At 65.3% G+C, this 56148-nt stretch carries 52 protein-coding genes and 1 tRNA gene (1 of these 53 running past the window's edge); 37 read left to right on the top strand and 16 right to left on the bottom strand.

What is annotated here, in order from left to right:
- Positions 1-9 precede the first annotated feature (9 nt).
- Positions 10-1224 (top strand): NADP-dependent isocitrate dehydrogenase, encoded by a 1215-nt coding sequence (locus BLEFHOIH_RS13470; protein ID WP_088346244.1) that lies wholly within the window; start codon positions 10-12, stop codon positions 1222-1224.
- A 75-nt stretch (positions 1225-1299) separates the two neighbouring features.
- Positions 1300-2277: a glycerophosphodiester phosphodiesterase family protein gene (locus tag BLEFHOIH_RS13465; protein ID WP_088346243.1), complete on the top strand. Its 978-nt coding sequence runs from the start codon at positions 1300-1302 to the stop codon at positions 2275-2277.
- A gap of 266 nt (positions 2278-2543) precedes the next feature.
- Here BLEFHOIH_RS13465 and alaS read toward each other — a convergent pair whose 3' ends face one another.
- Entirely contained in the window at positions 2544-5219 is a 2676-nt protein-coding gene (gene alaS, locus BLEFHOIH_RS13460; protein ID WP_088346241.1) for an alanine--tRNA ligase, read from the bottom strand.
- A gap of 364 nt (positions 5220-5583) precedes the next feature.
- On the opposite strand from alaS, the gene BLEFHOIH_RS13455 reads away from it, so the two are divergent.
- On the top strand, positions 5584-5889 hold the full coding sequence (locus BLEFHOIH_RS13455) for an Lrp/AsnC ligand binding domain-containing protein (protein ID WP_088346239.1): 306 nt from the start codon (positions 5584-5586) through the stop codon (positions 5887-5889).
- Between the two features lie 3 nt (positions 5890-5892).
- Positions 5893-6570, top strand: coding sequence for a hypothetical protein (locus BLEFHOIH_RS13450; RefSeq protein ID WP_088346237.1), 678 nt, complete (start codon positions 5893-5895; stop codon positions 6568-6570).
- Positions 6571-6617: 47 nt separating this feature from the next.
- Here BLEFHOIH_RS13450 and recA read toward each other — a convergent pair whose 3' ends face one another.
- Together recA and BLEFHOIH_RS13440 are read right to left on the bottom strand one after the other, a co-directional pair.
- Positions 6618-7739 carry a recombinase RecA gene (recA, locus tag BLEFHOIH_RS13445; protein ID WP_088346284.1) on the bottom strand — a complete coding sequence of 374 codons (1122 nt, stop codon included), beginning with the start codon at positions 7737-7739 and terminating at the stop codon, positions 6618-6620.
- Positions 7740-7914: 175 nt separating this feature from the next.
- Positions 7915-10437 (bottom strand): response regulator, encoded by a 2523-nt coding sequence (locus BLEFHOIH_RS13440; protein ID WP_088346235.1) that lies wholly within the window; start codon positions 10435-10437, stop codon positions 7915-7917.
- Between the two features lie 273 nt (positions 10438-10710).
- Here BLEFHOIH_RS13440 and BLEFHOIH_RS13435 point away from each other — a divergent pair, with 273 nt between their 5' ends.
- From BLEFHOIH_RS13435 to BLEFHOIH_RS13425, 3 genes are read left to right on the top strand one after another with little or no spacing between them, the layout of a single operon-like run.
- Complete coding sequence (locus BLEFHOIH_RS13435) at positions 10711-11079, top strand: hypothetical protein (RefSeq protein ID WP_088346233.1); 369 nt, start codon at positions 10711-10713, stop codon at positions 11077-11079.
- 4 nt (positions 11080-11083) lie between these two features.
- Positions 11084-13612 (top strand): DUF3772 domain-containing protein, encoded by a 2529-nt coding sequence (locus BLEFHOIH_RS13430; RefSeq protein WP_088346231.1) that lies wholly within the window; start codon positions 11084-11086, stop codon positions 13610-13612.
- A gap of 36 nt (positions 13613-13648) precedes the next feature.
- On the top strand, positions 13649-16441 hold the full coding sequence (locus tag BLEFHOIH_RS13425) for a DUF2339 domain-containing protein (RefSeq protein WP_088346229.1): 2793 nt from the start codon (positions 13649-13651) through the stop codon (positions 16439-16441).
- A gap of 132 nt (positions 16442-16573) precedes the next feature.
- Here the strand turns inward: BLEFHOIH_RS13425 and BLEFHOIH_RS13420 are convergent, their stop codons facing one another.
- The 4 genes from BLEFHOIH_RS13420 to BLEFHOIH_RS13405 all read right to left on the bottom strand — a co-directional run bounded on the left by BLEFHOIH_RS13420 (position 16574) and on the right by BLEFHOIH_RS13405 (position 18456).
- A complete protein-coding gene (locus tag BLEFHOIH_RS13420) occupies positions 16574-16858 on the bottom strand; it encodes a hypothetical protein (RefSeq protein ID WP_088346227.1) in 285 nt (94 codons plus the stop codon).
- 109 nt (positions 16859-16967) lie between these two features.
- Positions 16968-17375 (bottom strand): phasin family protein, encoded by a 408-nt coding sequence (locus BLEFHOIH_RS13415; protein ID WP_170937150.1) that lies wholly within the window; start codon positions 17373-17375, stop codon positions 16968-16970.
- 206 nt (positions 17376-17581) lie between these two features.
- Positions 17582-18205, bottom strand: a complete 624-nt coding sequence (locus BLEFHOIH_RS13410; protein WP_088346225.1) for a nucleotidyltransferase family protein — start codon at positions 18203-18205, stop codon at positions 17582-17584.
- Positions 18202-18456: a helix-turn-helix transcriptional regulator gene (locus BLEFHOIH_RS13405; RefSeq protein WP_210191615.1), complete on the bottom strand. Its 255-nt coding sequence runs from the start codon at positions 18454-18456 to the stop codon at positions 18202-18204. Before BLEFHOIH_RS13405 ends, BLEFHOIH_RS13410 begins: the two co-directional genes overlap by 4 nt.
- A 172-nt stretch (positions 18457-18628) precedes the next feature.
- Between BLEFHOIH_RS13405 and BLEFHOIH_RS13400 the strand changes: the two genes are divergently transcribed.
- The gene (locus BLEFHOIH_RS13400; protein ID WP_088346221.1) at positions 18629-18919 is read left to right on the top strand and encodes an acylphosphatase; all 291 of its coding nucleotides are present in this window, start codon (positions 18629-18631) and stop codon (positions 18917-18919) included.
- A gap of 223 nt (positions 18920-19142) precedes the next feature.
- Here BLEFHOIH_RS13400 and BLEFHOIH_RS13395 read toward each other — a convergent pair whose 3' ends face one another.
- The 4 genes from BLEFHOIH_RS13395 to BLEFHOIH_RS13380 are packed head-to-tail and all read right to left on the bottom strand — an operon-like array spanning position 19143 to position 22689.
- Positions 19143-19412: a hypothetical protein gene (locus tag BLEFHOIH_RS13395; protein ID WP_170937149.1), complete on the bottom strand. Its 270-nt coding sequence runs from the start codon at positions 19410-19412 to the stop codon at positions 19143-19145.
- A 25-nt stretch (positions 19413-19437) separates the two neighbouring features.
- Entirely contained in the window at positions 19438-21354 is a 1917-nt protein-coding gene (locus BLEFHOIH_RS13390; protein WP_088346217.1) for an ABC-F family ATP-binding cassette domain-containing protein, read from the bottom strand.
- 41 nt (positions 21355-21395) lie between these two features.
- Positions 21396-21797, bottom strand: a complete 402-nt coding sequence (locus BLEFHOIH_RS13385) for a DUF4345 domain-containing protein (protein WP_088346216.1) — start codon at positions 21795-21797, stop codon at positions 21396-21398.
- The gene (locus BLEFHOIH_RS13380) at positions 21781-22689 is read right to left on the bottom strand and encodes an alpha/beta hydrolase (protein WP_125461697.1); all 909 of its coding nucleotides are present in this window, start codon (positions 22687-22689) and stop codon (positions 21781-21783) included. The genes BLEFHOIH_RS13385 and BLEFHOIH_RS13380 overlap by 17 nt, the downstream gene beginning before the upstream one ends.
- Before the next feature lie 150 nt (positions 22690-22839).
- Between BLEFHOIH_RS13380 and ndk the strand changes: the two genes are divergently transcribed.
- Together ndk and BLEFHOIH_RS13370 are read left to right on the top strand one after the other, a co-directional pair.
- Positions 22840-23262 (top strand): nucleoside-diphosphate kinase, encoded by a 423-nt coding sequence (gene ndk / locus BLEFHOIH_RS13375; protein WP_088346212.1) that lies wholly within the window; start codon positions 22840-22842, stop codon positions 23260-23262.
- 158 nt (positions 23263-23420) lie between these two features.
- Positions 23421-24170: a TerC family protein gene (locus BLEFHOIH_RS13370; RefSeq protein WP_088346210.1), complete on the top strand. Its 750-nt coding sequence runs from the start codon at positions 23421-23423 to the stop codon at positions 24168-24170.
- Between the two features lie 466 nt (positions 24171-24636).
- On the opposite strand, the gene BLEFHOIH_RS13365 is transcribed toward BLEFHOIH_RS13370, so the two are convergent.
- A complete protein-coding gene (locus BLEFHOIH_RS13365; protein ID WP_088346208.1) occupies positions 24637-25884 on the bottom strand; it encodes an FAD-dependent oxidoreductase in 1248 nt (415 codons plus the stop codon).
- 279 nt (positions 25885-26163) lie between these two features.
- Between BLEFHOIH_RS13365 and BLEFHOIH_RS13360 the strand changes: the two genes are divergently transcribed.
- The 9 genes from BLEFHOIH_RS13360 to BLEFHOIH_RS13330 all read left to right on the top strand — a co-directional run bounded on the left by BLEFHOIH_RS13360 (position 26164) and on the right by BLEFHOIH_RS13330 (position 32771).
- A complete protein-coding gene (locus tag BLEFHOIH_RS13360; RefSeq protein WP_088346206.1) occupies positions 26164-26487 on the top strand; it encodes an XdhC family protein in 324 nt (107 codons plus the stop codon).
- A 12-nt stretch (positions 26488-26499) separates the two neighbouring features.
- Complete coding sequence (locus tag BLEFHOIH_RS13355; RefSeq protein WP_088346204.1) at positions 26500-27198, top strand: XdhC family protein; 699 nt, start codon at positions 26500-26502, stop codon at positions 27196-27198.
- 261 nt (positions 27199-27459) lie between these two features.
- Complete coding sequence (locus tag BLEFHOIH_RS26670) at positions 27460-27603, top strand: hypothetical protein (protein ID WP_170937148.1); 144 nt, start codon at positions 27460-27462, stop codon at positions 27601-27603.
- Positions 27604-27727: 124 nt separating this feature from the next.
- Complete coding sequence (locus BLEFHOIH_RS13350; protein ID WP_088346202.1) at positions 27728-28576, top strand: CoA-transferase; 849 nt, start codon at positions 27728-27730, stop codon at positions 28574-28576.
- A gap of 34 nt (positions 28577-28610) precedes the next feature.
- Positions 28611-29396: a 3-oxoadipate enol-lactonase gene (gene pcaD / locus BLEFHOIH_RS13345; protein WP_088346200.1), complete on the top strand. Its 786-nt coding sequence runs from the start codon at positions 28611-28613 to the stop codon at positions 29394-29396.
- Positions 29396-30172: an AAC(3)-IV family aminoglycoside N-acetyltransferase gene (gene aac(3)-IV / locus BLEFHOIH_RS13340; protein ID WP_088346198.1), complete on the top strand. Its 777-nt coding sequence runs from the start codon at positions 29396-29398 to the stop codon at positions 30170-30172. The genes pcaD and aac(3)-IV overlap by 1 nt, the downstream gene beginning before the upstream one ends.
- Before the next feature lie 124 nt (positions 30173-30296).
- Entirely contained in the window at positions 30297-30437 is a 141-nt protein-coding gene (locus tag BLEFHOIH_RS26665; protein WP_170937147.1) for a hypothetical protein, read from the top strand.
- Between the two features lie 188 nt (positions 30438-30625).
- On the top strand, positions 30626-31819 hold the full coding sequence (gene crtY / locus BLEFHOIH_RS13335) for a lycopene beta-cyclase CrtY (RefSeq protein ID WP_088346196.1): 1194 nt from the start codon (positions 30626-30628) through the stop codon (positions 31817-31819).
- Positions 31812-32771, top strand: a complete 960-nt coding sequence (locus tag BLEFHOIH_RS13330; RefSeq protein ID WP_088346194.1) for a phytoene/squalene synthase family protein — start codon at positions 31812-31814, stop codon at positions 32769-32771. The genes crtY and BLEFHOIH_RS13330 overlap by 8 nt, the downstream gene beginning before the upstream one ends.
- Positions 32772-32937: 166 nt before the next feature.
- Here BLEFHOIH_RS13330 and BLEFHOIH_RS13325 read toward each other — a convergent pair whose 3' ends face one another.
- Entirely contained in the window at positions 32938-34035 is a 1098-nt protein-coding gene (locus BLEFHOIH_RS13325) for a TRAP transporter substrate-binding protein (protein ID WP_088346192.1), read from the bottom strand.
- A gap of 376 nt (positions 34036-34411) precedes the next feature.
- Between BLEFHOIH_RS13325 and BLEFHOIH_RS13320 the strand changes: the two genes are divergently transcribed.
- A complete protein-coding gene (locus BLEFHOIH_RS13320; protein ID WP_088346190.1) occupies positions 34412-35446 on the top strand; it encodes a hypothetical protein in 1035 nt (344 codons plus the stop codon).
- A gap of 355 nt (positions 35447-35801) precedes the next feature.
- Here BLEFHOIH_RS13320 and BLEFHOIH_RS13315 read toward each other — a convergent pair whose 3' ends face one another.
- Positions 35802-36623: a transporter substrate-binding domain-containing protein gene (locus tag BLEFHOIH_RS13315; RefSeq protein ID WP_125461696.1), complete on the bottom strand. Its 822-nt coding sequence runs from the start codon at positions 36621-36623 to the stop codon at positions 35802-35804.
- A 115-nt stretch (positions 36624-36738) separates the two neighbouring features.
- Positions 36739-39663, bottom strand: a complete 2925-nt coding sequence (locus BLEFHOIH_RS13310) for an insulinase family protein (protein ID WP_088346280.1) — start codon at positions 39661-39663, stop codon at positions 36739-36741.
- Positions 39664-39931: 268 nt separating this feature from the next.
- Between BLEFHOIH_RS13310 and glyA the strand changes: the two genes are divergently transcribed.
- From glyA to BLEFHOIH_RS13265, 9 genes are all read left to right on the top strand, one after another.
- Positions 39932-41242 carry a serine hydroxymethyltransferase gene (gene glyA / locus BLEFHOIH_RS13305; protein ID WP_088346186.1) on the top strand — a complete coding sequence of 437 codons (1311 nt, stop codon included), beginning with the start codon at positions 39932-39934 and terminating at the stop codon, positions 41240-41242.
- A 30-nt stretch (positions 41243-41272) separates the two neighbouring features.
- Entirely contained in the window at positions 41273-41812 is a 540-nt protein-coding gene (gene nrdR / locus BLEFHOIH_RS13300) for a transcriptional regulator NrdR (RefSeq protein WP_088346184.1), read from the top strand.
- Between the two features lie 58 nt (positions 41813-41870).
- A complete protein-coding gene (ribD, locus tag BLEFHOIH_RS13295; protein WP_170937146.1) occupies positions 41871-42968 on the top strand; it encodes a bifunctional diaminohydroxyphosphoribosylaminopyrimidine deaminase/5-amino-6-(5-phosphoribosylamino)uracil reductase RibD in 1098 nt (365 codons plus the stop codon).
- Between the two features lies 1 nt (position 42969).
- Positions 42970-43575 carry a riboflavin synthase gene (locus tag BLEFHOIH_RS13290; protein ID WP_088346180.1) on the top strand — a complete coding sequence of 202 codons (606 nt, stop codon included), beginning with the start codon at positions 42970-42972 and terminating at the stop codon, positions 43573-43575.
- Positions 43572-44705, top strand: a complete 1134-nt coding sequence (gene ribB / locus BLEFHOIH_RS13285) for a 3,4-dihydroxy-2-butanone-4-phosphate synthase (RefSeq protein WP_088346178.1) — start codon at positions 43572-43574, stop codon at positions 44703-44705. The genes BLEFHOIH_RS13290 and ribB overlap by 4 nt, the downstream gene beginning before the upstream one ends.
- A 7-nt stretch (positions 44706-44712) precedes the next feature.
- Positions 44713-45189 carry a 6,7-dimethyl-8-ribityllumazine synthase gene (gene ribH / locus BLEFHOIH_RS13280; protein WP_088346176.1) on the top strand — a complete coding sequence of 159 codons (477 nt, stop codon included), beginning with the start codon at positions 44713-44715 and terminating at the stop codon, positions 45187-45189.
- A 1-nt stretch (position 45190) separates the two neighbouring features.
- Positions 45191-45688 carry a transcription antitermination factor NusB gene (nusB, locus tag BLEFHOIH_RS13275; RefSeq protein WP_280950369.1) on the top strand — a complete coding sequence of 166 codons (498 nt, stop codon included), beginning with the start codon at positions 45191-45193 and terminating at the stop codon, positions 45686-45688.
- Entirely contained in the window at positions 45681-46712 is a 1032-nt protein-coding gene (gene thiL / locus BLEFHOIH_RS13270; RefSeq protein ID WP_088346172.1) for a thiamine-phosphate kinase, read from the top strand. Before nusB ends, thiL begins: the two co-directional genes overlap by 8 nt.
- 232 nt (positions 46713-46944) lie before the next feature.
- Positions 46945-49062, top strand: coding sequence for a sodium-translocating pyrophosphatase (locus BLEFHOIH_RS13265; RefSeq protein ID WP_088346170.1), 2118 nt, complete (start codon positions 46945-46947; stop codon positions 49060-49062).
- An 83-nt stretch (positions 49063-49145) separates the two neighbouring features.
- Here the strand turns inward: BLEFHOIH_RS13265 and bamE are convergent, their stop codons facing one another.
- A complete protein-coding gene (gene bamE, locus BLEFHOIH_RS13260; RefSeq protein ID WP_245296999.1) occupies positions 49146-49697 on the bottom strand; it encodes an outer membrane protein assembly factor BamE in 552 nt (183 codons plus the stop codon).
- A gap of 105 nt (positions 49698-49802) precedes the next feature.
- Here bamE and BLEFHOIH_RS13255 point away from each other — a divergent pair, with 105 nt between their 5' ends.
- The 8 genes from BLEFHOIH_RS13255 to BLEFHOIH_RS13220 form a co-directional block, all read left to right on the top strand.
- Complete coding sequence (locus BLEFHOIH_RS13255) at positions 49803-50405, top strand: ubiquinol-cytochrome C chaperone family protein (protein ID WP_088346167.1); 603 nt, start codon at positions 49803-49805, stop codon at positions 50403-50405.
- Positions 50395-50943 (top strand): hypothetical protein, encoded by a 549-nt coding sequence (locus tag BLEFHOIH_RS13250; protein ID WP_170937145.1) that lies wholly within the window; start codon positions 50395-50397, stop codon positions 50941-50943. The genes BLEFHOIH_RS13255 and BLEFHOIH_RS13250 overlap by 11 nt, the downstream gene beginning before the upstream one ends.
- A gap of 183 nt (positions 50944-51126) precedes the next feature.
- Complete coding sequence (gene plsX, locus BLEFHOIH_RS13245) at positions 51127-52191, top strand: phosphate acyltransferase PlsX (protein WP_088346163.1); 1065 nt, start codon at positions 51127-51129, stop codon at positions 52189-52191.
- Positions 52188-53165: a beta-ketoacyl-ACP synthase III gene (locus tag BLEFHOIH_RS13240; protein WP_088346161.1), complete on the top strand. Its 978-nt coding sequence runs from the start codon at positions 52188-52190 to the stop codon at positions 53163-53165. The genes plsX and BLEFHOIH_RS13240 overlap by 4 nt, the downstream gene beginning before the upstream one ends.
- A gap of 249 nt (positions 53166-53414) precedes the next feature.
- Positions 53415-53741, top strand: a complete 327-nt coding sequence (locus tag BLEFHOIH_RS13235) for an integration host factor subunit alpha (RefSeq protein WP_088346278.1) — start codon at positions 53415-53417, stop codon at positions 53739-53741.
- A 39-nt stretch (positions 53742-53780) separates the two neighbouring features.
- Positions 53781-54365, top strand: a complete 585-nt coding sequence (locus BLEFHOIH_RS13230) for a MerR family transcriptional regulator (RefSeq protein ID WP_088346156.1) — start codon at positions 53781-53783, stop codon at positions 54363-54365.
- A gap of 124 nt (positions 54366-54489) precedes the next feature.
- A tRNA-Pro gene (locus BLEFHOIH_RS13225) sits at positions 54490-54567 on the top strand.
- A 697-nt stretch (positions 54568-55264) separates the two neighbouring features.
- A protein-coding gene (locus tag BLEFHOIH_RS13220) for a 2Fe-2S iron-sulfur cluster-binding protein (protein WP_088346154.1) crosses the window boundary here: on the top strand, positions 55265-56148 show its 5' portion. Its footprint extends 277 nt past the window's final position; 884 of the gene's 1161 nt are visible here — the first part of the coding sequence; the start codon lies at positions 55265-55267; the stop codon falls past the right edge of the window.

The raw sequence follows: 56148 nt of genomic DNA, 5'->3' as shown, positions 1-56148 counted from the left end.
GAGGACGATATGAGCAAAATCAAAGTGGCGAACCCCGTCGTGGAACTCGACGGCGACGAAATGACCCGGATCATCTGGCAGCTGATCAAGGACAAGCTCATCCATCCCTATCTGGACGTCAACCTGCTCTATTACGACCTCTCCATCGAGAACCGCGACGCCACCAACGACCAGGTCACCATCGACGCCGCCCATGCCATCAAGGAACATGGCGTCGGCGTCAAATGCGCCACCATCACGCCGGATGAAGCGCGGGTCGAGGAATTCGGCCTGAAAAAAATGTGGAAATCTCCCAATGGCACCATCCGCAACATCCTCGGCGGGGTGATTTTCCGCGAGCCGATCATCTGCACCAACATCCCGCGCCTCGTCCCCGGCTGGACGCAGCCGATCATCATCGGCCGCCACGCCTATGGCGACCAGTACCGCGCCACCGACTTCAAAGTGCCGGGCAAGGGCCGCATGACCATCCGCTGGGTGTCCGAGGACGGCAGCGACAGCATCGAGCACGAGGTGTTCGAATTCCCCGGCTCGGGCGTGGCGCTCGCCATGTACAATCTCGACGATTCCATCCGCGACTTCGCGCGAGCCAGCATGAATTTCGCGCTGCAGCGCGGCTATCCGCTTTACCTCTCGACCAAGAACACCATCCTGAAGACCTATGACGGGCGCTTCAAGGACATCTTCCAGGAGGTGTTCGACGCCGAGTTCAAGGACCAGTTCGCCGCCAAGAAGATCGTCTACGAACACCGGCTGATCGACGACATGGTCGCCTCGGCGCTGAAATGGTCGGGCGGCTTCGTATGGGCCTGCAAGAACTACGACGGCGACGTGCAGTCCGACACCGTCGCGCAAGGCTACGGCTCGCTCGGCCTGATGACCAGCGTGCTGCTCACCCCCGACGGCCAGACGGTCGAGGCCGAGGCGGCGCACGGCACCGTCACCCGCCATTACCGCGAGCACCAGAAGGGCCGCGAGACCTCGACCAACTCCACCGCCTCGATCTTTGCCTGGTCGCGCGGCCTTGCCCATCGCGCCAAGCTCGACAATAACGCCGAGCTGGCCAAATTCGCCCATACGCTGGAGGAGGTGACGGTCGCCACCATCGAAGCCGGCTTCATGACCAAGGACCTGGCGCTGCTGGTCGGCGACAAGCAGGCCTGGCTGTCGACGGAAGGCTTCATCGCCAAGATCGACGAGAATTTGCAAAAAGCCATGCAATAGCCACGCTCGCATCGAAAAAGCCGGGCCCTGCTCCGCGCACGGGCGGGGCTCGCTTCTTCGACGGGATGGGTTGGCATGGGAAGAAAGCTGCTGGGCGGCTTAGGGATTGTCGCTGTTTTCGCCTTCGGGGTCTGGTTCAACAACACAGACATTCTGGCCACCGCGTCCGGCGACCGGATTTCGATGCTCGCCCATCGCGGCGTGCACCAGACCTATCACCGCGAGAACCTGACCAGCGAGACCTGCACCGCGGAGCGCATCTATCCGCCGACGCATGACTTCCTGGAAAACACGCTCGCCTCGATGGAGGCCGCCTTCCGCGCCGGCGCCGACGTGGTCGAGTTCGACATTCACCCGACCACCGACGGCCATTTCGCCGTGCTGCACGACTGGACGCTCGACTGCCGCACCGACGGCAAGGGCGTGACGCGCGAGCACACGCTGGCCGAGCTGAAGGCGCTCGACATCGGCTATGGCTACACCGCCGATGGCGGCAAGACCTATCCGTTCCGCGGCAAGGGCGTCGGTCTGATGCCGACGCTGGACGAGGTGCTGGAGCGCTTTCCGGACAAGCTGCTGCTGATCAACATCAAGAGCAACGATCCGGCCGAGGGCGAGCTGCTGGCCGACCGGCTGGCGCAATTGCCGCCGGAGCGCCGCGCGCTGCTGATGGCCTATGGCGGCGAGCGGCCGATCGAGACGCTGAAGGCGCGGCTCCCCGATCTGGTGACCATGTCGAAGGCGAGCCTCAAGCGCTGCCTGCCGCGCTATTTCGGCGTCGGCTGGACTGGAAGCGTGCCGGAGGCGTGCCGGAATACGCTGCTGCTGCTGCCGGTCAATATCGCCCCCTGGGTCTGGGGCTATCCGAACCGCCTCAGCGCGCGGATGCAGGCGGCGGGCACGCGGGTCTTCGTGACCGGCCCCTATGGCGGCGGCGATGAATCGGCCTCGGGCGTCGACGACGCCGAAACGCTCGCCAAGCTGCCCCGCCCCTTCACCGCCGGTATCTGGACCAACCGCATCGAGACCATCGGACCGCTGGTGAAGCAGTGACTGGCGGTGGCCCACTCCGGGCTCGGGGCGCCCCCTCGCAATTGTCATCCCCGGAAAGAGGGGATCAGTAAAGGGACAACTCTGGCGTTGGGCTTCCCGCATTCCCGGCAATGGCAGGAACCGCGCGGACAAACTGCGGCGGCAGCCCGAAAGGATCGGACATCCGCCTTGGCAAGTGGCGCAGCGAGTGGGCCCCGGCTCTTACGGCCGGGGCGACGCGTGTGAGACGCAAGCCAGCGGGAGCGCCCGCAGCGGCAGGGGCCGGGCTAAACCAGCCCCGCCACATGCTTCTCGATCGCGGCGAGCGCGGCATCCGCCCGGCTGCCGTCGGGGCCGCCGGCCTGGGCCATGTCGGGCCGTCCACCGCCGCCCGCGCCGCCGAGCGCCTCAGCCCCGGCGCGCACCAGGTCGACGGCGCTGTAATTGGCGGTCAGGTCGTCGGTGACGCCGACGACGATGCCGGCCTTGCCCTCGTCGGTGACGCCGATGATGGCGACGATGCCGGAGCCGAGCTGGCGCTTGCCGTCATCGACGAGGCCGCGCAGATCCTTCGGCGCGATGCCGCGCACCGTGCGCGCCATCAGCTTGACCGCGCCGACCTCGCGCACGCCGTCATCCTTGCCGTTGGCGGGGCCGTGGCCGCCGCCGAGCGCGATCGCCTTCCTGGCCTCGGTCAACTCGCGCTCGAGCCGGCGCTTGTCGTCCATCAGCGCGGTGAGGCGGGCGGGCAATTCGTCCGGCTTGACCTTCAGCGTCCCGGCCGCGGCGCGCACCAGCGCGTCCTGCTCGCTGAGATATTTGCGGGCCGCCTCCCCGGTCAGCGCCTCGATACGGCGGACGCCGGCCGCGACCGCGCTTTCGCCGACGATCTTGATGAGGCCGATATCGCCGGTGCGGAACACATGGGTGCCGCCGCAAAGCTCGACCGACCACGCCTTGGCCGCCTCGCCATTCGCCGGTTTGCCCATCGACACGACGCGGACCTCATCGCCATATTTCTCGCCGAACAGCGCCATGGCGCCATGCGCGATGGCGTCGTCGACCGCCATCAGCCGCGTGGTGACGGCCTCGTTCTGCAAAATCATCGCATTGGCGAGATCCTCGACCCGCTCGATCTCCTCCGCCGTCATCGGCTTCTGGTGCGAGAAGTCGAAGCGCAGCCGGCCCGGCTCGACCAGCGAGCCCTTTTGCGCCACATGCGTGCCGAGCACCTGACGCAGTGCCTCATGCAGCAGATGCGTCGCCGAGTGGTTGGCGCGGATGGCGGTGCGGCGGCTGTGATCGACGTCGAGTTCGACCGCATCGCCGAGCTTGATCGGGCCTTTCTCCAGCGTGCCGGAATGCACGAAGAGGTCGCCGAGCTTTTTTTCGGTGCTGGTGACGGTGAACACGGCGCCCTTGGGCCCGCGAATGACGCCCTGGTCGCCGACTTGACCGCCCGACATGCCGTAGAACGGCGTCTGGTTGGTGACGATGGCGCCCTCTTCGCCCTTCTTGAGCTGCTTGACCTCCTTGCCGCCCTTGACGATGGCGAGGATTTCACCCTCGGCCTTTTCGGTGGCATAGCCGAGGAATTCGGTCGCGCCGACCCGGTCGCGCAATTCGAACCAGACGCGCTCGGTCGCCGCTTCGCCCGAGCCGGACCAGGCCGCGCGGGCCTCGGCGCGCTGGCGCTCCATGGCGATCTCGAAGCCGGAGCGGTCGACCTCGATATTGCGCTGCTTCAGCGCGTCGGCGGTGAGGTCGACCGGGAAGCCGTAAGTGTCATAGAGCTTGAACGCCACGTCGCCGGACAAGGTCGCGCCGGCGGAGAGGTTCGCGGTCTCCTCGTCGAGCAGCGCCAGGCCCCGCTCCAGCGTCTTGCGGAAGCGGGTTTCCTCGAGCAGCAAGGTCTCGGTGATGAGCGCCTCGGCGCGGATGAGTTCGGGATAGGCCTGGCCCATCTCGCGGGTGAGCGTCGGCACGAGGCGCCACATCAGCGGCTCCCTCGCCCCCAGCAACTGGGCGTGGCGCATGGCCCGGCGCATGATCCGGCGCAGCACATAGCCGCGGCCTTCATTGGAGGGCAGCACGCCGTCGGCGATCAGGAAGCTCGAGGCGCGCAGATGGTCGGCGATGACGCGGTGGCTGACGCGGTGCGGACCGTCGGCCGCGACGCCGCTCGCATCCGCCGACGCCTTGATCAGCGCCTTGAACAGGTCGATGTCGTAATTGTCGTGCACGCCCTGCAACACCGCCGCCAGCCGCTCCAGCCCGAGGCCGGTGTCGATCGAGGGATGCGGCAGCGTGATGCGCTCGTCGGGCGTCACCTGCTCATATTGCATGAAGACGAGGTTCCAGATCTCGACGAAGCGGTCGCCATCGGCATCGGCACTGCCGGGCGGGCCGCCGAAAACCTTGTCGCCATGATCGTAGAAGATCTCCGAGCAGGGGCCGCAGGGCCCGGTGTCGCCCATCGCCCAGAAATTATCCGCGGTGGCGATGCGGATGATGCGGGATTCCGGCAGGCCGGAGATCTTGCGCCAGAGCTTGAAGGCCTCGTCGTCATCGGCATAGACCGTGGCGGTGAGGCGGTTCTTGTCGAGGCCGAATTCCTTGGTGATCAGCGTCCAGGCAAGTTCGATGGCGACGTCCTTGAAGTAGTCGCCGAAGGAGAAGTTGCCGAGCATCTCGAAGAAGGTGTGGTGGCGCGCCGTGTAGCCGACATTGTCGAGGTCATTATGCTTGCCGCCCGCGCGCACGCATTTCTGCGCCGTCACCGCCCGCTTATAGGGGAGCGATTCCATGCCGGTGAAGGCATTCTTGAACTGCACCATGCCGGCATTGGTGAACATCAAGGTCGGGTCGTTGCGCGGCACCAGCGGAATCGAGGGCACGTGCTTATGACCATTCGCCTCGAAATAACGGATGAATGCACTTCGGATGTCGTTGACGCTGCTCATTGCCCATCGTTTCTAGGTAAGCGGCCATAGTTGGGAACAACGTCCGTCAAATCCGACAAACGCATGCCTTGACCTTTGATACCAGGGATCGTCCGATATTTAGGCGCGGGATCGCGACCGAGCAAGTGACCATTTGCCCCGTGAACAGCCGAACTAGCAAGTTCCCATTGCAACCGCAAGTCCCGCCCGCATCGCGCGCGCTCCGTGCGGTGCCGATGCGAACATTCTGGCCACGAAATCGGCCGGTTTTTTCCCGGTCCGGCGGTGCGGCGCGGGGTGATTGTGAGGGCATCATAGATTTTGACAATGGGAAAAAGATCGATAAAATTTTAATTAATAATTAAGTCGCTAGAAGGGAGTTGCGATGAGTCAAACAACTATTGAAGCGGTTGTATTGATCAATGTGTTGAAAGATATTCCCGGCGTCATGAAGAAGATTAAGAACGATCCGCGCGCCAGCCGGTATATTGAAGATATGAGCCTCGTCTTCGGCGGCGCCGACATCATCGCCAATGTCAGAATCCAGTCCATCGCGCAATTGCACGACCTCGTCATCGATTACATCCAGGGCCTCGATGAGGTGTCGCAGACGCAGACATTCATCATCGATCCGAAAGCGAAAATCGGCATCAACAAGAAAATCGATCACGGAACCGAAGAAAAGATTTGATAAATGCCGATCAAAGTCATTACGGACGCCTTGAACGATCCGTTGGCAATGTTTTTTCTCGTCCTCATTTCATTTTGCGGAGGCATCGCCGGCACAGCTCTGACCATGTATGGGCGGTTTCGGCTCTCGAAGCGCCAGGGCGTGGTGGAGACGAATGTCAGAGCATACAAAAAATTCGGCAATGATTATTTGGAAATCTACAAAATAGCGCGCGAAGTCGAACTTTCATTAATCGGATTTTATTACATATCCCAGAAAGAATCGGCGTCCGGGAAAGAATTCGCCGTCCTTGCCTACGAGTTGCTGCGCAGAAATGCCCTCCAATTCATAGAGAAACTGGATTGGCGGCGCTATGAGTCGGTGATCTATTTGCCGACCGATGTCGAACTGCGCTGCGTCAGGATAAGGTCGCAGCTCTTCGAGGGTCTCGGCCAGACCACCTTCCGGGACAATGTCAAAGCCCGGCAATTCCAGGACAACCGGCTGAGACACGGCAAGGAAGTCGACCTGTGGGCTCTCGAAAGATTATCGAAAAAAGGCAAGCCCTGGCAAAAGGTCCATGTCTTCAAGACACGTGAATTGATCAACACCTCGCCCTTCATGGACGAAAAGGTCGTAAAGTTGCTGCAGAAAGACTTAGATTTTGTTTTGAAATATCTGAAGGTCGTGTTCACTCAATAAAGCGACGGTGGCAAAGCCGCATGGAGCCCGCGGCTTTGCCCAATACGTCATTTTTGGCCTTTGCCGGCGATCGGGTCGGCATTGCCGTCCCCGGCCTCGGGATCGAATTCATCGTCTTCTTCGACTTCGCCGAGGATGCGCTCGGCGATCAGCCCGGCATTGCCGCGGATGGCCGCCTCGATCTTCTGCGCGACCTCCGGGTTCTGCTTCAGGAACAGCTTAGCGTTCTCGCGGCCCTGGCCGACGCGCTGGCCTTCATAGGAGAACCAGGAGCCGGATTTCTCGACCACGCCGGCCCGCACGCCAAGATCGACGATCTCGCCTTCCTTGGAGATGCCCTCGCCATACATGATGTCGAACTCGATCTGCTTGAAGGGCGGCGCGATCTTGTTCTTGACGACCTTCACCCGCGTCTGGTTGCCGACGACGTCCTCGCGTTCCTTGATCTGGCCGATGCGGCGGATGTCGAGGCGGACGGAGGCGTAGAATTTCAGCGCATTGCCGCCGGTCGTCGTTTCGGGATTGCCGAACATGACGCCGATCTTCATGCGGATCTGGTTGATGAAAATGACGATGGTGCGGGATTTGGAGATCGAGCCGGTGAGCTTGCGCAGCGCCTGGCTCATCAGCCGCGCTTGCAGGCCGGGCAGCACGTCGCCCATCTCGCCTTCGATTTCGGCCTTGGGCGTCAGCGCCGCGACCGAGTCGACCACGATGACGTCGAGCGCGCCGGAGCGGATCAGCGTGTCGGTGATCTCGAGCGCCTGCTCGCCATTGTCGGGCTGCGAGAACACCAGCTCGTCCAGCTTCACGCCGAGCTTGCGGGCATAGATGGTGTCGAGCGCGTGCTCGGCGTCGATGAAGCCGCAGACGCCGCCCTTTTTCTGGGCCTGGGCGATCACATGCAGCGCCAGCGTGGTCTTGCCGGAGGATTCCGGGCCGAAAATCTCGATGACGCGGCCGCGCGGCAGGCCGCCGATGCCGAGCGCGATGTCGAGCCCCAGCGAGCCTGTCGAGATCGCCTCGATCTCGGCCGGCACTTCATTCTTGCCGAGGCGCATCACCGAGCCCTTGCCGAAACTCTTTTCGATCTGGCCCAGCGCAGCCTCGAGCGCCTTATGCTTATCCATGTCAGCCACCTCTACGACGCGCAGACTCGACTTCGTCATTTTTTTCATGGCTCCGTTATTTCATATCGCCGGACGCATTGCAATCTTCCCCGAGTGTACACACTTTGTTCCTTCCCGCAAGGCGCGAGCAGGAGATAAAGACCGAAATTTATACTTACTCGGCCCCGGTCGATTACTAGCTCCGCATTTCTACGACTTGACGCAACGGATACAGCTAATCGGATTCAAGCGTCTCCTTCACGGCCGCCGCCAGCTTCTTCAGGGAGAAGGGTTTTGGCAGAAAGGTGAAGCGCTCGTCCTCGTTCAGATTGTTGCGGAAGGCTTCTTCCGCATAGCCGGAGATGAAGATGATCTTGATCGCCGGATTGGCTTTGCGCAGATGTTTGAGCAGGGTCGGCCCGTCCATCTCCGGCATGACGACGTCGGACACCACCAGATCGATGCTGCCGCCATGCTCGTTCATGACGTCGAGCGCCTGCACGCCGCTCGCCGCCTCGAACACGCGGTAGCCCCTGGTGGACAGCGCGCGGGCGGCAAAGCTTCGCACCGCGTCCTCGTCCTCGACCAGCAGCACGGTCGCCGAGCCGGTCAGGTCGCGGGCGGCCTCGCGCTTGGCGGGCTTCTCGGCCACCGCTTCCGGCGCGATGACGTCCTCGCAGCGCGGCAGGTAGATGCGGAAGATGGTGCCGCTGCCGACCTCGCTCTCGGCGGATATATAGCCGCCGGTCTGTTTGACAATGCCGTAGACCGTGGAAAGCCCGAGCCCCGTCCCCTTGCCGACCTCCTTGGTCGAGAAGAACGGCTCGAAAATCTTGTCCATCACCTCGGGCGGGATGCCGGTGCCGGTGTCGCTGACCTCGCAGAGCACATATTCGCCCGGCTCCATGCCGGCAACGCCGAGCTTGGCCGATTCGCGCTCGGAGATGTTGGCGGTGCGGATGGTCAGCTCGCCGCCGGCGGTCATGGCGTCGCGGGCGTTGACGGCGAGGTTGATGATGACCTGCTGGAACTGGGTCGGATCGACCTTGATGAGCCAGAGATCGCGGCCATGCACCACCTTCGCGGCGACCTTCTCGCCCAGAAGCTGGCCGAGCAGGACCATCAGGTCCTCCATCGCGTCGGTCAGCGACATCACTTGCGGGCGCAAGGTCTGCTTGCGCGAGAAGGCCAGCAGGTGGCGGACGAGGCCCGCCGCGCGGTTGGCGTTGTTCTTGATGTTCATAAGATCGGCGAAGGAGGGGTCGGACGGCCGGTGATTGGCCAGCAGCAGGTCCGAGAAGCCGATGATGGCGGTCAGGACGTTGTTGAAATCATGCGCGATGCCGCCCGCGAGCTGGCCGATGGCCTGCATTTTCTGGCTTTGGGCGATCTGCTCCTCCAGCATGCGCTGTTCCGAGGTGTCGATGCCGAAGACCAGCGCGGCGCCGTCGCTGCCGGCGGTGCGGGAGATCGGGCTGAAGAACAGCCGGCCGGTGCGCTTGCTCTCGATCGCGGAAATATCGACCGGCGGGATCGACACCTTGCGGGCCGCGGCCTTGTCGAGCGCCTGCTGCAGGCGTTCGCCGGCCGCCGGGTCTGCGAGGCTGAACAGGCTCGAATTCTCAAGACTCTTGGCGGCGCCGAAAAACCGCGCGAAGGCGGCATTGGCGCTGGTGATGGTGCCGTCCTTGGCGATGGCGGCGATGGGGACGGGGGCGGGCCTCAGCAGCGAGAGCAGCCTTTGCGTGTCATTGTGCAGCGCGGCGTGATCGGCATCGGCCTGACGCTCCAGCACCGCGCCGAAGATCTCGGTCTCCTCCTCGTCATTCTCCAACTTATGCCGGGTCAGCCGCACCGAGACCGGCATGGCGGTGCCGTCGCGCTTGACGATGTCGAAGGAGGCATCCAGCGGCTCGTCACCGGTGGGGCCGGGGCTGAGCATGGCGGCGGCCTGGTCGTGGAAGATCGAGGCGAGGTCCAGCCGCGCGCCGGTTTCGGGGTCGCCGAGATCGATCCAGCTCCGGAGCGTGGCATTGGCAAAGGAGACGCCGCCATCGGGACCGGCGAGGAAAATGCCGACCGGCGCCTCGTCGAGCAGCTTGCGGAAGCGGCGCAGATGATCGGCGACCAGGCCGTCCTGCTGGCGGCGAGCGCTGACATCGGCGATTTCCCACAGCGAAAGCGGCTCGCTGGAGCCGAGCTCCTTGGGCGGCGCGACCTGCCGCACCGAGGCTCGCAGCCACCGCCCGGCGCCGAGCGAGCCGAGCGCCTGGAATTCCTCATGCGCCGGTTCCCCCCGGCGGGCGGCGCGGATCAGCCGGAACAGCGGCTCTGAGCCGCCGAAATGCCGGACGAGCGCGGATTCGACGCTGAACGGCGCCTGATCCGTCGCGCCGGTGAGCTGGCGATAGGCCGAATTGGCGTAAAGCGTCGAGCCGTCCTTATTCGTTACCGCGACGCCCTGGCTGGCATATTCCGCATAGATCCGCGACAGGTCCGGCGCGGTCCCTTGCGCCTTCAGGCCGAAATGCAGGAAACCCGCCGCCGCCGAGAACAGCGCCGCGACGCCGACCGCCGCCAGCAGCGCGAAGACGCCCATTACTAGGGCGGCGGCCTGGTCGCGCAGGGCGATCGCCAGCACCACGGCGCCCAGCATCGCGGCGACAAAGCCGACCAGACGGCGGATCGGGGTCCGGTCCTGCGGATCGCGGCTGAGAAATTGCGCGGTGCTTTGCGGGTTGCTTCGGCCCTGAATCATGGCGGCACTCTATCCGATTCTTCGTGTTTGCTATCCGTTCTCCCGGCGAAATGAACAGGCGCCGGCGGTGGCCGATCCGCCTCTTTGCAAAAATTAGACAATCCGCGCGGCTATGGATCGAACTTAGCAGTTAAAAATACACCCAAGAGAGGCTATACCGGCAAAAGCAGGGTGGGCACCCAAAAATTGGGGCGGGGTCCGCCAAGGGGAGCGCGAGGCGACCTCACGCCGGCCGTCCGGCGGAGCGGCGAGCGTGTTGGGAAAGGCGATCGCATGTTCGACAGCGTCACCATCATCATTATCTTTGCGCTTTTCGTGGCGCTGGGCGGACTTGCCTTCTGGATCTCGCAGCAGGGGGCGGGCTTCGGCGAGATCAAATTCTTCCAGCCCAAGATCCGGCGGCTCGGCGTGATCGAGACTTCGGCGGTCGACGGCCGCCGGCGGCTGATGCTGATCCGGCGCGACAATGTCGAGCACCTCATCATGATCGGCGGCCCGGTCGATATGGTGATCGAGACCGGCATCCCGGTGACGGTGCGCGTGCCGAACGGCCTCAGCACCGACGGCATGGCCAGCCATCGCCCGTTCGGCCCGCCGGCCGACGAGGCTCCCATCATCATGCAGCGCGAACAGCCGAATTGACGCCATGACCGGCGCCCGCGCGGTGCGGCGTTACGCGTCCATCCTCGCCGCGCTTGCCGGACTGCTGGTTGCATCGCCCGCCATCGCGCAACCGGCGGCGCAGCCCGGCGGGCAAGCCGGCATCGCGGCCCCGACGCAGCCGCCAACCAGCATTTCCGAACCGATCGCGCTCTGGGACGCGGCGCTGACCGCCATTTCGGCGCGGCTCAGCGGCCCCACCATCGAGCAAACCGCGCTCGACGACATCCGCCAGGAGCTGACCGCGCTGCGCGGGCGTATCGACGCCTATGTCGCCGAACATGCCCCGCAAGTCCCGCTCATCGAGGCACGGCTGGCCAGTCTCGGTGCCGCGCCCGCCGGGGCCGAGCCGCCCGAGCCGCAGGCCGTCGCCGAGCAACGCGCGGAATTGCGGCGCACGCTCGGCGATCTGACCGGCGCGCTGAAGGCGGCCAGGGAAGCGCTGCTGCGTGCCGAAACGCTCGCGGATCGCGCCCGCGACATCCGGCGCGACCTGTTCGGGCACCGCGTTCTGGAGCGCGGCCGCAGCCCGCTCTCGCCGACGCTCTGGCGCGAGATCGCCGCCGACGCGCCGGCCGCGCTCGCACGCGTCCGGCAGATGGTCACGGTCTGGTGGCAGGTCCTGCCCGACCGCGCGCTGTTCGTGACGCTGATTGCCGCCGCCTTCACGCTGTGGGCCGTGCTCAGCCTTGCCGCCTGGCGCGGCGTCCAGCGCTACCGCGACTGGAGCGAGCCCGAGACCGCGCCCTCCGCATGGCGGCGCGCGGCGTCGGCGGGACGGGTCACGCTGCTGCGCTCACTGCCGACGGCGATCGCCTGCACCTTTCTTTATATATGCCTCGATGAGACCGGCCTGCTCGCCGGCACCGGCAAGCAGCTCGTCGAAGCCGCCATCGCCGGCATCGTCATCATCGTCAGCGTGCAGGCGGTGACCAAGACCACGCTGGCCATCAGCCGCCCGCGATGGCGGCTGCTGAAACTCTCCGACGCCCCGGCGCGCAAGCTGTATTTCCGGGTGATGGTGCTCGCGGCAGCCTTCGGCCTCGATTTCTTCATCAGCACGCTGGCCCAGACGGCGGGCATGCCGTTCTCGGTCAGTGTCGGGCAGAGCTTCATTTCCTCGATGCTGTTCGCCGGGCTGATCGTCTCGATCCTGCTCATCAAGGAGCCGGCCGCCGAGCCCGGCAGCCCGCCGCGCCCGATCGGACCGGCCATCGTCCGGCTGGTGCTGTGGCTGGTGGCGCTCGCCATCCTCGGCGCGGCGCTGATCGGCTATGTCTCGCTCGCCCGCTTCATCGCCGGACAGCTCGTCGTCACCAGCACCGTCGTCATCATCGCCTATCTGCTGATCGTCTGGGTGAGCGCCCTCAGCGAGAGCATCGCCGACGACGCAACCGTTCCCGGCGCCTGGATGAAGGCCAATCTCGGCCTCGACGAGAAGCGCCGCGAGCGCATCGCTCTGCCCCCGACCTTGATCCTGAAGGCCGCCATCATCATCGCCGCCGCGCCGTTCATCCTCCTGCTCTGGGGTTTTGACTGGCACGATATCGGCGCCTGGTTGCGGCAGGCTCTGTTCGGCTTCGACATCGGCGGCATGCGCGTCTCGATCGCCGCGATCCTTGCCGCGCTGACGCTGTTCTTCCTCGGCTATGTCGCCGCCAAGATCTTTCAGGCCTGGCTCGACGCCAATGTGCTGGAGCACGCCGGCATCGATCATGCCTTGCGCCATTCGATCCGCACCGGCGTCGGCTATCTCGGCGTCGCGCTCGCCGCGATCTTCGCCATCTCCTATGCCGGGCTGGATTTCTCCAATCTCGCCATCGTGGCGGGCGCCTTGTCGGTCGGCGTCGGCTTCGGCCTGCAGAGCGTGATCAACAATTTCGTCTCCGGCCTGATCCTGCTCGCCGAGCGCCCGATCAAGGTCGGCGACTGGATCATCGTCGGTGGCCATGAAGGCATCGTGCGCCGCATCAGCGTCCGCTCGACCGAGATCGAGACCTTCGACCGCGCCAATGTCATCGTGCCGAATTCGATGCTGATTTCGGACATGGTGAAGAACTGGACGCTGCATAACGACACCGGGCGGATGCCGGTCGCCGTCAGCGTGCATTTCGACAGCGACCCGGAAGAGGTGCGCGATATTCTTTTGGAGATGGCGGACGCTCATCCGCAGGTGCTGTCCAACCCGGCGCCCTTCGTGTTCTTCGAGAGTTTCGGCACCAGTTCGCTGGACTTCGTACTCTATGTCTACCTCGCCAATATCAACCGCTCCTTCTCGGTGCGCACCGATCTGCGCATCGCCATCCTGAAGGCGTTCCGGGCGAAGGGCGTCACCATCCCCTACCCGCAGGCGGATATTCATCTTCGCGATCTAGATTGGGTGAAAGCGGCGCTCAAGGAGCGGATGGCGCCGCCTCCGGCCGGGCCTGCCAAGCCAATGAGCGTCCGGGATTATCCCTCCGAGAGTCAGGCCCCGGGCGAGGGCGACGGCGATGGGAACGGCAGCGCGCATTGACCGCGCCCCACCGGGACCGAGGAAGAGGCGGCGCAGATGGATGATTGGGGCTTCTTCGTCGTTCTGGTTCTGGCGCTGCTGCTCGGGCCCTGGATCCTCGGCGCGTTCGCCCACCGGCGCGCCAGCCGGCTTGAACGGGCCTCGGCGTTGCAAGCCGCCGAAATCGCCAGCCTGAAACGCCAGATCGCGCGCCTGCAAGGCGGAGCGCCTGTTGTGGAGGAGCCGCCCGCCACAACGGCCGTCGAATATTACGACATGCCCGAAACGCCGCCGCAGGAGCCCGCCCCGCCGGTCGCGGCGGCGAGCGAAGGCGCGGCGTCAGCGCCCGCCTCGCGCTGGTCCTCGCTCGGCAAGGGCGGGCTCGAGAGGCAATTCGGCGCGGTATTACCGGTCTGGATCGGCGGCATCGCCATCGCCTTCGCCGGCTTCTTCCTGGTCAAATATTCCATCGAGAACGACCTGATCGGACCGCATCTGCGCGTCACGCTCGGCGGCCTGCTCGGCCTCGCGCTGCTGGCGGGGGCGCGCTTCGTCTCGGCGCGCACGGCGGGAACCGAGAGCTACCGCATCGCCCAGGCGCTCGCCGGAGCAGGCATCGCCGTGCTCTATGTCTCGTCCTACGCTGCGACCGCGCTCTATCAGCTCTTCCCGCCCTTCCTCGGCTTCCTCGCCATGGCGGCGACCACCGCGCTCGCCGTGGTGCTGGCGCTGCGGCACGGACCGCCGATCGCGCTGCTCGGCCTCGTCGGCGGCTTCCTGACGCCCGCGCTCATCACCTCGAACGAGCCCTCATCCTTCCTCTTTTTCACCTATCTCTATTTCGTCTTCGCCGCGCTGATGATCGTGATCCGGCGGCAGGGCTGGTGGTGGATCTCCTTCCCCGCCCTGCTCTTCGCCTTCGGCTGGGCTCTCGCCTTCATCTTCTCGGGCGGGGCGGCCCAGGCAGGCAGCCTATGGATGGGCCTATTCGTCGTTGCCATCGCCGCGACCATGGTCGCCGCCACCCGCCAGCGCTTCGCCGAGGAGACCGCCATCATCGACGATTGGCGCGACGTCCTCTCCTGGCGCAACCGGGCGATGGCGCTCAACGTCATCAGCGTCGCTGGCGCGATGGGGCTGATGGCGGCGCTGGCCTTCAATGCCAGCTTCGGCCTGCAGGAGTGGATGCTGTTCGGCCTGCTCGCGGTCGGCGCGGTGGCGCTGGCCTTCTTCGACACGCGGCTCTACGGCTTCGCGCCCTGGGCGGCTATGGCGATCAACGCCATCATGCTGGCGGGCTGGACGCCCGGCAGCGAGCGCGAATTCATCGTCGCGCTGATGGCCTTCGCCGCGCTTTATGTGACGAGCGGCTTTCTCCTAGTATCGAGCGCCACCGCGCCGATCCTGTGGGCGGGCCTCTCGGCCTCGACGGCGCTGGGCTATTTCCTCATCGCCTATTTCCGCCTGACGCCCGCTGCGCCGGAGCCGCCCGCCCCGCTCGCCATCGATGTGCCGCCCTCGCGCGAGCCGGTCGAGCCGCTGGTGGATGCGGTCAAACAAACCGCCGCCGCCGTCCCGCATGTCTGGGGCAGCATCGCCATGGCGCTGGCGCTGTTGTTCTTCGGCGCTGCCATGTGGGCCGCGCGCCGCCTGCCGCAATCGCTCGCCAAGGAGCGCGTGCTGGCGATCTACGCGCTCGCCACCAGCGCCTTCGTCGCCCTGACCTTCTTCCTCGAACTCGACAGGAATTTCCTGCCCGTCGCCATCGCCGCCGAATTGCTCGCCGTGGCCTGGATCTCGACGCGGACGGAAATGCCCTCGCTGCGCTATATCGCCGGGCTGCTCGGGCTGACCTTCGCCTTCATTCTGCTGCCGCAAATCCTGCTGCTCGCCGAACTCGCCGCGAACGCCCTCTTCGACATCAGCTTGAACGCGCAAGGCAGCATCCCGATCGTGGATTTCCCGAGCTTCCATCTGGCGCTGCCCGCCGTGCTGTTCCTGCTCGCGGCCTATACGCTGCGGCGCGGCGGCGACGGGCTATTGATCCGCGTGCTGGAATTCGGCTCGGTGGCGCTGATCGCGGTCTGGGGCTTCTACATCACCGCCAAGCTGTTCCATCCCGGCGAAGACGTGCTGTTCGCCAGGGCCAGCTTCGCCGAGCGCGGACTGATTACCAACGTGCTGTTCGTCTTCGGCCTCGCCTGCCTCGTCGCGGGACGCGTCTTCGGACGCAGCGCCTTCTTCCAGAGCGGCGTGCTGCTGGTGGCCGTCTCGCTGTTCCGGCTGGTCTATTTCGACCTCATCATCAAGAACCCGCTCTGGTATGGCGGCGCGGTCGCCGGCACGCAGCCGTTTGACGCACTGACGCTGACCTATGCGCTGCCGATCCTGTGGACGTGGCTGGCCGCGTCGGAATTGCGGCTGTCGGGCAATATGCGGCTGATGGCGTTCGCGCGGTGGGCGCGGGCGTTGACGCTGGTGCTGGCCTTCGCCTGGATCAGCCTGGACATCCGCAAGCTCTATCAGGGGCCGGTGCTGAACGGGAATGTCACCACCGACGCCGAATTCTACAGCTACTCCGCCGCTTGGCTGGTCTTTGCGCTGGGCTTGCTCTTCTACGGCACGCTGAAGGGCAGCCAGCTCCTGCGCTACGCCTCGCTGGCGATCCTGCTGGTGACGGTGACGAAGGTATTCCTGATGGATGCGGGGAGCTTGACCGGCCTCTACCGGGTGTTCTCGTTCCTGGGCCTCGGGCTGAGCCTGCTCGGCATCAGCTATTTCTACGGCCGCTTCGTCTTCACCGGACGCGGCGGCGACGAGCCCGAGAAAACGGCGGCGGCAGGGCCGTAAGGACCAACCTTTTCGTAATCCCCGCGAAAGCGGGGACCCAGTACGCCGCAGCGTAGAAGGTTGGGCAGAACGCTCATTCGAGTTTGTGAATACTGGATCCCCGCTTTCGCGGGGATTTCGTCTGAGGGGAGGCTAGCGCCGTAAAATCTGCAATTCCAGCTCGGGGGCTTCGCCGCGCAGGGCGGAGCGGTAGCAGGTCAGAACGCCCTCGGCGCGCAGGCTGTCTTCGAGCTGGCGGCCGAACAGCACGCCGATGCCGGCGGTGAGATCCTGCCCCGCCTCGCGCTGCTTCTGCACGATGCGCAAGACCGCCGCGCGGCAGGGATCGAACGTGCCGACCGTCCAGTAGAAATAGAGATGCACGCCGGCCACCAGCAGCACCGCCAAACCGATCAGCCGGTAGATCAGCCGCATCATCCCCTCATCCCGCTCCGCGCAAGGGCCAACAAGAAAGCGGCGAACCCCGTGTCCGCCGCTTTAGCCATTAGAGCCTCGCCCAGTCCGGGTCAACCGGGACGGAAGCGCCTCAATTGCCCGACACGTTGGGCATGCTCGCCTGCACCGACTTGGCGCTCTCCTGCACCACCCTGGAGGTCAGCGCGCGCAGCTCCTCGATCTGCTTGGCGTAGGTTTCCATCAGCTCGCGGACATGCGCGTTCTGCATCTCGATGACTTCATTGAGCTGCTTGGCATCGGCGAGTTTCAGCGCGAAGCTGAAATTGGCGTCGGCGTTGAGGCGGGTGAATTCGGCGATCTTCTCGTTGAGCTGCTTCAGACCGTCCGTGGCCGGATTGGAGGGGGCGTCGAAATTCTGCATCGCCTGCTGGCTGGCGGAGATGAAGGTTTCAAAGGCTTTGCGCGCCTGATCGATGCTCGCCTTCATGATATTGCGCATCGATTCCGGCATCTCGCCGAACTGGGGCATTTCCTGCATGGACGTATCTCCTTGGGTGATTGCTACAACAGCTAGTGAGGGGCCCCCGATTGTGCGATCGCGCCTCGAACGTTCAGCAGCCATTGGATTTTTTTGGGAGCGTTGGGATTCGCCGCTGCGTCGCTCTTGATCAACTTCAACCCGAGTCGGGATTAAGTCAATAACCACCGGCGCTTTCGCCGCGTTTGCGCAATGAATTTGCGAAATTACTTAAGCTGGCGCTGACGGCTCTCAAGATGTCTCTCGGCGGCCGCGAAAGCGGCGGGATCGTCGGCGTCGATCAGTACTCCGTCCGAGCATCCGGCGATTTCGTGGACTTTGTCACTTGCGGCGATGAGCGCGCGGGCGCCGGCATCGCCCGAGAGCGCCGCCAGCGCCGGAAAATGGGCGCGGCCGAACAGCACCGGATGGCCGCGCCTGCCGTCATGCATGGGGATGCAGATGGCGCCATCGCCCCCGGCGGCCAGGGCGCCGGCAAGCTTGCCGAAATCGCCGGCCTCGATGAAGGGCATATCGGCAAGCGCGATGAAGACGCCGCGCAAGGACGGATCGAGCGCGGCGGCGGCGGCCGCGAGCGAACGGCCCATGCCCTCGGCGGCACGGCCGTTGCGCACGAGCGTCGCGGATGCGGGCAGCAGCGGCGCGATGGCGTCCGCGCTGTCGCCCACCACGACGATGAGCTGCCCGAGCCCCAGGCCGTCCAGCCGCTCCAGCGCATGGGCGATCAGCGGCCGCCCGCCGAGCGGCCGCAGTAGCTTGTTGCCGCCGCCCATCCGCCGCGAAAATCCGGCCGCGAGCAGGATGGCGCCGAGAGCGCGGAAATCGCTCATGATTTCGACGGCGTGGGCTTGAACAGCTTCCAGAGCGGCCGGTTCACCACGCTCGCCAGCTTGACCATGGTATCGATGGATATGTTGGACACGCCGGTCTCGATCTCGGAAATATGCGATTGCGCCACGCCGGTCTCGCGGTGGACGTCGCGCTGGCTGAGCCCTGCCTTGATGCGCGCTTCGCGAAAATTATGGCCAAAGGTCTCGCGATCGGTTCGACTGTCAACGCCGGGCATTCTGTTCTTAGACATAAACACGATCTCTGCAGTGCCGAATCAAATGGTGCCAAGCAACTTTGAATAAAATGTCTGATGATTTGCAATGATGCGGGCAAATTATGCCTTTGATAGGATATAGTCAACCGATCCACAGGCTTGAGCCGCGATTTCCGGCCGCGCGCGGAGCGGCGAAGGAGGCGCGTCGATGAGGCAAGCGCGGCGAACGGTGCATTTGCGCATCGAGGGACGGGTGCAAGGCGTCTATTACCGCGCCTGGACCGCGGGGCAGGCCGGAGAGCTTCGCCTCGACGGCTGGGTGAGAAACCGCCGGGACGGCTCGGTGGAGGCGCTGTTCCACGGCGAGACCGAAGCGGTCGCGGACATGCTCGCGCGCTGCCGGAAGGGGCCGCCGGGGGCGCGGGTCGAGCGGGTGGAGATCATCCAGGAAGGGGGCGCGGCGCCAGAGGGTTTCCGGATCCTGCCGGATGGCGGATAGCGGATGCGGGCCCCTTTTTGTCATCCCCGCGAGGCAAACTTGCGGGTTCGCCCCCTGAGTTAATCACGACCGCTGCGGCGTACGGAATTCCGCTTTCGCGGCAATGACAAGTTTATGCGAGCCACACTTTGAGGCCGATTTAGCCTGCCGCTCTCCCCGAACGCGGCCCTCCCAGGCGGTGAGCTTGGAATCCGGACAGATAACCCAAGAACCGCCCCGCAGTTCAACGCGGACTGCAGGCGACCACGCAGCGCCTCGCGCAGATCTGGAAGGTGACCCGGCAATAGTTGATGTCCTTCTTCGCGCCGTCGCATTCGCTGCGTTCGGCGCGGCAATCGGAAATGCAGCTCTCGGTGCAGATGCGGCTTTCCTTCACCGCCAGCTTGGCATCGGCGCCCGGCGTTTCTTCCATGTCGGCCGCCTTGACGGCCAGGCCGCCGCCAAGCGCCCCGGCGAAGGCAACCGCCATCAGCCCGGCGCGGAGCGCTGCCATGATCCTCGGCATCAGACCTGCCTCATCAGGGCGTACTCATGCTTTGCTGCTCGCGCTGGGCCCGCTCGAAATGTTCGGACGCCTCCAGCCAGAGAATTTCCGTCTCGCCAAGGTTTTTCGCCAGCACACCGCGATCCTTCATCAGCTTCAATGCCTTTTCCGGCGCCTGCTCGTAGAGACCTTCCTCGGCAAGTGCGCGGTCGAGTTGAGCGATCTTTTTTGTCAACTCTTTGATCTCCCGCTCATAGTGGTCGATTCGCTTTCTGAGCGGTGCCAATTCAGCACGGGCATTGGCGGCGGCGCGGCGTTCCTCCTGCCGGTTGCGATTGGCCTGCCCGTTCATGCCCCCGCCGCCGCTGCCCCGGCGCTGATCGCGGGCGCGGGCGAGATATTCGTTTTTGTAGCTCTCCAGATCGCCGTCGTAGGGCGTGACCGTGCCGTCGCGCACCAGCCAGAGCCGGTCGGCGGTCGCCTCGATCAGATGCCGGTCGTGGCTGATCAGAATGACGGCGCCCTCATAATCGTTGAGCCCATGGATCAGCGCCTCGCGGCTGTCGACATCGAGATGATTGGTCGGCTCGTCCAGGATGAGCAGATGGGGAGAGTTAAACGCAGCCAGTGTGAACAAAAGCCGAGCCTTCTCGCCGCCGGACAATTTCGAGGCGGCGGTGTCGGCCTTGTCGTAGCCGAAGCCGGCGGCGGCGGTGCGGGCGCGCTTCTGCGCTTCGGTTGCGTCCGGCATCATCGCGGCGATGTGGTCATAGGCCGATTTCTGCGGGTTCAGCTCGTCGAGCTGATGCTGGGCGAAATAGCCGAAGGTGAGCTTGTTGGAGGCGCGCCGCGTGCCCGCCAGCAGATCCAGCCGTCCGCATAAAAGCTTGGCGAGGGTGGATTTGCCATTGCCGTTGGCGCCGAGCAGGCCGATGCGGTCGTCGCTGTCGAGCCGCAGGTCGAGATTCCGGAGCACCGGCTTGCCATCGGCATAGCCGACGCTGGCATCCTCGATGCGGATCAGCGGGTTGCCGAGCTTGGATTGCGGGCTGGGAAAGCGCAGCGGCTTGACGTCGTTCTCGATCTCGGCGGCGATGGGCTTCATCTTGGCCAGCGCCTTCAGCCGGCTCTGCGCCTGGGTGGCCTTGGACGCCTTGGCGCGGAAGCGCTCGACGAAGGCTTCCATATGCTTGCGCGCATCGTCCTGCTTCTTCTTCAGCTTCAATTCCAGCCGCTGCCGCTCGCGCCTTGTTTCCTCGAATGTGTCGTAGCCGCCGGTGTAAAGCGTCAGCTTGCCCTCCGACAGATGCAGAATATGGCCGACGCATTTGTTGAGGAGGTCGCGGTCATGGCTGACGATCAGCACGGTATGCGGATAGGCGGCGAGGAAGTTTTCCAGCCAGAGCGTGCCTTCCAGGTCGAGATAGTTGGTCGGCTCGTCGAGCAGCAGGATGTCGGGCGCGGTGAACAGCACCGAGGCGAGCGCCACGCGCATCCGCCAGCCGCCGGAGAATTCCGCGCAGGGGCGCTGCTGGGCGTCCTCGTCGAAACCGAGGCCGGCGAGGATCTGCGCGGCGCGGGCGGGCGCGGAATGGGCGCCGATGTCGTTCAGGCGAAGCTGAATGTCGGCGATGCGCCCCGGATCGGTGGCAGTCTCGGCTTCGGCGAGCAGGCTGTCGCGCTCCTTGTCGGCGGCGAGCACCGTGTCGATCAGGCTCCGCGGACCCCCCGGCGCTTCCTGGGCGACGCCGCCGACCCGCGCCGCTTTCGGCCAGGACAGGCTCCCATCGTCAGGCGACAGGCCGCCGAGCAACATCCGGAGCAAGGTCGTCTTGCCGGTGCCGTTGCGGCCGACAATGCCCACCTTGTGACCGCTCGGGATCGCGGCGGTCGCCTTGTCGAAGAGCAGGCGGCCTTCGATGCGGTAGGTGAGATCGTTGATGTGCAGCATGGGTCCGGAACTGGTGATTTGGTGTCCGGGATAACATGGTGTTAGTTCCCATGAAAAGCATTCGCCACGCGCGCTTGCCATAAACACAGGAGTGGTGTGGCAATCAATTCCATGGTGAGCCCCGCGAGCATCGGTATCGGCGGGACGCCCGCCGTGAGCGCGCCGAGCCGCGCGAGGCCGCCGATGACCACGATCAGCGTCAGCAGGCGGAAGCGGGCCCCGTGGCGCTCGATCCCCGGCACGGTGCTCCAGAAGGCGAGGCCGACGCCGAGCAAGAGCCCGGAAAGATAGCGGAAATGGCTGTCGAGCGCGAGGTCCGCCACGGCGGCGCTGTCGGCGAAGCGCGGGCCGAGCAGAATGCCGGCAAGCCCCGCGAGGACGGGGACCAGGGCGCCGGTGGCGACGGCCGCTTGCAACAAGCGCCGTTCAGCGGATGGCGGCATCGGCGCGCCTCGCGGTCCGGGCGGATGCGCCAGCGTGCCGCAGAATGAATGCAACCGTCTTGTCCAGCACCGGCGCGCGCCAGCGGAACGGCCGGGCAATGGCGAGCACGATGCCGAAATGGCCGATGCGGGGAAATTCGACGCTTTCGACATCGGCCCCTTTCGCCCGCAGCGCCTCGACCATGTCGCGCAGATTGTAGAGCTCGACCGTATCGTCATCCAGGCCGTGCATCAGCAGGGACGGCGGCGCATCGCCCCGCGCGAAGGCCACCGGGCGCGCGGCATCGGCATTCGGCGCGGTGGCGAAGATGTCCTTGGTCGATGGAAAGGTGGTGGGGTCGAAGGCGTAGGGACCGGCGAGGCCGACAAAGGCGGCCGGCCGCGGGATGCCGGCGCCCTGGGCGGCGATGTAACGCGCGTCGAAAGCGAGCAGGGCCGCAATATGGGCGCCCGCCGAATGGCCGATCAGCGCGATCGGCCGGCCGGTGGCGCGGGCCAGATTGCGCCAGGTCCAGGCATAGGCGAGCGCCGCATCCTCGACGAAGCCGGGGAACGACGCTTGGGGGAACAGCCGGTAATCGGGCACCACCACGGTGATGCCGCGCTTCGCCAGCGCCGCGCCGAGGAAGGGATAGAGGTCCCGCTCGCCGCTGCGCCAGCTTCCGCCATAAAGGAAGAGGACGATCGGACCGCCGGGCGAAGCATCCGCCGGGCGGTAGATGTCGAGCCGCCGGCGCGTGCCAGGACCATAGGCAATGCCCGTCTCGACCACTGCTCCACCCTCCGCGACGAGCGCGCTGAGCAGGGCCGGACGGCGCGCGAACAGCACCGCCGCGCCCAGCGCCAGCACGCCCGCGAATCCGAGCGTTGTGACGACGCCAAATAGCTTCATGGCCTTGATTTCCTCTGGCTTTTTGAATCCCACGGACGGAATACCCAAAACACGCCAGATTGGATGAAAATTCGGCCCCCTGCGGCCTTGCGGCCACGGAAAGCCCCCGATATAAGCGGACTTCAGGCCAAACCCGGACAGGATAAACCCATGCCAGTCGAACGCACTTTCTCCATCATCAAACCCGACGCCACAGCGCGCAATCTGACGGGCAAGATCATCTCCAAGTTCGAAGATGCCGGCCTTCGCATCGTTGCGCAAAAGCGCGTGCGCTGGACCGAGGACCAGGCCAAGAAATTCTACGAAGTGCACAAGGAACGCCCGTTCTACGGCGAACTCGTCGCCTTCATGACTTCCGGACCGATCGTCATGCAGGTGCTCGAAGGCGAGAATGCTGTGGCGAAAAACCGTGAAATCATGGGTGCGACAAATCCCGCAAACGCGGCTCCGGGCACCATTCGGAAAGAATTCGCTGAAAATATTGAGCGAAATTCGGTACATGGCTCGGACAGCGCTGAAAATGCGGCGCTTGAGATTGCGTTGTGCTTCTCGGATAGTGAAATTACCGGTTAGTATGAGCTGCGGTTTAGCGGCGCTGACCGAGTTCTCACGCCGGACAGCGCTCGCTTTATCGTAATTGTCGGGAAGCACACCCACATCCGGTATTTGGGGGGTTTCCTCACCTGCTGCGGCCGATGGGCCTTGCGGCGAACGGAAAGCAGTTGAGTTCTATGATCGATTTGTTGGATCCGGCGTCCTGGGGCGCCGCCTTTGACGCCGTGTGGCTCGATATGCACCGGCCGACATTCTGGGTCGGTGTGCTGCAGATCATTTGGATCAACATCCTTCTCTCCGGCGACAACGCCGTGGTGATCGCGCTTGCCTGCCGCAGCCTGCCGGCGCGTCAGCGCATGTGGGGCATGCTGCTCGGCGCGGGCGTCGCCATCCTGATGCGCGTGGTGTTCACGCTGATCATCTCCACTCTGATGGCCCTGCCTTTCCTGAAACTGGCCGGCGGTCTGGCGCTGTTCTTCATCGCCGTCAAGCTGCTGCTGCCCGAGGAAGAGGAAACCCATGTCGAGAGCAGCGCCAAGCTCTGGAGCGCCGTACGCATCGTCGCGCTCGCCGATCTGGTGATGAGCCTCGACAATGTCATTGCCATCGCCGCCGCCGCCAAGGGCAATGTGGCGCTGTTCGTGTTCGGGCTGGCGCTCAGCATCCCGCTGATCATCGTCGGCGCCGCCCTGGTGATGTCGCTGCTGACCCGCTTCCCGATCCTGGTCTGGGCCGGCGCCGGCCTGCTCGGCTGGATCGCGGGCGAGCTGATCGTGACCGATCCCGGCCTGCACGGCATCCTTGCCGAGGCGATGGGCTCGGAGGCGCTGCACAGCCTGCATTACGTCGCCGCCGCAGCAGGCGCCGCGATCGTCATCGGCGTCGGCTACATGCTCAGGCGCCGGCGGGTCTCCGCCGCGACATAAGCCAACGCATCGAAGCGCGGGGCCGGAAGCAGCTCCGCGCTTCTGCTTCTGGAGCGCGACCAGTCTGAGCGGCAAAACCTACGCCCGAAACCATCTCAGCCGAGTTCCCTCTCCTATGGGGGAGGGTTAGGGTGAGGGGGTAATCCCTATCGGTAGGACGGACATCGAAAAACGAGAGGCGTTACCCCCTCACCCGGCGCGCTGACGCGCGCCACCCTCTCCCCTTGGAGACCTTTGCGTATCGAAAGTCCTCTCCCCGTCGTCCCGGACGGCCGTCAGGCCGAGCCGGGACCCAATCATATTTCCGCTATTGCTGCGGCAAGCGGAGAGGCGAGTGGGCCCCGGCTCTAACGGCCGGGGCGAAGGAATCGAAGTTTTGCAAAGGTCTTCCTTGGGAGAGGGCGGGGCTGCGGCGAGGACAGAGGTTGAGGGAACGTCACGCGCGGCCGCGGCGAATGCGGTCCGGCTAGAACCGATCCGGCCGCAGCGCGGCAATGCCGGTATTCGGGCCGCGCCGGCCGACCAGATCGGCGACCAGCTCGGCGGTCACCGCGCCAAGCGTCAGGCCGAGATGGCTGTGGCCGAAGGCGCAGATGATGTTCGGGTTCTTCGGCGTGCGGCCGATGATCGGCAATGAATCCGGTGTCGAAGGGCGCGCGCCCATCCAGCGCGTCGCCGTCTCCGCGCCGTCGATCTCGGGCAGGATGGTTTTGGCCGCCTCGAGCAGAATGTCGGAGCGGCGCCAGTTCGGCGGGGCGTTGAGGCCGGCGAATTCGGCCGTCCCGGCGAGGCGGATGCCGTTGCTGAGCGGCGTGATGACGAATTTGTCGTCGCCGGCGCAGATCGGCAGGCGCAGCGAGATCTGCGGGTCGCGCAAGGTCATGTTGTAGCCGCGCTCCGCAGCCAGCAGCGCCCGGACGCCGAACGGCTTCACCAGCGGCGGCGACCAGATCCCGGCCGCCACCACCGCTTCATCGACGATGACTTCGCCCTCGTCGGTCACCACCCGGACGGTGCCGTTCGGGCCGACGGCGAGCTGGCGCACCTTGCTGCGCTTGAATTCGCCGCCGCCGGTGCGGAAGGCGCTGGCGAGCGTGTTGGACAGCGCCACCGGATCGGTGCAATGGCCGCTATCGGGATAGAGCAGGCCGCCGACGAGATTGCCGCCGAGCGAGGGCTCCATCTGCCGCAACTCCTCGGCCGGAATGACCTCGGAGGGCACACCGTAGCGGGCGCGGAAATTGGCGTCTTTCTGGGCGCCGCGAAACGTCTTCTGGCTCTTGAAGACATAGAGCAGCCCGTCGCGGCGGAAGAGACGCGCGCCCTCATGCGGGCCGACCAGGGTCAGCCAGGAATCGAACGAGCGCGTCACCAGCGGCGCCAGCGTCTCGGCGATCTCCTCATAGCGCTTCCAGGTGCTGTTGCGCAGGAAGCGCACGAACCAGGGCATCAGCCGCGGCAGGTGTTTCCAGTCGACGACCAGCGGCCCGTTCGGGTCGGACAGCATTCCTGGAACGCTGCGCCACAGGCCGGGCGCGGAGAGCGGCCCGATCTGCGCCGTCATGATCAGCGCGGCATTGCCGGAGGAGGTCTGGCTGCCGGGCGGCTCGGCGTCGAACAGGCTGACGCGGTAGCCCTCGCGCCGCAGCTTGACCGCGATGGCCAGCCCCACGACACCGGCGCCGATGACGGCGATATGCTTTCCAAGTCTCATCGTAAAACTCCCCACCGGCGGGCCGGAGCGGTGGACCTCCCGGATCGTGCGATCCTGATGATTTCGGAGGGAGGCGGATAGTGCGGCGGCGTCTGCTGCAGTGCGGTATGTGCCAAACTATGGCATGAACACCAAAGGCTTTTCGCGCGCAAGGATTTCTTTGACGCGGACGTGATCTAATCTAGCGAATTCATTTGTGCCGGCGCGGCCGGGGCGTGGCATAATCCGGCAAACATTTCACGGCCCCCTTGCGGGCGGCTCAGGATAAAGGATGAGCGCATGAGCGCGGACGACATGCTGACCACGGCCCTTGCCTGGCAGGGCGAGGGCCGCAAGCTCGCCATCGCCACGGTGGTGCAGACCTGGGGCTCGGCCCCGCAGCCGACCGGCAGCCAGTTGGTGATCGACAGCGAGGGCAATTTCCTCGGCTCGGTCTCGGGCGGCTGCGTCGAGGGCGACGTGATTACCGAGGCGGTGGACATCATCGCCAGCGGCAAGCCGAAGCTTCTCGAATTCGGCGTGCAGGACGAAACGGCCTGGCGCGCGGGGCTCGCCTGCGGGGGGCGCATCCGCATCTTCGTCGAGCCGTTCGAACCGGCTTGAGGCGAGGCAGTCATGCAAACAGATCTTGCCGAAGGCATCCTGACCGCGCGCGCGGCGCGCCGGCCGGTCGCGCTGCTGACCTGGCTCGCGACCGGCGAGCAGCGCCTCGTCACGCCGGAGGATGCCGGGGAGTTCCCCGCGCTTGCCGCCGAGATCGCCGACGGCTTCCGCCTCGACCGCAGCGGCACGGTGGCATCGCCCGATGGCGAGGTGTTCATCCGCATCTTCAATCCGCCGCTGCGGCTCATCATCATTGGCGCGGTGCATGCGGCGCAATTCCTCCTGCCGCTCGGACGCATGCTCGGCCATGACGTCACCATCGTCGACCCGCGCACGGCCTTCGCCTCCGAGCAGCGCTTCCCCGACGCCAATCTCGTGACCGAATGGCCCGAGGACGCGCTCGCCCAGATCGGCATCGACCGCCGCACCGCCATCGTCGCCCTGACCCACGATCCCAAGATCGATGACGGCGCCCTGCGGCTCGCGCTGGAAAGCAAGGCCTTCTATGTCGGCGCGCTCGGCAGCTCGCGCACCCACGCCAAGCGCGCCGAGCGGCTGGCGGCGATGGGGGTTTCCGCCGACGCGCTCGCCCGCATCCACGCCCCCATCGGCCTCGATATCGGCGCGCAGGGGCCGGCGGAGATCGCGCTGTCGGTGATGGCGCAACTGGTCGCGGTGCTGCGGGAGAAAGGGCTGGGCCCTAAGGGGTAATACGGAGCCCGATGGCCGCCGCCTGCCGCGGCAAACTTGTTATGATTTCCCGGACCTATGAGACGAGCCTTGCGGGGCGTCCTCAAACGTGCGAGCGAAGCCGGGAATGTCCCGCCGGATATCCGAAATTCTTCTCCCTTTGCAGCGGATTGATTTCGGATGTTGCCACTAAAGTCAGAAATTCTGCGTCTCATTCCATGCCGAGGGCTATGCCCGGCATGACAAGCGGTCCGCCACGTTTCGCGAAAACAGGAGACGACGATGTCCAAGGGACAAAAACGCAGCAATAAAGAGGCCAAGAAGCCGAAATCGGTCAAGCCGAAAGCCGTCGCCGCCGAGGCTTCCCCTTTCGCCGCGACGCAGATGAAGAACAAGGCCGCTCAGGCCGGCGGCAAGAAGAAGTAACGCCACTTTCAATTGCGCATTCGGCGGCGGATATTGCGCCGCGTTGCCGGCCCTCCGCCGCTGATGCATTTCCGCGCCACTATGTTAACCTGAGCTGAACGACTCACCAGGCCGGGAAGCGCGCATGGCCAATTTCCTCAGCCTCTCGGCTGCCATCGAGGACAATGTTCGAGACGGCGACAGCGTCGCTCTCGAAGGATTCACCCATCTCATCCCCTTCGCCGCCGGCCATGAGCTGATCCGCCAGCGCCGCCGCGATCTGCATCTGATCCGCATGACGCCGGATCTGATCTACGACCAGATGATCGGCATGGGGCTCGCCGCGCGCATGACCTTCTCCTGGGGCGGCAATCCCGGCGTCGGTTCGCTGCACCGCTTCCGCGACGCGGTGGAAAATGACTGGCCGGGGCCGCTCGCCCTTACCGAGCACAGCCATTCGGCCATGGCGCACGCCTATGATGCGGGTGCGGCCAACATCCCCTTCGCCGTCTTCCGCGGCTATCGCGGCGTCGATCTGGACAAGCATAATGGCGCGGTCAAAACCATCCGCTGCCCGTTCACCGGCGAGGAGCTGGCCGCCGTCCCGGCCCTGCGGCCGGATGTTGCGATCATCCATGCGCTGCGCGCCGACAGGCAGGGCAATGTCCTGATCGAAGGCATCGTCGGCGTGCAGAAGCAGGCGGTGCTTGCGGCAAAACGCTCGATTGTCACCGTCGAGGAAATCGTCGAAGAGCTCAATCCGCCCAGCCCGAACTCGGTCGTCCTGCCGTCCTGGACGGTCGGGGCGATCGCGCATGTGCCGGGCGGCGCCTATCCCTCCTACGCGCATGGCTATTACCCGCGCGACAATGGCGCCTACAAAGCCTGGGACGCCATCGCCCGCGACCGCGACAGCTTCCTCGCCTGGATGAAGGACCATGTGCTGGCGAAATCGCCCGAGGATTTCGCCCGCCATCAACGAAAAGCCGCTTAAGCGGCGCTCTGCCATTTCTTTAAGGGAGGCTGTCATGCCGATGCTGACGATGAGCGACGGTTGCGCGATCCACTACCGTATCGACGGCGATGACAGCCTGCCCAATCTGCTGCTGTCCAATTCCCTCGGCACGACGCACGAGATGTGGGATCTGCAGATGCCGGTCCTGACGCAGCATTTCCGCGTCATCCGCTATGACAATCGCGGCCATGGCGCCTCGGACGTGCCGGACGGCCCCTACACGATCGACCGCATCGCCCGCGACGCGCAGGACCTGATCGCGGAACTGGCGCTCGCGCCGCTGGTCTATTGCGGTCTCTCGCTCGGCGGCATGGTCGGCGTATGGCTGAGCGCGAAGGCGCCCGGACTTTTGCGGCGCGCGGTCTTCGCCAACACATCCGCTTATATCGGCCAGCCGGAAGTGTGGAACCAGCGCATCGCGCTGATCGAGGCTGAGGGGATGCAGGCGGCGGCGGGCGGCATCATCCAGCGCTGGCTGACGCAGGATTTCATGGCCAGCCATCCGGCGCTGACGGCAAAGCTCCTCGCCATGGTCGCCGGCATCCCGCCATCGGGCTATGCCGCCGCCGCCGCCGCCGTGCGCGACATGGACCTGCGCGGCCAGCTCGCCGCCATCGGAATTCCCGTGCTGGTCATCGCCGGCGCGCTCGACCCCGCCACCCCGCCCGCCATGGGCGAGGCCATCGTCGAGGCGCTGCCCGACGCCCGGCTCGCCATTCTCGACGCGGCGCATCTGTCGAATATCGAGAAGCCGGACGAATTCGCCAATCTGCTGGTCAAATTCCTCGCCCCCAATTGATGCCCGAGCCGAGCCAGGCCGAGATTGCGGGTCAACTCCGCGCGCTTGGCGTTGCCCCGGGCGGCGTGCTGCTGGTGCATATGTCCTGGCGCGCGGCGCGGCCGGTCGAAGCCGGCCCGCTCGGGCTGATCGCGGCACTGCGCGAGGCGCTCGGTCCGGACGGCACGCTGGTGATGCCGTCCATGACGGGCGACGATGATGCCCCCTTCGATCCGCTGACGACGCCCGCCGGGTCCGATCTCGGCATCGTCGCGGATCTGTTCTGGCGAATGCCGGGCGTCCTGCGCAGCGACCACCCGCACGCCTTCGCCGCCATCGGGCCGCGCGCCGCCGCGATCACCGCCGATCCCCTGCCGCTGCCGCCGCATATCCCGGCGAGCCCGGTTGGCCGCGTGCACGATCTGGGCGGTCAGATCCTGCTGCTCGGCGTCGGGCATGACGCCAACACGACGCTGCATCTGGCCGAGTTGATGGCGGGCGTTCCCTACCGCACGCCGAAACACTGCACCGTGCTCCGCGAGGGCCGTGCGCTCCGCATCGACTATGCCGAGAACGACCATTGCTGCGAGCGCTTCGCCTTGGCCGATGACTGGCTGCGCGCACGCGGCCTGCAATCCGAAGGCCGCGTCGGCCGCGCCCATGCCCGGCTCTTCCGCGCCCGTCACGTCACCGAAGCCGCGCTCGGCCATCTCGCCGCCGAGCCGCTGCTGTTCCTGCACCGCGCCGGAGCACATTGCCCCGCGTGCGATGCCGCGCGGCAGAGCACAAGCGGTTGAGTGCCCGATCAGCGAAAGACGAATCAGCTTTTCCACAACCAGGGCAAGAACCTGCCGGATTATGGGAACCACCCTCGCCAGTGTTCGTTAATCGAACGTGACTGCATGACTGGGAGAGAACGGCATGTCAGAGACGGACACCAAGCTCAAGCGCGTAAAACCCCGCCACACCGGCCAAGGCCGCGTAAAAGACCCGCAGAAGGACGGCCGCCTGAGAGAAAATCGCGAAGCCGGCATCAGCAAAAGCAAGCCTCACAGCAAGTAAGCGCCGCCCTGGCGCCATCGCAAATATCTCGACCATTGCCGGCCGGCGGGGAGGGTAAACCCCGGGCCGGCTCGTCCACGCCGGATTGCTGAGCAAGGCATTCCGCGAAGCTGCAAATCCCGCTGTAGTTTTCCTTAGAGCGTGCCGTTACATTAGCGAATGATTCCGCTCAGCCCGGCCCGCGCCCGATGACCGACCACGACGTGATCTTCGCCGGTGGCGGGCTTGCCTCGACGCTCGCCGCCTGCCGGCTGAAGGCGCTGAGGCCGGAATTGCGCTTGCTGGTGATCGAGGGCGGCGCCCAACTCGGCGGCAACCACACCTGGTCCTGTCACGCCTCCGATCTGACGCCGGCGCAGGCAAGCTGGATTGCGCCTTTCATTACCTATCGCTGGCCCGGTCAGGTGGTGCGCTTTCCAAAATATACGCGCCGGCTCGACGCCGGCTATCAATCCATCTCATCGACCACGCTGCACCACGTCGCCCTGGCGGCGCTCGGCGGCGGCTGCATCCGGCTGAACGCCCGCATCGCGGCACTCGAGCCTTCGGCGGTCCTGCTCGATGGAGGCGAGCGGCTGACCGCCCCTTGCATCATCGACGGGCGCGGCCCCGCGCCTTCCGCCGCGCTCGCCCTCGGCTTTCAGAAATTCATCGGCCTGGAGTTGCGCCTCGCCGCGCCGCATGGCGAGACGGTCCCGGTCATCATGGACGCCGCCATCAGCCAGGATGACGGCTACCGCTTCGTCTACACCCTGCCCTTCACGGCGGACACCATCCTGATCGAGGACACCTACTACGCCGACGGCCCCTCGCTGGAGCCCGCCGCGATCCGGCGCAAGATCGAAGCCTATGCCGCCGCGCGCGGCTGGCGCATCGCCCAAATCCTGCGCGAGGAGACCGGCACGCTGCCGATCCTGCTCGGCGGCGATATCGACGCCTTCTGGCGCGAGGTCGGCACGGACGTCGCCCGGATCGGCCTGCGCGCCTGCCTGTTCCATCCGACGACCGGCTATTCGCTGCCCGACGCCGTCGCCACCGCCGACGCCATCGCGGCGCTGCCCGAGCTCACCACGGCGAGCGTCGCCAGCCTGACGCAAGCCCTCTCCAAACGGCTCTGGCAACAGCGCGGCTTTTATCGCATGCTGAACAGGTTCCTGTTTTTGGCCGCCGAGCCCGGCAAGCGCTACGAAATCATGCAGCGGTTCTATTCGCTGGCCGAGCCGCTGATCGAGCGCTTCTACCGCGCCGCCTCGTCACCTGCCGACAAGGCGCGCATTTTGATCGGCCGCCCGCCCGTCCCCATCGCCAGGGCCTTGGCGCATATCAGGGAGGCCAGTCTGAGGCCGAGTCAGTTCGGAGATGCAGGTCAATCGAATGGATAAGATCGTCGAATATAGCCGCGAACGGATTGAAAAAGGGTCCAGGAGCTTTGCCGCCGCCGCGCGGCTCTTCGATGCAGAAACCCGCGCCCATGCCTATATGCTCTACGCCTGGTGCCGGCATTGCGATGACGTCATCGACGGCCAGGAGCTGGGCTTTGCGGGGGGCCGCGCCGCGACCGCTTCCCCCGCCGAGCGCCTCGCCGAATTGCGCAAAGCGACGCGCCGGGCGGTGCGGGGCGATTGGGACGAGATGGTGTTCGGCGCGCTGCACCGCGTCGTCGCCGAGCGCGGCGTGCCCGAGCGCTACCTGCTCGACCATCTCGAAGGTTTCGCCATGGATGTCGAGGGGCGCCGCTACCGGACGCTCGACGATACGCTGGGCTATTGCTACCACGTCGCCGGCGTCGTCGGCGTGATGATGGCGGTCATCATGGGCGTGAAGGATGCAGCGACGCTCGACCGCGCCTCCGACCTCGGCATCGCCTTCCAGCTCACCAACATCACCCGCGACGTCATGGAGGACGCCGCCCTCGGCCGCGTCTATCTGCCGGAGGATTGGCTCGAGGAGGCGGGCGTGCCGCGCTCGGCCATCGCCGACCCCGCCAACCGGCAAAAAGTGCATGAGGTGACCGAGCGCCTGCTGGCGGTGAGCGACCGCTTCTATGTCTCGGCCCGCCACGGCATCGCCTTCCTGCCCTTCCGCTCGGCCTGGGCGATCGCCTCGGCCCGCTTCGTCTACCGCGACATCGGCCGCCTCGTCCGCCGCGAAGGCGCCGCCGCCTGGGACCGCCGCGCCCGCGTCAGCGCCGCGCGCAAGCTCTACGGTGTCGCCCGGAGCCTCGCGACTATCGCAAGGTCGCACGCGCATGGCCGGCTGGTGGAGATCCCCTCCCGCAAGGGCCTTTGGACCCGCCCCAGGGGATCGATGGAGCCGGGGATGTTCTGCGGGTAGGCGGGTTGTGGCATGGGACCTCTCCCACCGTCGTCCCGGGCGGCCGTCAGGCCGGACCGGGACCCATTGGCGGAACCGCCGGCATAGTGCTCGCGGAGAGTCGAGTGGGCCCCGGCTCTAACGGCCGGGGCGACGAGTTAAGAGCGGCGGAATTATCCCTCAACGCCTACAGCTTGCCGGCCCGCTGCTGGGCCATCATGAAGCTGTCGAAGGTATATTCCGAGATCTGCGCCCACAGATAGGCGTCCTTGCGGAAGGCGACGATGCTGTCATAGACCTTCTTGAATTTCGGGTTGCTGGCATTCAGCTCGGCATAGGTCGCCTGCGAGGCGTCGAAGGCGGCGTTCAGGATCTCCGCCGAGAACGGGCGCAGCTTCGCGCCCTTGGAGACGAGGCTCCGGATGGCCGGCGGATTGACGTAGTCATATTTGGCCATCATGTCGGAATTCGCCGCCTCGGCGGCGGAGCGCACGATCGCCTTGTAGTTCGCCGGCAGCTCGGCCCATTTGGCCTGGTTGATGAAGACGTGCAGCATGGCGCCGCCTTCCCAGAAGCCGGGATAATAATAGTTCGGCGCGATCTTGTAGAGGCCGAGCCGCTCGTCGTCATAGGGGCCGACCCATTCGGTGGCGTCGATGGTGCCCTTCTCGAGCGCGGGATAGATCTCGCCCGCCGCGATCTGCTGCGGCACCACGCCGAGCTTGGTCAGCACCTTGCCGCCAAAGCCGCCGATGCGGAATTTCAAGCCGTTCAGATCGGCGACCGTGTTGATTTCGGTGCGGAACCATCCGCCCATCTGGGCGCCGGTATTGCCGCAGGGCAGCGCGAAGATGTTGTAGCCGGAATAGAACTCGTTCATCAGCTCGGTGCCGCCGCCATAATAGCTCCAGGCATTCTGCTGGCGGGCATTGAGCGAGAAGGGCACGGCGGTCGCAAGCGCGAAGGTCGGGTCCTTGCCCCAGAAATAATAGCTGGCGGTATGGGCGGCCTCGACCGTGCCGTTGCCGACGGCGTCGGCGGCTTGCAGGCCGGGCACGATCTCGCCGGCGGCGAAGACCTGGATCTGGAATTTATTGTCGGTGCTTTCGGCGACATATTTGGCGAAGGTCTCGCCGGCGCCGTAGATGGTATCGAGCGATTTCGGGAAGCTCGACGTCATGCGCCATTTCACCTCCGGCTGCGCCTGGGCGATGGCCGGGGCGGCGAGCGCGGCGGTGCCCGCGCCGGCAATGGCGGCGCGTTTCAAGAATGCTCTTCTGTCCATTGAAGTCCTCCCTAAAAGATGCGCGATTTTCTTGTTGTCGCTCGCGAAGCCAAACCGGGCTGGCCGATGCCGGCGCGGGATTGAAAAACCTCGCAAAATCGGTCGTCCGCCTGGAATTGCAGCCTTGCCGGCGCTCGAAATTGCCTTGTCGCGGAAGCTTGCGCAACTAAACAATTCACCGCGCGGGGGCTGGCTTTTTCGGCCAATCCGCCATATTTTTGCACCGCCCGGCTTTCGCCGTCTTTTATCGCTTTCCTAAGACTTTGCGGTTTAAGTCAAATTTTACTAAACTCGATTTTGTCTGCTAACCCAACGTCGCCACATTGGGACGCTAAGGTTCGGCCAGATCGAGTGTTGCGTGGGGGAGAGACCTTACATGAATCAGGTTTCCTGGAGGCGCATCCTGCAACGCGCTGGGAGCGACTATCCTGGCGAGGGCGGCGGATCCGTCATCAACATGCAGGAGCGGATGCCGGAGCGGCGCAGCCCTGCCCCTGCCCCGGTCCGAGCTCCCAGACCGCAAGGTCCAGGCGGCGACCTGGAAGACGAGCTGAAGCGCGCCCTCGACCGGGCCCAGCGCCAGCAGCGTGAAGCGCGGCCCGCCGCGCCGCCCCCTGGCTGGGATCCGATCTTCATCGCCCCCGAACCGCCCGCCGCCCGGCCGGCCGCGCAGATGCCCTCGCGGCGTCCGGCGCCCGCGCCGCAGGCTCCGGCTCCGACCAAGCGCGCCGGCAGCGGCGCACGCAATGTCATCGCCATTTCAATGTCGATCGCGGTGATCGGTCTTGCCATCCAGCAGATCGGCACGCAGTGGAACCAGTCGCGCACTTCGACCGAAGAGCCGGAGATCGGCGCCGAGCCGAAGGCGTCGGCGATGCTGCACAGCGGCATCCTCCCCGGCAAGGCCGAGCAGGACCGTCTCGGCGGCGAGCCCGAAATCGCGGCGCCTCCCCCGCAGGAGACGGCGAGACTCAGGTCCTCGCCCGGCCGTGACGGAGCGCCGGAGAGCGGCCCCGAGCGCGAGGCCTTTTTCCAGGAGATGGAAGAGGCCGCCAAGATTTTCCTGTCCAAGCAGGCCAAGAAGAACGAGGGCCGCCCGGCGGTCACCGCCCCGGCCTCCACCACGCCCGTCGTCGGCCAGGCGACGGCGATCTCGGCCAGCGAGGAGCAGTCCATGCTGCATCGCGGCCGCGACCTCATCGAGCGCGGCCATGTCAACGGCGCGCGGATGATCTTCGAGCATCTGGCCTCCCAGCAAAGCGCCCTCGGCGCCTTCGCGCTGGCCCAGACCTACGATGCCCGCTTCCTCGCCACCTTGCCGGTCGCCGGGCTGGAGCCGGATCAGCGGCTGGCGGCGCAATGGTACCAGCGCGCCGCCGAACTGAGCAGCCGCTCGGCCTCCGTTCGCTGACGCGCGGCGGTTGCGACAGGATTGAGATAGTCTGGCCATCCGGGAGGACGGGCGGATTCGATCCGCTTTTCCGGATCTAGCCATTAGCAACCGTTCCATCCCCGATCCGCAGCCGGACTCCCTCTCCCTTGGGAGAGGGCGGGGGTGAGGGGTTCGTGAATCAGCCGTTGAGTCCGCTACCCCTCACCCGGCGCGCTGACACACGCCACCCTCTCCCCTCGGAGAGGGTCGAGCTGCGGCAAGGCGCGGCGCTCTGCTTTCGACCAGAATGATTTCCGCTTTAACCTGACTGAATAGCCGGCAAGCGCTGCGTTGCCGGAATGCCGGTCGGCGCATGGGGCGGCGGCCTCGGCGATTACTTCGCCCGCTCATGCGCCTCGGAGAGCCATTTGGTATTCTCGCCGAGCCATTTCTTTTCCAGCTCCAGCAGCTTGCCGCTCTTGTGCCAGTCCGTGACGGTGGCGGAGACCAGCTTGCCGAAGGGCGTGTCCTTCTCGCCGGTGCGCACCGCGATGGCCCAGGGCAGCAGCGGCAGGTCGAGCGGCGCGATCCGGTAATCCTTCCACGCCTCGGCCGCGCTGTTGCGCGTGTGGATCAGCCGGACGTCCTCATCAGCGAGGCCCACGCATTTGCCCTCGGCCAGCGCCGCCCTGCCCTCATCGAGATTGCGGACGGGCACGAAAACGCTTCCCCCCGCCCGCGCCAGAATGTCGTCGCGGAAATAGGCGTCGCGCAGGGCGCAGAACGGCTTGCCTGCCAGATCGCCGATGCCGTTCACCCCGGCCTCCCGCTTGGCGATCACCGCGATGCCGCTGGCATAATAGAACGGCTCGACCAGCGCCACGCGCTTCCTGCGTTCGTCGGTGACGGCGAGGGTCGCGATGAGGAGATCGATCTGGCCCTGTTCCAGGAATTGCAGACGGCTGTCGGGCGATACCGGCCACAGCTTCAGCTTGACGCCGAGGCGGTCGGCCAGATCCTTGGCCAGATCGAGCTCCATGCCGACGATCTCGCCCGCCGGCAGCCGGTAGCCGTAAGGCGGCGTGTCGGCCTTGACGCCGACGATCAGCTCGCCGCGCGCCTTCACATCCTCGAGCACGCCCGCCGTGGCGGTTCCCACCGACCCGGCGACAGCCAGAGCCATCGCCAGAATTCTCAGCGCAAAATCGAATGCCATGAATTTGCCCGCGCGTTGCAAGACCGGGCGAAACGGTGCCCGCCGCTATCTGTCACAGAAAAACGGAGGGATAAAGACGCTTTATCCCTCCGCCGGGTCGATGGCGCGCGCGGCGCTATAGAACCTTGGTCAGCGTGAAGCGGTCCTCGAGCCCGGCATTGGCCGCCTTGATCGCCTGCTCCGAGCCGAGCACCACCGTCCGCCCATGCGCGGCAACGGCGTCGAGCGCATCGGCGAAGCCGCGGATGTCGGCGGGGCTGGCGTTCAGAACTTCGTCGCGGATGGTTTGCTGGCGCTCGTCGCTGTCGCCGGCGAGATAGCGCAGCATCGAGACGAGGCCCTTGGCATCGGGCAGCCGGTAGGTGTCGAGCTGGCCGATGGTGCCGATGATGGCGCGCTCCAGATCGACGGCATTGCCTGCCACGCCCCGGAGGAAGCCGCCCGCGCCGTCATAGACCGCGACCGTCTCCATCAGGTTGGGGTCGCGATAGGAGGCGAAGGTCATCACGCCGGAGCGCAGATCGAGGCTGGAGAAAGCGCCGTAAGCGCCGCCCTGCACCCGCACCTTGTCCCACAGCCAGCCGCCGCGCAGCCAGTTGCTGGCGACCATCGCCGCGCCGCCCGGCTTGTAGCCGAGCTTGGGCAGGCTCTCGCCCTTGGCGACATAATTGACCTTGGCCGGCATGGTCAGACCCTCGAAACGCGGCAGGCCCGGGATCAGCCAGTCGGGATAGGCGGCCGGCGCCGCCGAGGGCAGACGCGCCAGCAATCCGGCGAGGTCGGGCTCGACCCGCGTCAGGCCGTCCGCGTCGGCGGTGAGGTTGAAGACCATGGCATTGCGGTTGACCAGCAGGCCGCGAATGCGCTCCAGCGTCGCCGTCAGCGCCGCGCCGCCATCCTCCTTGATCGAGGCGGCAAGCTGGCGCAGGAAGTTCAGATAGCTGACGCCGCCGATCTGCTCGTCCACCCAGCTTCCCTCTTCGAGGCTCGCGCGAAGGCGCGTCGAGGCGATCGATGAGCCGCCGGGCACGAGCCGCGATTCCAGGCCCGCCCGCTCCTCATTGACGATCTGCGCGATGCGCTCGTGATTGCCGAGCCGGGCCGAGAGCAGGACGTCGGCGAGGATGGCGAAGCTTTCGGCGGCCTTGTCCGGCATGGTCTTGATGCGCAGGATCAGCCAGGCGACGCCGCGATTTTCGCCGATCACCGTCGAGGTGAAGTCCTGGGCCGAAAGGCCGCCGGTCACCCGGCCGATGCGCTGCGAGAGCTGAACGAAATCCAGATCGCCCGCGCCGGTCTCCAGCAGCGCCCGGCGGAAGATGCCGATGTAGGGCAGCAGGTCCGGCGGAAGGCGGCGCAGATCGAGCCCGGCATCGGCATAGACGACGCCATTGGTCGCGAGGTCATGGGTGAGCACGCGCGCACCGGATCGCTCGGCGATGTCGATCGGGATGAGCGCGGTCTTGCGGTCGAGATCCTTCAGCTTCAGCATGGGCAGCCGGGAGAGCGCCTCGGCGCTGTCTGGCGTCTCCTGCATCCGCTTCAGCGCGCGGGTCTCCTCGATCACCGCCTCGACATCGGCATCGCTCATGGCCGCGCGGGCGGCGTCGAGCTTGGCGCGCTCATCGGCGGCTTCCCGGCCGCTCTGCTCGGGGTCGGGCGTGAACAGCACGCGGGTGCGATGCACGTTGTCGATCAGATAGCGGCGGATCAGGTCCTCGAACACCCGCTCGCCGCTGGCCAGCCGGGTCTTCAGCATTTGCAGCGGCGCTTCCCAGGCGAGCGGGGAAAGCGGGTCGCGGTCATAGTTCCAGGCATTCAGCGAACGCAGCATGATCGAGATGCCGCGCGGGAAGGAACCGGTATTGTTCTCCCGCAGCCGGAATTCGATGGTGTTGATGGACGCCTCGACAGTCAGCGGATCGAGGCCATCTTCGGCGAGCCGTTCCAGCGTCGACAGCACCAGCGCCTCGACCTTTTCGCTATCGCCTTCGTCGATGCCCTTAAGCCCCGCGCCGAAGCGCATCTGGCGCAGGCCGGTATTGAGGCCGGTCCCGGTCACATCGTCGCCGAGGCGGGAGTCGATCAGCGCCTTGCGCAGCGGCGCGGCATGGGTGCCGACCAGGATGTGATTGAGGATCGCCAGCGACAGGTTCAGCTCGACATCGTCGACCTCGTCCAGCATCCAGTTCAGCGTGACGCGCGCCTGCTTCTCGCCCGCCTCCTGCGCCCCGGCGGGCAGCGTGTGCTGCAACTGGCGCGGGGCGTTGAAGCGCGGCTGCAGGCCGATCTTGCTGTCCACCTCGATGCGCGAGAACTCGCTCAGCACGCCGTCGAGGATCTCGAGCCGGCGCTCCGGATCGTCATTGCCATAGAAGACGAATTTGGCGTTGGAGGGGTGGTAATAGCGCTCGTGAAAGCTCTTGAAGGTCTCGTAGGTGAGGCTCGGTATGTCCTTCGGATCCCCGCCGGAATCGATGCCGTAGATGGTGTCCGGGAACACCGATTGCTGCGACAGCCGCGAAACGCGGTCGTCCGGCGAGGAATAGCTGCCCTTCATCTCGTTGAAGACGACGCCCTTATAGATGAGCGGCGCATCGGCGCTCTCCAGCTCGTAATGCCAGCCTTCCTGCTTCAGGATGTCCGGCGTGATGCGCGGATGGAAGACGGCGTCGAGATAGACGTCGACCAGATTGTAAAAATCCTGGAGGTTGACGCTGCCGACCGGATAGACGGTTTTGTCCGGATAGGTCATCGCGTTGAGGAAGGTCTTCAGCGAGCCCTTCAGCATCTCGAGGAAGGGCGCCTTCACCGGATATTTGCGCGAGCCGCACAGCACCGAATGCTCGAGAATATGCGCGATGCCGTTGGAGTCGGCGGGCGGGGTGCGGAAGCTGACGCCGAACACCTTGTTCTCGTCCTCGCCGATCAGCGACAGGAGCTCGGCGCCAGTGCGCTCATGCCGGTAGAGGCGCGCGAGGCAGCCGATCTCGGGGACGCTTTCCTCGCGCTCCAACTGAAATCCATGGAGAAGTGTCATCATGCCTCGCTAAGGACCGCCGGCTGTTGCGACATTATGGCAGGCGCGCGACGCGGCGTTCAAGGATTGCGGTTACGGATGTCATCGATCATTTGGAAGTGTTCGCACCGGAATGGAAGCGGCCCTCCGCAAAAAACGGCATAAAGGCAACGAGAAATCGCCTACCCGCTCCAGGTGTGCTAGGAGTGTACGGGAAAATTTCGGCGACGAAGCGGGCCCTTGCGCGCGCGCTTCCGGGCAATGCAACTGACGATGACGGGACAGCTCAATGACAGCATCCAATGCTCTGGCGGGCGCGCGGCGCGATAACGCTTTCTTCACCACGCCGCTGGCCGAAGCCGACCCTGAGATTTTCGGCGCCGTCTCCAGCGAGCTGAAACGCCAGCAGGATGAGATCGAGCTGATCGCCTCGGAGAACATCGTCTCGCGCGCCGTGCTGGAAGCCGCCGGCACGGTGCTGACCAACAAATATGCCGAAGGCTATCCGGGCAAGCGCTATTATGGCGGCTGTCAATTCGTCGACGTCGCCGAGAATCTCGCCATCGACCGCGCCAAGCGGCTGTTCGATTGCGGCTTCGCCAATGTGCAGGCCAATTCCGGCTCGCAGGCCAATCAGGCGGTGATGCTGGCGCTCGCCAAGCCGGGCGATCCGATCCTCGGCATGAGCCTTGCCGCCGGCGGCCATCTCACCCATGGCGCGGCGCCGAACCTGTCCGGCAAATGGTTCACCCCGATCCAATATGGCGTCCGCCGCGAGGACAATCTCATCGACTTCGACGAGGTCGAACGGCTGGCGAAGGAGCATAAGCCGACCGTCATCATCGCCGGCGGCTCGGCCTATCCGCGCGTCATCGACTTCGCCCGCTTCCGCGCCATCGCCGACAGCGTCGGCGCCTATTTCATGGTCGACATGGCCCATTTCGCCGGGCTCGTCGCGGCGGGCGTGCATCCGAGCCCGCTGCCCCACGCCCATGTCGTTACCACCACCACGCATAAGACTTTGCGCGGCCCGCGCGGCGGCATGATCCTGACCAATGACGCCGAAATCGCCAAGCGGATCAACGCGGCGATCTTCCCCGGCCTGCAGGGCGGACCGCTCATGCACATCATCGCCGCCAAGGCCGTCGCCTTCGGTGAAGCGTTGCAGCCCGGTTTTACGCAATATGCACAAAATGTGGTTGCCAACGCCAAGGCGATGGGCGACGCTATCACGTCCGCCGGCTACGGGCTCGTGACCGGGGGCACGGATACGCATCTGATTTTGGTTGATCTGCGCCCGAAAAAGCTGACCGGCAAAGCGGCGGAAGCGGCTCTTGGCCGCGCGCATATCACCTGCAACAAGAATGCGATCCCGTTCGATGAGGAAAAGCCGTTCATCACCTCGGGGATCAGACTTGGCTCGCCAGCAGGCACGACGCGGGGATTTGGCGCAGCCGAATTCCGCGATATTGGCCGCATGATTTCCGAAGTGCTCGACGGACTCGTAACCAACGGCGATAGCGGCAACGGGCAAGTGGAAGAGCGCATCAAGCGCGAGGCCATTGATCTGTGCGAGCGCTACCCGATCTATAATCCATAGCGCTCCCGAGCGGAGCTTTCGAGGCATGGTATGCGGTGCCCCCATTGCGGTCAGAATGACAGCCAGGTCAAAGATTCCCGGCCGACCGAAGACAATACCGCCATACGCCGCCGCCGCTTCTGCCCGGAATGCGGCGAGCGTTTCACCACCTTCGAGCGCGTTCAACTGCGCGAGCTCGTCGTCTCCAAGCGCAGCGGCCGGCGCGTGCCGTTCGACAGGGACAAACTGACCCGCTCGGTGCAGGTCGCGCTGCGCAAGCGCCCGGTCGAGCCGGAGCAGATCGACCGGCTGGTCAGCACCATGGTGCGCAAGCTGGAAAGCCAGGGCGAAAGCGAGGTGCCTTCGCATAAGATCGGCGAACTGGTGATGGAGGAGCTGCGCAAGCTCGACGCCGTCGCCTATGTTCGCTTCGCCTCGGTCTATAAGAATTTCCGCGAGGCGCGCGATTTCGAGACCGTGCTCGGCGAGATCGCAGGGGAGCGGCCGCTTAGGGCGCCGCGTCCCGAGCACCCCCACAAGCCGGATCAGGAGATGGCGCCTTCGGGCCTTCCAAACGATGAGCGGCCTTAATTCACGCGCTGGCGAGGCAAGGCACCGCCTTCCGGCGAGCCAGCCCGAACGCGCGAACATGGCGCTTGCCATATCCCTCGGCAAGCGCGGTCTCGGCCAGACCTGGCCTAACCCATCCGTCGGCGCCGTCATTGTCGAGCCGGCGAGCGGGCGCGTCATCGCCTGCGGCTGGACGAGCCCGGGCGGGCGTCCGCATGCCGAGGCGAATGCCATCGCCTCGGCCGTCGACCTGGTGCGAGGCGCGACGCTTTACGTGACGCTCGAGCCCTGCGCCCATTGGGGCAAGACACCGCCCTGCTCGGACGCGATCATCGCCTCGGGCATTGCCCGCGTCGTCTATGGCGTCGTCGACCCCGATCCGCGCGTCGCGGGCCAGGGCCTCGCCCGGCTCCGGGCGCATGGGGTCAAGGTCGAGGCGGGACCGCTGGCGCATGAAGCGCGCTGGCTGATGCTCGGCCATGAATTGCGGCTGACGGAGCGGCGGCCTTTCATCCAGATGAAGATGGCCGTCGATGCTTCGGGACGCGTCCCGGCGGGCGATGGCGGCCCGGTCTGGGCGACGGGCGCGGAGGCGCGGGCGCATGGGCACCTATTACGCGCCGAAGCCGATGCGATCCTGGTCGGCCACGGCACGGTCGCGGCCGATGATCCGGACCTGACCTGCCGGTTGCCGGGCCTCGCATGGCGCTCGCCGGTGCGGGTGGTGCTCTCGACGCGCGCCGAATTGCCCGCCAGCGCAAAAATGCTCGGCAATCTGGACGTGGCGCCCGTATGGGTCGCCTGCGCGCCGGATGCGCCCGCCGAGAACATCGCGCGTCTCGAAGCAGCGGGCGTCGCTGTCGTCCCGGTCCCGACCGGCCCGGACGGACGGCTCGACATCCGTGCCGTCACGCAAGAGCTCGCCGAGCGCGGCATCACCCGGCTGCTGGTCGAAGGCGGCCCGGCGGTTGCGCAGAGTTTCTTCAATGCCGGCCTGATCGACGAGGCGGTCATCATCACCGGCGGGGCGGCGGTCGCCGGGCGCTCGATCAAGCCATTCGGCGTCGCGGGCCTTGAAACCGTCACCGCCAATGCTCAATACCGCTTTGTCGACGAGCGGCGCGCGGGCGCGGACCGGATCACCATCCACCGCCGCGCCGAATTCTGGCCGGGTTGAGATGTTTACAGGAATCATCACCGATATCGGCGAACTGATCGCGGCGGATGGCGGCCTCCTCCGCATCGCCTGCCATTCGCCTGCCGAGACCATCGCCATCGGCGCTTCCATCGCCTGCGACGGCTGCTGCCTGACCGTCACCCGTGTCGAGGCGACCGCCCCCGGCGCCAGCATTTTCGACGTTGAAGCCTCGAACGAAACCTTCGCCCGAACGACGCTCGGCAATTGGAGCGTCGGCCACCGCGTCAACCTGGAGCGCTCCCTGAAGCTGGGCGATGAGCTCGGCGGCCACATGGTCGCAGGACATGTCGATGGCGTCGCGCGTATCGTGGCCGCCACGCCGGATGGGACATCGACGCGTTTCGAGATCGCCTGCCCGCCCGGACTTGCCCGCTTCGTCGCGGAAAAAGGCTCGGTCGCGCTCGACGGCACGTCGCTAACGGTTAACAGTGTCTCCGGCAACAATTTTACCGTGAACATTATCCCCCATACGCTCGAAGTGACGAGCTGGGGGCAGAAACGCGCGGGGGATGCGCTTAATATGGAGGTCGACCTGATGGCGCGTTACGTGGCCCGCCTGAGCGAGCATAAGGAAGCGGGCGCATGAGCATCGCAGAAAAGCCGCGCCATTTCGGCCAGCTCTCCTCCATCGAGGAGATTTTGGAGGATGCGCGCAACGGCCGGATGTTCATCCTGGTCGACGCCGAGGACCGCGAGAATGAAGGCGACCTCGTCATCCCCGCCCAGATGGCCACGCCCGAGGCCGTCAATTTCATGGCCCGCTACGGCCGCGGCCTGATCTGCCTCGCCCTGACCCAGGACCGCGCCGAGGAGCTCAATCTGGAGCTGATGTCGCGCTCGAACCAGTCGCGCCACACCACCAATTTCACCGTCTCCATCGAGGCCCGCGAAGGCATCACCACCGGCATTTCGGCGCATGACCGCGCCCACACCATCGCCACCGCCATCGACCCGTCCAAGGACCACCGCGACATCGTCTCGCCCGGCCACGTCTTCCCGCTGGTCGCCCGCACCGGCGGCGTCTTGGTCCGCGCCGGCCATACCGAGACCGCCGTCGACATCGCGCGGCTCGCCGGCCTCTATCCCGCCGGCGTCATCTGCGAGATCATGAACGATGACGGCACCATGGCGCGGATGCCGGACCTCATGGCTTTCGGCCAGTTCCACGGCCTGAAGATCGGCACCATCGCCGACCTCATCGCCTATCGCCGCAAATATGACAGCCTCGTCCGCATCGTCGGCGAGAAGCATATAGACAGCCTGCACGGCGCCGAATTCGACCTGAAAGTCTACCAGAACACGGCGGACGGCCAGGAGCATATCGCGCTGGTGAAGGGCGATGTCGCCGCGCCCGGCCCGGTCCTGGTCCGGATGCACGCGCTGAGCGTTTTGGAAGATGTCGTCGGCTTCCGCCGGCATGATGGGCCGCAATCGCTGATCGACCGCGCGCTCGAAGCGCTGGCAAAGGTCGAGCGCGGCGTCTTCGTGCTGATCCGCGAGGCGAACCCTTCGGCCGTCTCGGAAGAACTCTGCGGCGCGGCCGAAGGCGGCAAGGCCAGCACGGCCGGCCGTCTCGTCGATTACGGCGTCGGCGCGCAAATCCTGATCGACCTCGGTATCCGCGAGATCGAATTGCTATCGAATTCACCGCTGCCGAAAATCATCGGGCTCGAAGGATACGGGCTGAAGATCATCGGCCGCCGCCCCATCGAGTAGAGAGCCCATGCCGCTTGCCAAACCGTCCGTGCTCCTGATCGAGGCGCGCTACTACCTCGACATTTCCGACGAGCTGGCCAAGGGCGCCATCGCCGCGCTGGAGGAGGCAGGCGCCTCCTATCATCGCGTCGCCGTGCCCGGCGCGCTGGAGATTCCGCAAGCCCTCGCCTTCGCCGTGCGGGCCGGGCTGATCCCCTTCGGCGCCTCGCGCTGGCGCTATCACGGCGCGGTGGCGCTCGGCTGCGTCATCCGCGGCGAGACCTCCCATTACGACATCGTCGCCAATGAATCGGCGCGCTCCCTGCTCGGCATCGCGACCGGCAGCAGCATCCCGATGGGCAACGGAATCCTGACTGTAGAGAATGAGTCACAGGCCTGGGAAAGGGCCTCCATAACCGACGGAAATAAGGGAGCCGACGCAGCGGTCGCTTGCCTGAGGCTGATCGATGTGTTCATGGATTGCCATGGCTTCCAATCCGAGTGACATCCCCCCGCCCCCGCCCGACGGCGAGGCCCGGGGCCTAGGCGCGCGCGGCACGGCGCGACTTGCGGCCGTGCAGGCGCTTTATCAAATGGACCTTGCCCAGACCGATGCGGCAGCGGTGATCGGGCAGTTTACGCTCCACCGCTTCGGGCATGAGGTGGACGGGGCGTATTACGACCGCGCGGACGAACCGCTGTTCCGCGACCTTGTGCTCGGCGTCGTCCGGGCCCAGCTCGCGGTCGATCCGCTGATCGCCGGCAATCTTGCCAAGGGCTGGAAACTGGCGCGCATCGACAGCATCATCCGGGCGATCCTGCGCGCCGGGGCCTATGAGCTGAAGGAGCGGCACGACATCCCCGCCCGCGTCATCATCAACGAATATGTCGATGTGGCGCACGCCTTTTTCGGCGGCGACGAGCCGGGCGTCGTCAACGGCGTGCTCGACGCCGTGGCGCGGCAGGTGCGCGCGAAGGATTTTACGAGTCCGGCCCATGGCTGAAAGCGGAAAGGGCGGCGGCGGGCCTGTCTTCAGCGAGGACAGCCTGATCGCGCGCCATTTCCGGCCTCTGGCGGCAGGCTTTCCCGGCGCCTTGGATTTGCGTGATGACGCGGCGAGTTTCGGCGTGCCCGAGGGGAGCGAACTCGTCGTCACCACCGACGCGCTGATCGCCGGCGTGCATTTCTTCGCCGACGACGCCCCCGCCGACATCGCCTTCAAGGCGCTTGCCGTCAACGTCTCCGATCTGGCGGCGAAAGCGGCGGCGCCTCTCGCCTACAGCATCGCGCTCGCTCTGCCGCGCGGCGCGTCCGAGGACTGGATCGCGGGTTTCGCCGGCGGACTCGGCGAGGCGCAGGCGGCCTTCGGCATCGCGCTCAGCGGCGGCGATACGACGGTCTCGCCGAATGGTCCGCTGATGGTCGCGGTGACGGCCTTCGGTAGCGTGCCGGCCGGACGGATGGTTCGGCGCGGCGGCGCGCAAGCCGGCGATCATCTCTATGTCAGCGGCAGCATCGGCGACGCCGCCCTCGGCCTCGCCCTGCGGCGCGGCGATGCCGAATCACGCGGCTGGCCGCTCGACGAGGCGGCCCGCGCGGAACTTATCACCCGCTATCTTCGTCCCGCACCGCGCCTTGCCTTGCGCGCCGCGCTGCTCGCCCACGCCTCGGCGGCGATGGACGTCTCCGACGGCCTCGCCATCGATTGCGCCCGGCTCTGCGCCGCCTCCGGCGTCGATGGCCGGATCGAGGCCGCCTCGGTGCCGCTTTCGGCCCCCGCGCAAAGCCTGATCGCCGCCCATCCCGCGCTGCTCGAGACCGCGCTAACCGGTGGAGATGATTACGAAATCCTCGCCGCGATCCCCGAAGCTCAGCACGCGGCCTTCTCCGATGCCGCCGCCAAGGCCGGCATCCGCGTCACCCGCATCGGCGCCATCGGCGGGCCTGGCGGTGCGCTGACGCTCTCCGACCCGGATGGCCGCCCCCTCGCCCTCGCCCGCACCGGCTACGATCATCTCGCCCGATAGCCGCCCGCCTTCCGTCAAAGCCTGAATTCGATCAAGGTTTTGTTGCGAAAACCGGCCGCTTTTCCTATTGTTCCGGCGGCATTTCATGGGCTGGCCCCGCATTCATCCCATATTTGCCAACCACTAGCAGGAAACACTCGGCGTCATCGGACGCCTAAGCGCTCCGGGTCTTGTGCAGAACAATAATTACGCACACGGCCTCCCGCCTATGCCAAGCGAGGGAAATTTAGACATGAATAGTTTGATTTGGGCCATCATCGCCTGCGGCGGTCTATCGATCGTCTATGGCGTGTGGGCTATCAGATCCGTGATGGCGGCAGATGCCGGCAATGCGCGGATGCAAGAGATCGCCGCCGCCATCCAGGAAGGCGCGCAAGCCTATCTGTCCCGGCAATATACGACGATCGGCATCGTCGGCGCGGTGATCTTCGTCGTCATCGCCTTCCTCCTCTCCATCACGGTCGCCGTCGGCTTCCTGATCGGCGCGTTCCTGTCGGGCGCGGCCGGTTTCATCGGCATGCTGGTCTCGGTCAGGGCGAATGTGCGCACGACGCAAGCCTCGACCAAGGGTCTGGCCGCCGGCCTCGCCATCGCCTTCAAGGCCGGCGCGGTGACGGGCATGCTGGTTGCGGGCCTCGCCCTGCTGGCCGTTGCGATCTACTACGCCATCCTGACCCAGATCCTGGGCTATGCCCCGTCCGACCGCGTCGTCGTCGACGCGCTGGTTGCGCTGGGCTTCGGCGCATCGCTGATCTCGATCTTCGCCCGTCTCGGCGGCGGCATCTTCACCAAGGGCGCCGATGTCGGCGGCGATCTCGTCGGCAAGGTCGAAGCCGGCATTCCCGAGGACGACCCGCGCAACCCGGCGACCATCGCGGACAATGTGGGCGACAATGTCGGCGACTGCGCCGGCATGGCGGCCGACCTGTTCGAGACCTATGTGGTGACCATCGTCGCCACCATGGTGCTCGCCACCATCTATTTCGCCGGCCAGCCGGTCCTCGAAGCCACCCTGCTCTATCCGCTCGCCATCGGCGCGGTCTGCGTCATCACCTCGATCATCGGCACCTTCTTCGTGCGGCTCGGGGCGAGCAACAACATCATGGGCGCGCTCTATAAAGGCTTCATCGCGACCGGCGTGCTATCGCTGATCGCGCTCTGGCCGATCACCTCCTACCTGATCGGCATGGACACGCAGCTCACCGCAACCGGCGTCGCCTTCACCGGCCGCGACCTGTTCTATTGCGGCGTGATCGGCCTCGCCGTGACGACGCTCATCATCGTCATCACCGAGTATTACACCGGCACCGGTTACCGTCCGGTCCAGTCCATCGCCGCGGCCTCGCAGACCGGCCACGGCACCAACGTCATCCAGGGCCTGGCGATTTCGCTCGAGGCGACCGCCGCTCCGGCGCTGGTCATCATCGCGGGCATCCTCGCCACCTATAATCTCGCCGGCCTCTACGGCATCGCCATCGCGGTGACGACCATGCTGGCGCTGGCGGGCTTCGTGGTGGCGCTCGACGCCTTCGGCCCGGTGACCGACAATGCCGGCGGCATCGCCGAAATGGCGGACCTGCCCGCCAACGTCCGCAAGACCACGGACGCGCTCGACGCGGTCGGCAACACCACCAAGGCCGTCACCAAGGGCTATGCCATCGGCTCGGCGGGCCTCGGCGCGCTGGTGCTGTTCGCGGCCTATACCGAAGACTTGAAATACTTTATCGCCCACCCGCAGCAATTCCCCTATTTCCAGGGCATCAACGTCGACTTCTCGCTCTCCAACCCCTATGTCGTGGTCGGCCTGTTCTTCGGCGGCCTGCTGCCCTATCTGTTCGCGGCCATGGGCATGACGGCGGTCGGACGCGCGGCGGCCTCGATCGTCGAGGAAGTGCGGCGGCAGTTCAAGGCGAAGCCCGGCATCATGAAGGGCACCGACAAGCCCGATTACGGCGCGGCGGTCGACATGCTGACCAAGGCGGCGATCAAGGAGATGATCGTGCCCTCGCTACTGCCGGTGCTGTCGCCGATCGTCGTGTTCGTCGTCATCGACTGGGTCGCGGGGCGCTCGGCCGCCTTCTCGGCGGTCGGCGCGATGCTGCTCGGCGTGATCGTCACCGGCCTCTTCGTCGCCATCTCGATGACGGCGGGCGGCGGCGCCTGGGACAACGCCAAGAAATATATCGAGGACGGCCATTATGGCGGCAAGGGCTCGGACGCGCATAAGGCGGCGGTGACGGGCGACACGGTCGGCGATCCCTATAAGGACACCGCCGGCCCCGCCGTGAACCCGATGATCAAGATCACCAACATCGTGGCGCTGCTGCTGCTGGCCGTGCTGGCGCATTGAGCGGCGATCCGCAGACAAAAAAAAGGGCCCTTCGGGGCCCTTTCGTTCTTTGCGTAGGCATTGATGCGAGAGGCGCGGCGCTATCAATAACCGGAGCCGGCCGTGCCGCCGCCCTGGCCGCCGGCAACACCCGTCGCGGGGCGGCCGATATTGCGGAACAGCTCTTTCAACAGCCCGTCCTCAGAGCCTCGCGAAGGCGTGGTGCGGCTGACGAAGTCGATCACGCGGCCGTCCTGCAATCCATAATTCGCAACCCGCTGTACGGACTCCTTCTTATTGAAATATACAGCCACGATCCGGCGATCAACAATAGTTGGCTCAAGGAAAGCTGCGGATCTTTTAGTTGTCGTAGAAATGTAGTAGAAAGCATTCTGATCGACGGTGGATTTGGTGTCGGGCGTGCCCAGGGCGAGGATGACCTGATCCCGGCTCATGCCCTCTTTCACCTGTGCTAAATCCTCGTCTGTGAAGACGTGGCCATGTTTGGTAATGTCCGCCGCGCAGGCGGTGAGGCAGAGGGCGAGGCTGACAGCGGCGAATGTGCGGATCAAGGGAGACCGGATTTTTGTTCCCCCCGACCCTATCACCGCCCCGGCGGCAATATCCCTCATGTATTTGGAATCTTGATTTGACATAGTGCTGTACCTTGCGATCCAGTGAAGCCTTAGTTCAGGCGGATATGAGCTTTAGATCCTAGTCCCCGTGAGTTTCATTCCAAGGTGGTTGCGGCCGTGACGAACATGACGCGTAACAGATTCCAGGCTCAAGGTAATATGACACCGATGTTCCGCTGGTTTGCCGGTCGCGCGGCCCGCAAGGAAGCTGCTGAGAAGATCTACGATGCAATTGTGGCACAGTCGCGTAACCCCGGCTTTTATATCAGGTGCGGCGTGCCCGATACGCTCTCCGGCCGCTTCGACATGCTGGTCATCCACATGTTCGTGGTGCTGCAGATCCTAAAGCTCGGCGGCCGCGAAGGCCAGCTTCTGGCCCAGGAGATCGTCGAGGCGTTCATCCGCGAGATGGACACCATGGTCCGCGACCTCGGTGTATCCGATCGCAACGTGCCGAAGGAAGTGCGCAAAATCGCTCAGCTTTTCTATGGCCAGCTGCTCGCCTATTCGACGGCGCTGCAGCGCAACGACACCAAGGGGCTGTCGGCCGAAGTGTGGAAAAGCTTCCAGCCCGGCGATGCCGCCACCGAATCTCAAGTCAGTTCCGAATCGATCTCCGTCTACATTCAGCAGTCAATCAAGAGCATCCAGGAGATGCCGCTCAACATGCTTCTCCAGGGCAATATCCGCTTCCCCGAAATCGTCGGTGCGCGCCAGCATGGCAGCTGAGCCACAGGACCTCGCCGGGCCGTTGTTTTCCCGCATCATCACTGTCGGCGACGGCAAGGAGCCGCGCGAGGGCAAGCTCGAAACCACCCAGGCCGAGCGCGACCAGCTCGCCAAGCAGCTCCGCATCGAGGGGCTGGACAGCTTCTCCTTCAGCTACCGCCTCACCCCGATCCCGCATGATCGTTTCCAATTGACCGGATCGCTGCAGGCGAGCCTGACGCAGCTCTGCGTCGTGACGCTCGAGCCGGTGGCGGAGCGCATCGACGAGGCGGTCGAGGTCGAGTGCTGGCCGCAGCACCAGATCGGCACGGAGGACGATGAGCCGGTCGATCCCGCCTTCGAGGGCCTGCCGCCCGATCCGCCCGCTCCGATCATCGGCGGCAAGCTGGATGTCGGCGCGCTCGGCGCGGAAATCCTGGCCAGCGCCATCAATCCCTATCCGCGCAAGCCGGACGCCGAATTCGCCTGGGACGATCCCAAGGCCGCCGGCCCGAGCGGCCCCTTCGCCGGTCTCGCCAAGCTGAAGGACAAGGGCTGACGCGGCCACCCGGCCGCCGCTATCCTCACCGGCAATGCGACCAAACTCCCAGCTTTCCGCTAGGCCCTTGCAACCGCCCAGAATTCGTTTGTAATGGCAATGGCATGAAGTATGGTCTGACGCCGACCGGGCCGATGCCGGCCCCAGCCACCCTTCAATCATGGCAACTCCGGACGTGAACCAATGAGCGCGCGGATCAGGATAGCGCTGGATGCGATGGGCGGCGACCATGGCCCCTCCATTGCCGTGCCGGGCGCGGCGCTGTCGCTCATCCGTCATCCGGACACGGAATTTCTGATCTTCGGCGACGAGGCTAAGATCGCGCCGCATCTGCAGCAGCACCCGGCGCTGGCGAAGAATTCGCGCGTCATCCATACCCCCGTCGCCGTCTCGATGGATGCAAAGCCGAGCCAGGCGCTGCGCCAGGGGCGCGGCAAGTCCAGCATGTGGATGGCGCTCGAGGCGGTGAAGCGCGGCGAGGCCGATGCCGCCGTCTCCGCCGGCAATACCGGCGCGCTGATGGTGATGTCGGTATTCTGCCTGCAGATGCTGCCCAATATCGACCGCCCCGCCATCGCCGGCATCTGGCCGACCATCGACAGCGAATGCATCGTGCTCGACATCGGCGCCAATGTCGGCGCGGACGCCAAGCAGCTCGTCGACAATGCCGGCATGGGCGCGGCGCTCGCACGCGCGCTGTTCCATGTCGACAGGCCCTCCGTTGGCCTCCTGAATATCGGCGTCGAGGAGGTGAAGGGGCTGGACGAGGTCAAGCGGGCTTCGGAAGCGCTGAAGAAGGCGGATCTGCCGATCATCTATCATGGCTTCGTCGAGGGCGACGATCTCGGCAAGGGCACGGTCGACGTCGTCGTCACCGAAGGTTTTTCCGGCAATATCGCGCTGAAGACGGCGGAAGGCACGGCCAAGCAGATCGCCGCCTATCTGCGCGCGGCGCTCAGCCGGTCGCTGCTCGCGCGCATCGGCGCCTTCCTCGCCCAGGGCGCCTTCCGGGCGCTGCGCGAGAAGATGGACCCCCGTCACGCCAATGGCGGCATATTTTTAGGACTGCAAGGAATCGTAATCAAAAGTCATGGCGGCGCCGACGCAATTGGCTTTGCAAGCGCGGTTGATCTCGGTTACGACATGGCTAAGAGCGGGCTGGTGCATATCATCTCCAAGGATGTCGAGCGGTTTCAAAACGCGTTGCAGCAGGCGCCGCTATTGAGAAATACGGACGCTATCACGTGAACACCATTCGATCAGTCATTCGCGGCTGTGGGTCCTATCTCCCGGAGAAGGTCCTCACCAACGCGGACATGTCGCGCATCGTCGACACCACCGATGAGTGGATCCTGGAGCGCACCGGCATCCGCGAGCGCCACATCGCCGCCGACGGCGAGCTCACCTCCGATCTCGGCATCGCCGCCGCCAACCGCGCGCTGGAAGTCGCCGGGGTGGATGCCAAGGATATCGACCTGATCGTGCTGGCGACCTCGACGCCGGACAACACCTTTCCCGCCACCGCCGTGACCATCCAGGCGGCGCTCGGCATCACGCAAGGCGCGGCCTTCGACCTGCAGGCGGTGTGCTCGGGCTTCGTATACGCGCTGGCGACGGCGGATAATTTCGTCAAGGCGGGCCAGTTCCGCCGCGCGCTGGTGATCGGCGCCGAGACCTTCTCCCGCATCCTCGACTGGGAAGACCGCACCACCTGCGTGCTGTTCGGCGACGGCGCCGGCGCCGTGGTGATCGAAGGCGCGCGGGCGACCGGCGCGCCGAATGAGCGCGGCATCATCGGTTCGGTGCTGCGCTCGGACGGGCGCTACCGGGATCTGCTCTATGTCGATGGCGGCCCGTCCTCGACCAAGACGGTCGGCCATTTGCGCATGCAGGGCAAAGAGGTTTTCCGCTTTGCGGTCGGCGCCATTTCCGGCGTGATCGAGGAGACGCTGCGCCAGCATGAGCTGGACGCCTCCGAGATCGACTGGTTCGTGCCGCATCAGGCCAATAAGCGCATTCTCGACGGCACGGCAAAAAAGCTCGGCATCTCGCCGGAAAAGATCGTCATGACGCTGGAGAAGCACGGCAATACCTCGGCCGCATCGATCCCGCTGGCGCTCGATACGGCGCGGCTCGACGGGCGTCTGCACCAGGGCAATCTGGTGCTGATGGAAGCGATGGGCGGCGGTTTTACCTGGGGTTCGGTGCTCGCGCGCTGGTGATTCTCTCGCGAGGCACATAAAACCGCGACGCCGACTTCGCGCGCGCCGCGGCCGCACCGCGAAAACTTTCCATTTTATTGTGATTTTACCCCCAGATTTTGTAGCGGAACCTGAGAAAGGTCGCCGATTACGAGTTGTTTCCGGAAATCTTTTGCTGAATCAGCATGATGCCATATCGGTCATTGACCGATTCCAGTAATATCCATTACTGTTGAGTTAATTTACACTTCAGGAATGAGCCGAGTCGACATGTCGTCAAGCGGCAAGACACTCACAAGAGCAGATCTCGCGGAAGCCGTTTTTCAGAAAGTCGGCCTGCCGCGCAACGAATCTGCTGAACTTGTGGAAACCGTTATCCGAGAGATCATTGGCTGCTTGGAGCGGGGAGACAATGTCAAGCTATCCAGCTTTGGATCGTTCGGCGTGCGCGATAAGAGGGAACGCGTAGGCCGGAATCCCAAGACCGGAGAAGTTGTGCCCATCACACCGAGGCGTGTCCTGGTGTTCAGGGCCAGCAACATCATGAAGGAGCGGATCAACTCGTCTCTGGTGAAGTGTAAGAAAGCGGCGGAATAGGTCCGGCCGGTCCGGACTTTCCAATGAGCGGGGGCTAATTTGGAAAAATCTTCGAGTGCATTTCGCACCATCAGCGAAGTCGCGGCCGAACTTGCCGTGCCCAAGCACGTCTTGCGGTTCTGGGAAGGCAAGTTTCCCCAATTGCGGCCAATGAAGCGCGGCGGCGGCCGGCGCTATTACCGTCCGGAGGATGTCGACCTCCTGCGCGGCATTCGCTGGCTGCTCTATAGCGACGGCTACACCATCAAGGGCGTGCAGCGCATCCTGCGCGACAGCGGCGTCCGCTTCGTCAAGGAATGCTGGCGCGGCGAGCCTGCCGCCGAGGCCAAGCCCGCCGAAGCGCCGATGCCGATCCCCAACCTCGCCGGCGAAGCCGCCAAGGAAGCCCGGCGCGGCAAGGCCGTCGCGCTGCGCCCCGCGCGCGGCGCCAAGGCGGACGCGCCGCCCGCCCCGCAGGCCGAGCCCGAGCCGCAAGGCCAGCGCGCCATGCTCGCGGCTTTGCTGAAGGAGCTGGAGGAGTGCCGCGACCTGCTTCGCGGCACCACGGCGGCGCATGCCGAAAAGCCGGCCCCCGCTCCCGCCCGCAAGGGCCGCGGCGAGAGCCGGCGCGGACTGGAGGCCTAACCCGGAGGCGGCCCTGGCCGCCGTTTCCGCGCAGCCATCGCGGCCCCGCGAGAATGCTATTGACCCTGCCAACTGAACCGGGCAAAACTCCCCTCAAGCCTGATATGGCAGCCGGATATCTTGTCGGAGCGTGGCGCAGCCCGGTTAGCGCACTAGTCTGGGGGACTAGGGGTCGGAGGTTCAAATCCTCTCGCTCCGACCAATTCCATCGATCCGCTCAAGGGCCACAATGGGCGTGCGGCCTCATTGGCCGAAGGCGCCGGAAATGCACCGGCGGGCCATCCATAAGCAGTAATCCCTGAAATTCTACTTGAGCGGGTAAAGTTCACGCAAGGTGATCGGGGACTGCCATGACGGACGGCATGATTGCGGCAATCGAATCAGTCGTCCCTGAAGCGGCGCCGATTCCGCCGCCAATCCCGAAAAACCGGATGCCGTAGGCCGCGCCGGGGCCCGAATCGGACGGCCGCAGCCCGGTTTTCCTCCGCGACAAATCACCCGTCCGGAGCCTTTTGCGCCCCAATTTCCAAGGAGTTTTCGGGCGCGATCGCGGAAAAATGTCCTTCGCTACATCCGTAACCATGAAACGGTCATTGTCTGACCATGATGGACGGCTAGACCTTGGCGAGTAAGGCGCACGAATCGTGCAACGAATAAACGTGCAAGAATATCAAGGCTTTGGAATTGAGATTTTCGGATTGTGTCCAATGTCGGCGCCGGCGCCCCAACGGGGTGCCAAAATGACCAATGTTACAAAACGGCATTTTCGCTGCCGAACCACGAGAGTCGGTGTTCCAGATCCAGACCGCTTGCTTTGCTGAGCAAACCAGGAAGCGCGGGGACGGCCGGTTCGCTGCACCGGCCGTGGATGGGGAACTGAAGCCTTCCAGGATCAGACAATGGCAAAAAGCCACCAGATTACGATCAATGGCGAAAGCTTTTCGGCGCGCCGCGGCGAGTTGCTGCTGGACGCCGCTCTGAGCAACGGCATCGAACTGCCTTATGACTGCCGCGCCGGACATTGCGGCACCTGCTGCGTTCAACTCCTCGAAGGCCAGGTCCATGGCGGCGAAGGCTCGGCTCCAGGCACGATTCATGCCTGTCAAAGCCGGATCGTCGGGGATGTGGTCATCGAGCGCGGCCAGTCCTCGCCCGCCATCACCGTCGACGGCGTGCTGAGTTCGCTGCGCCCCTTGTCGCGCGACGTGATGGAGGTCGGCATCAGGACCGAGCGCGCCCTGCCCTATCATGCCGGGCAATATGCGCAGATCAAATTCAGCGGCTATCCGACCCGCCCCTTCAGCATCACCCATCCCTTGCGCGGCAGCCCGAACGGCCGCTCGGTGTGGTTCCACATCCGCAAGATGGAGGAGGGGCGCGTCACCCCGCTGATCGGCAGGCGCATCACGCTCGGCCACCGGGTGCAGGTGAGCGGGCCCTATGGCTCGGCGCATTTCCGCCCCAATCTGGAAGGCCGGCTGATCCTGGTCGCGACCAATACCGGCTTTGCGCCGATCTGGTCGATCGCCGTCGCCGCCCTGCGCGAAAATCCGGATCGCCGGATCATGATCATCGCCGGCGGCCGCACCGTCGAGTCGCTCTATATGGGCCCGGCTCTGGTGCGGCTGGCGCGTTTCCCGAACGTTCGCGTCGTGCCGTGCTGCAGCACCCCGCAGACTTTGAGCAAGGCGGTGAAGGCCGGCCGGCCGACCGACTTCCTGCCCCGCCTGCTGCCGTCCGATGTGCTCTATGCCTGCGGCATGCCGGCCATGGTCGACTCGAT

Origin of the sequence: Rhodomicrobium sp. R_RK_3 (genome assembly GCF_002198715.1) — a bacterium.
Classification (GTDB): domain Bacteria; phylum Pseudomonadota; class Alphaproteobacteria; order Rhizobiales; family Rhodomicrobiaceae; genus R-RK-3.
The sequence above is the reverse complement of the archived record's forward strand: the minus strand, read 5'-3'. Positions and strand labels throughout refer to the sequence as shown.

Bases quoted from the DNA above. Each gene is read 5' to 3' on its own strand.
- BLEFHOIH_RS13470 (WP_088346244.1), top strand. From the start codon at position 10: ATGAGCAAAATCAAAGTGGCGAACCCCGTCGTGGAACTCGACGGCGAC.
- BLEFHOIH_RS13465 (WP_088346243.1), top strand. From the start codon at position 1,300: ATGGGAAGAAAGCTGCTGGGCGGCTTAGGGATTGTCGCTGTTTTCGCC.
- alaS (WP_088346241.1), bottom strand. From the start codon at position 5,219: ATGAGCAGCGTCAACGACATCCGAAGTGCATTCATCCGTTATTTCGAG.
- BLEFHOIH_RS13455 (WP_088346239.1), top strand. From the start codon at position 5,584: ATGAGTCAAACAACTATTGAAGCGGTTGTATTGATCAATGTGTTGAAA.
- BLEFHOIH_RS13450 (WP_088346237.1), top strand. From the start codon at position 5,893: ATGCCGATCAAAGTCATTACGGACGCCTTGAACGATCCGTTGGCAATG.
- recA (WP_088346284.1), bottom strand. From the start codon at position 7,739: ATGACGAAGTCGAGTCTGCGCGTCGTAGAGGTGGCTGACATGGATAAG.
- BLEFHOIH_RS13440 (WP_088346235.1), bottom strand. From the start codon at position 10,437: ATGATTCAGGGCCGAAGCAACCCGCAAAGCACCGCGCAATTTCTCAGC.
- BLEFHOIH_RS13435 (WP_088346233.1), top strand. From the start codon at position 10,711: ATGTTCGACAGCGTCACCATCATCATTATCTTTGCGCTTTTCGTGGCG.
- BLEFHOIH_RS13430 (WP_088346231.1), top strand. From the start codon at position 11,084: ATGACCGGCGCCCGCGCGGTGCGGCGTTACGCGTCCATCCTCGCCGCG.
- BLEFHOIH_RS13425 (WP_088346229.1), top strand. From the start codon at position 13,649: ATGGATGATTGGGGCTTCTTCGTCGTTCTGGTTCTGGCGCTGCTGCTC.
- BLEFHOIH_RS13420 (WP_088346227.1), bottom strand. From the start codon at position 16,858: ATGATGCGGCTGATCTACCGGCTGATCGGTTTGGCGGTGCTGCTGGTG.
- BLEFHOIH_RS13415 (WP_170937150.1), bottom strand. From the start codon at position 17,375: ATGCAGGAAATGCCCCAGTTCGGCGAGATGCCGGAATCGATGCGCAAT.
- BLEFHOIH_RS13410 (WP_088346225.1), bottom strand. From the start codon at position 18,205: ATGAGCGATTTCCGCGCTCTCGGCGCCATCCTGCTCGCGGCCGGATTT.
- BLEFHOIH_RS13405 (WP_210191615.1), bottom strand. From the start codon at position 18,456: ATGTCTAAGAACAGAATGCCCGGCGTTGACAGTCGAACCGATCGCGAG.
- BLEFHOIH_RS13400 (WP_088346221.1), top strand. From the start codon at position 18,629: ATGAGGCAAGCGCGGCGAACGGTGCATTTGCGCATCGAGGGACGGGTG.
- BLEFHOIH_RS13395 (WP_170937149.1), bottom strand. From the start codon at position 19,412: ATGGCAGCGCTCCGCGCCGGGCTGATGGCGGTTGCCTTCGCCGGGGCG.
- BLEFHOIH_RS13390 (WP_088346217.1), bottom strand. From the start codon at position 21,354: ATGCTGCACATCAACGATCTCACCTACCGCATCGAAGGCCGCCTGCTC.
- BLEFHOIH_RS13385 (WP_088346216.1), bottom strand. From the start codon at position 21,797: ATGCCGCCATCCGCTGAACGGCGCTTGTTGCAAGCGGCCGTCGCCACC.
- BLEFHOIH_RS13380 (WP_125461697.1), bottom strand. From the start codon at position 22,689: ATGAAGCTATTTGGCGTCGTCACAACGCTCGGATTCGCGGGCGTGCTG.
- ndk (WP_088346212.1), top strand. From the start codon at position 22,840: ATGCCAGTCGAACGCACTTTCTCCATCATCAAACCCGACGCCACAGCG.
- BLEFHOIH_RS13370 (WP_088346210.1), top strand. From the start codon at position 23,421: ATGATCGATTTGTTGGATCCGGCGTCCTGGGGCGCCGCCTTTGACGCC.
- BLEFHOIH_RS13365 (WP_088346208.1), bottom strand. From the start codon at position 25,884: ATGAGACTTGGAAAGCATATCGCCGTCATCGGCGCCGGTGTCGTGGGG.
- BLEFHOIH_RS13360 (WP_088346206.1), top strand. From the start codon at position 26,164: ATGAGCGCGGACGACATGCTGACCACGGCCCTTGCCTGGCAGGGCGAG.
- BLEFHOIH_RS13355 (WP_088346204.1), top strand. From the start codon at position 26,500: ATGCAAACAGATCTTGCCGAAGGCATCCTGACCGCGCGCGCGGCGCGC.
- BLEFHOIH_RS26670 (WP_170937148.1), top strand. From the start codon at position 27,460: ATGTCCAAGGGACAAAAACGCAGCAATAAAGAGGCCAAGAAGCCGAAA.
- BLEFHOIH_RS13350 (WP_088346202.1), top strand. From the start codon at position 27,728: ATGGCCAATTTCCTCAGCCTCTCGGCTGCCATCGAGGACAATGTTCGA.
- pcaD (WP_088346200.1), top strand. From the start codon at position 28,611: ATGCCGATGCTGACGATGAGCGACGGTTGCGCGATCCACTACCGTATC.
- BLEFHOIH_RS26665 (WP_170937147.1), top strand. From the start codon at position 30,297: ATGTCAGAGACGGACACCAAGCTCAAGCGCGTAAAACCCCGCCACACC.
- crtY (WP_088346196.1), top strand. From the start codon at position 30,626: ATGACCGACCACGACGTGATCTTCGCCGGTGGCGGGCTTGCCTCGACG.
- BLEFHOIH_RS13330 (WP_088346194.1), top strand. From the start codon at position 31,812: ATGGATAAGATCGTCGAATATAGCCGCGAACGGATTGAAAAAGGGTCC.
- BLEFHOIH_RS13325 (WP_088346192.1), bottom strand. From the start codon at position 34,035: ATGGACAGAAGAGCATTCTTGAAACGCGCCGCCATTGCCGGCGCGGGC.
- BLEFHOIH_RS13320 (WP_088346190.1), top strand. From the start codon at position 34,412: ATGAATCAGGTTTCCTGGAGGCGCATCCTGCAACGCGCTGGGAGCGAC.
- BLEFHOIH_RS13315 (WP_125461696.1), bottom strand. From the start codon at position 36,623: ATGGCATTCGATTTTGCGCTGAGAATTCTGGCGATGGCTCTGGCTGTC.
- BLEFHOIH_RS13310 (WP_088346280.1), bottom strand. From the start codon at position 39,663: ATGACACTTCTCCATGGATTTCAGTTGGAGCGCGAGGAAAGCGTCCCC.
- glyA (WP_088346186.1), top strand. From the start codon at position 39,932: ATGACAGCATCCAATGCTCTGGCGGGCGCGCGGCGCGATAACGCTTTC.
- nrdR (WP_088346184.1), top strand. From the start codon at position 41,273: ATGCGGTGCCCCCATTGCGGTCAGAATGACAGCCAGGTCAAAGATTCC.
- ribD (WP_170937146.1), top strand. From the start codon at position 41,871: ATGGCGCTTGCCATATCCCTCGGCAAGCGCGGTCTCGGCCAGACCTGG.
- BLEFHOIH_RS13290 (WP_088346180.1), top strand. From the start codon at position 42,970: ATGTTTACAGGAATCATCACCGATATCGGCGAACTGATCGCGGCGGAT.
- ribB (WP_088346178.1), top strand. From the start codon at position 43,572: ATGAGCATCGCAGAAAAGCCGCGCCATTTCGGCCAGCTCTCCTCCATC.
- ribH (WP_088346176.1), top strand. From the start codon at position 44,713: ATGCCGCTTGCCAAACCGTCCGTGCTCCTGATCGAGGCGCGCTACTAC.
- thiL (WP_088346172.1), top strand. From the start codon at position 45,681: ATGGCTGAAAGCGGAAAGGGCGGCGGCGGGCCTGTCTTCAGCGAGGAC.
- BLEFHOIH_RS13265 (WP_088346170.1), top strand. From the start codon at position 46,945: ATGAATAGTTTGATTTGGGCCATCATCGCCTGCGGCGGTCTATCGATC.
- bamE (WP_245296999.1), bottom strand. From the start codon at position 49,697: ATGTCAAATCAAGATTCCAAATACATGAGGGATATTGCCGCCGGGGCG.
- BLEFHOIH_RS13255 (WP_088346167.1), top strand. From the start codon at position 49,803: ATGACGCGTAACAGATTCCAGGCTCAAGGTAATATGACACCGATGTTC.
- BLEFHOIH_RS13250 (WP_170937145.1), top strand. From the start codon at position 50,395: ATGGCAGCTGAGCCACAGGACCTCGCCGGGCCGTTGTTTTCCCGCATC.
- plsX (WP_088346163.1), top strand. From the start codon at position 51,127: ATGAGCGCGCGGATCAGGATAGCGCTGGATGCGATGGGCGGCGACCAT.
- BLEFHOIH_RS13235 (WP_088346278.1), top strand. From the start codon at position 53,415: ATGTCGTCAAGCGGCAAGACACTCACAAGAGCAGATCTCGCGGAAGCC.